Consider the following 57671-nt stretch of genomic DNA (forward strand, 5'->3'; position numbering starts at 1 on the left):
CCGGTCGCGTGCTCCAGTTCTCCGGCCGGTCCGCCGGGGTCCCGGCGGTACCGGTCGCCGAGCAGCCAGGTGATCTGCTTCCGCAGTGCCCCGGCCCGGGGCCTGCCGAACTCCTGCGCCTCCGCGAGCGTCGCCTCGGCCCGCTCGTACGCGCCCCGCAGCGCGTCCCGCCGGGCCTCTTCCACCCGCCGGTCCCACTCCCGCGTCGTGGCGTTCACGAACTCCGGCCGGTCCGCCCGCAGGTGGTGGAACTCCCGGTAGGCGTGCTGCATGAACTCCCGGAAGGACGCGAAGCGTTCGGGAGGGCTGGCCCGCCAGGGGGCCCAGGTGTAGACCGCCCACTCGCCGTGCTCGTCCACGTCCTCCGGGTCGAGCAGGACGCTCGCGGCGTCGGATTCCACGGCCAGTTCGAGGGCCCGGGTCCAGACCGTGGCCTCCAGGATCTGCTCGCGCGTCGCGTCCTCGGTCAGGTTCTCCGTGAAGATTTCGGCGAGCCCCGCGTCGTCCTCGTACCAGCGGACCTCTTCCGTGCCCGCCAGCAGCCACACGGATCCGCCCGCGTGCCGCCAGCCGTCGGTGACCTCCAGGAACGTGCGGTACGACGGCGGCAGCCGGTGCCCCAGGCGCTCTTCGAGGGCGGCGATCCGCTCGGGAGCCGCGGGTGCGAAGCCCAGCCAACGGGCGCGCCGGGCCAGTACGCCGCCCGGGTCGCCGAGGTCGTCCGGGCGGCAGGAGTCCGCCCATTCCTCGCTCCACCGCGTGAGGAAACCCTGCCAGTCGTGGACCGCGCCCGCTGTCTCAGTCATGCGTGCGATCGTCGCACCCGGCACTGACAACGGTCCTTCACCCGGCCCCCAGCCGCAGCCGCAGGAACCGCGGCCGGTACAGCTCGACATCGCCGTTGACCTGGGCGTCGGAGGGGGTGCCGGGCGGGCCGAGCCAGTTGATGTCGTAGCTGAGCAGGAGGTGGCCGGGGGTGCTGAACTCCGGGTGCGCCTGCGGGTTGTACGCGGCGACGCGGTGCTGCCCGGTGGGGTCGGCGGGGCGCGGCGGGGTGATGCGTCCGGCCGGGCCGTGCCAGGGGCCCTGGGCCGAGCACGACCAGTAGGCGGTGATGGACGACAGGGCGTTGCCGGGCTCCCCCGGCGTGTCCATCGACAGCAGTACCCACGTCGCACCGTCCCGTACGACGGTGAAGGAGCTGCCCACGCCGCGCCCCTCGCCCGCGCGGATCACCGGGGCCGCCCGGTCGGCGTGCGGCTGCCAGTCCTGTCCGTCCCAGTACTGCCAGGCCCCGGCCTGTCCGAGCCGGCCGGTGGGCACCCGTGCCAGGTAGGCGTTGGAGGTGGGGCGCGTCGGCCCGTCGTCGCCGCCGTAGACGTACGTCCACGCGCCGTCCTGTACGGAAGCGGTGCCGTACAGGACACGGTGCGCGGGGTCCGGCACGGAGGTCTGGTCGAGGACCGGGGTGATGCCCTCCAGCCGCAGGCCGGGCAGGGAGAGGGTGGCGACCTCGGTCGCGCGCGGGACGCCGAAGACCCATGGGCCCTGGCCCGGCGCGCGGTTCCACAGCAGGACCCGCACGACCTGTTCGGGTGAGCCGGGCGCACGGGGTTCCACGTGCGCCTGCACCGGCCAGCGCCAGCCGTCCGGCAGGTCGGGGAAGAACGGGCCCGAGCCGTCGGCGCCGGTCAGGGTGCGTTCCAGGCGGCCGGAACGGTCCATGACGACGAGGGAGTTGTGGGTCAGCGCCGGGGTGCGGCCGGTGTCGGAGGAACGCCAGTGGTGCGGCTGCCCCAGGGGGTTGGGCGGCGGCTGGACGCGGTCGGTGAAGGTGTCGGAGAAGATCCACAGGGTGCGGCCGTCGGGCAGCCGGACGGAGTGGGTGCCGTCGCCCGCGGTCCAGTCGTCCACCCGGGTGTTGTCGTTGCCGTAACGGGTGAACTCCTGGGTGAAGCGGGACTCGGCCGACCAGGACGCGATCTTCCGCGGGGCGCACGGCGGGCCCGCGCGTTCCGGGAGGACGAGGAGCAGCACGACGCCGGCGATCAGGGCGAGCGCCGCCGCCACGGCGACGGTCCGCCTCACCGGCACACGCATGCCCCTCCTCGTCACAGTGGCGCGTCGTCCACCGTACAGAACCTGTCGCATCAGGGGCCACAAACCGCCCCGACCCGCCAAAAAGCGGCGAACTTCCCACCACGGGTGACTACCCACGGGTAGCCGTACCGCCGGAAGGGCGATCGTAGAGCTTCCCAACGGAGCAATCCCAGGTCAACGAGTGCAAGGTCACAGCCCGTGGCCCTGCTGTTGCTAACGACCGTTCGCCTAGCCTGCTGCCATGACCGCCCACTCCTCCGAACTCCCTCTGGCCGCCGCGTTCCCGGACGCGGACCGCGAGCAGTGGCAGCGCCTGGTCGAAGGCGTCCTGCGCAAGTCGGGCGCCGCGGAGGCGACCGGCGCCGCCGCCGAAGACGCGCTCGCCACCGCCCTGGAAGACGGCATCCAGGTCCGCCCGCTCTACACCGCCGACGACGCGCCCGCCGCCGCGGACGCCATCGGACGCCCCGGCTTCCCGCCCTTCGTACGGGCCGGCCGCGCCACCGGCAGCACCGTCGCGGGCTGGGACGTACGGCAGCGGCACGCGGACACCGATCCGCGGCGCGCCAACGAGGCGGTCCTCGCCGACCTGGAGAACGGCGTCACGTCGCTGTGGCTGGCCGTCGGTGACGGCGGTGTGCCGGTGGCGGAGCTGGCCACCGCGCTGGACGGGGTCTACCTGGACCTCGCGGCCGTCGCCCTGGACGCGGGCGCGGACTTCGCGGAGGCGGCCGACGCGTGGTTCCGGCTCTGCGACGCGAAGGGCGTGGCGGTGTCCGAGACGGCGGGCACCCTGGGCGCCGATCCGCTGGGCGCAGTGGCCCGCACCGGCCGCGCGGACGACCTGGCCGGCCATCTGGAGGCGGCGGCCGGGCTGGCCCGGCGGTGCGCCGACCAGGCGCCCCGCACGCGCGCGCTGGCCGTGGACGCGCTGCCGTACCACGAGGCGGGCGGCTCGACCGCCGAGGAGCTGGGCTGCTCGCTGGCCACCGGGGTGGCCTACCTGCGGGCACTGACCGCGGCGGGCCTGGGCGTGGACGCCGCCTGCGCGCAGCTGGAGTTCCGGTACGCGGCCACCGCCGACCAGTTCCTGACCATCGCCAAGCTGCGGGCCGCCCGGCGGCTGTGGTCGCGGGTCGCCGAGGTGTGCGGCGCCTCCCCCGCGGCCCGTGCGCAGCGCCAGCACGCGGTGACCTCGACGGTCATGATGACCCGTCGGGACCCGTGGGTGAACATGCTGCGCACCACCGTGGCGGGCCTCTCGGCGGGCCTGGGCGGCGCGGACGCCGTCACCGTCCTGCCGTTCGACGCGGCGCTCGGGCTGCCGGACGCGTTCGCCCGCCGCATCGCGCGCAACACCCAGTCGATCCTGCTGGAGGAGTCGCACCTGTCGAAGGTGATCGACCCGGCGGGCGGCTCCTGGTACGTGGAGCGGCTGACCGACGAGCTGGCGCGCGCCGCCTGGGGCTGGTTCCAGGAGATCGAGGCCGCGGGCGGGCAGGCCGCGGCGCTCGGCTCCGGGATGGTCGGCGAGCGGCTGGCGTCGACCTGGCGCAAGCGGTCCGAGGACCTGGCGCACCGCCGCGAACCGGTCACCGGCGTCAGCGAGTTCCCGTTCCTGGCCGAGGCGCCGGTGGAGCGCGAGCCCGCGCCCGTACCGGTGGCCGGCGGGCTGCCGCGGGTGCGCCGGGACGAGGCGTACGAGGCGCTGCGCGCCCGCTCGGACGCGCATCTTGCGGCCACCGGCAGCCGCCCGAAGGCGTTTCTCGCGGCGCTCGGCCCGGCCGCCGTGCACACCGCGCGCGCCACCTTCGCCTCGAACCTCTTCCAGGCGGGCGGCGTCGAGCCGGTGCACGACCCGGTGTCGGTGGACGCGGAGTCGGTGGCGGAGGCGTTCCGGGCCAGCGGCGCGGGCATCGCCTGTCTGTGTTCGAGCGACGCGCTGTACGCCGAGCAGGCGGCCGGAGTCGCGGCGGCGCTCAAGGCCGCGGGCGCGCGTCAGGTGCTGCTGGCCGGGAAACCGGGCGAGCGGCGGGAAGCATATGTACGAGCCGGAGTGGACGCGTTCGTCTTCGCGGGCTGCGACGCGGTCGGGGTGCTGACCTCGGCCCTGGATGTCATGGAGGTGGCGTGATGGAGCACGTGACGGAGCAGGCGGGCGCCATCCCGGACTTCAGCACGGTCGAGCTGGGCGAGCCGGAGGCGCCCGGGGGCGACGCGGCGCAGTGGACGGCAGCCGTCCAGGAGGCCACCGGCAAGGGCGTCGACGACCTGGTGTGGGAGACGCCCGAGGGCATCGAGGTCAAGCCGCTGTACACCGGCGAGGACCTGGCCGGGCTGGACTTCCTGCGCACGTACCCGGGCATCGCACCGTACCTGCGCGGCCCGTACCCGACCATGTACGTCAACCAGCCCTGGACCATCCGGCAGTACGCGGGCTTCTCCACCGCCGAGGAGTCCAACGCCTTCTACCGGCGCAACCTGGCGGCCGGGCAGAAGGGCCTGTCCGTCGCCTTCGACCTGCCGACCCACCGGGGCTACGACAGCGACCACCCGCGGGTGACGGGCGACGTGGGCATGGCGGGCGTGGCGATCGACTCGATCTACGACATGCGGCAGCTCTTCTCCGGCATTCCGCTGGACAGGATGACCGTGTCCATGACGATGAACGGCGCGGTGCTGCCCGTCCTCGCGCTCTACATCGTGGCCGCCGAGGAGCAGGGCGTACCGCCCGAGAAGCTGGCCGGGACCATCCAGAACGACATCCTCAAGGAGTTCATGGTCCGCAACACCTACATCTACCCGCCGCGCCCCTCGATGCGGATCATCTCCGACATCTTCGCGTACACCTCGCAGAAGATGCCGCGCTACAACTCCATCTCCATCTCCGGCTACCACATCCAGGAGGCGGGCGCTACGGCCGACCTGGAGCTGGCGTACACCCTCGCGGACGGTGTGGAGTACCTCAAGGCGGGCATCGACGCGGGGATGGACGTGGACTCCTTCGCGCCGCGGCTCTCCTTCTTCTGGGCGATCGGCATGAACTTCTTCATGGAGATCGCCAAGCTGCGCGCCGCCCGGCTGCTGTGGGCCAAGCTGGTGCAGCGCTTCGAGCCGAAGAACCCCAAGTCGCTGTCGCTGCGCACCCACTCGCAGACCTCCGGGTGGTCGCTGACCGCGCAGGACGTGTTCAACAACGTCACGCGCACGTGTGTGGAGGCGATGGCCGCGACGCAGGGCCACACCCAGTCGCTGCACACCAACGCGCTGGACGAGGCGCTGGCCCTGCCCACCGACTTCTCCGCGCGCATCGCGCGCAACACCCAGCTCTTCCTCCAGCAGGAGTCGGGCACCTGCCGGGTCATCGACCCCTGGGGCGGCAGCGCGTACGTCGAGAAGCTGACCCACGACCTGGCGCACCGGGCCTGGCAGCACATCGAGGAGGTGGAGGCGGCCGGCGGCATGGCCAAGGCCATCGACGCGGGCATCCCGAAGCTGCGGGTGGAGGAGGCCGCGGCCCGTACGCAGGCGCGGATCGACTCGGGGCGGCAGGCGCTGATCGGCGTCAACAAGTACCGGGTGGACACCGACGAGCAGATCGACGTACTGAAGGTCGACAACTCGGCGGTGCGCGCGCAGCAGATCGACAAGCTGCGGCGGCTGCGCGAAGAGCGCGACGAGGCCGCCTGCCAGGACGCGCTGCGGGCGCTGACGGCGGCCGCGGAGGCCGGGCCGGGCCGGGGCCTGGAGGGCAACCTGCTGACGCTGGCCGTGAATGCGGCCCGCGCGATGGCGACGGTCGGTGAGATCTCCGACGCACTGGAGAAGGTCTACGGGCGCCACTCCGGGCAGATCCGTACGATCTCCGGTGTGTACCGAGACGAAGCGGGGCCGTCCTCCGGCGTGGACCGGACCCGGGAGCTGGTGGCGGAGTTCGAACGGGCCGAGGGGCGCCGGCCGCGCATCCTGGTCGCCAAGATGGGCCAGGACGGCCACGACCGCGGCCAGAAGGTGATCGCGACGGCCTTCGCCGACCTGGGCTTCGACGTGGACGTCGGCCCGCTGTTCCAGACGCCGGCGGAGGTCGCCCGGCAGGCGGTGGAGGCGGACGTGCACATCGTCGGCGTCTCCTCGCTGGCCGCCGGACACCTGACGCTGGTGCCCGCGCTGCGCGAGGAGCTGGCGGCGCAGGACCGGGAGGACATCATGATCGTGGTGGGCGGGGTGATCCCGCCGGGTGACGTCCCCGCGCTCCACGAGGCGGGCGCCGCGGCCGTCTTCCCGCCCGGTACGGTCATCCCCGATGCCGCGTACGACCTGGTCAAGGACCTCGCCGGGGTCCTCGGCCACGACCTGTGAGCCACCACCCCGATGCCTGAGACACCCCGGCCCCGAGCGGCCCGCAAGCGACCGACGATCGACATCGACCAGTACGCGGCGGGCGTGCGCGAGGGCTCGCGGGCCTGGATCGCGCGCGCCATCACGCTCGTGGAGTCCACCCGGGCCGACCACCGGGCGCTGGCGCAGCGGCTGCTGGTCGAGCTGCTGCCGTACGCCGGCACGGCCCGGCGGGTGGGCATCAGCGGGGTGCCCGGGGTCGGCAAGTCGACGTTCATCGACGCGCTGGGCTCCCAGCTGACGGGGGCCGGGCACCGGGTCGCCGTACTGGCCGTCGACCCGTCCTCCAGCCGTACCGGCGGCTCCATCCTGGGCGACAAGACCCGGATGGCGCGGCTGGCCGCGGACCCGGCGGCGTTCGTACGGCCCTCCCCCACCTCGGGCACGCTCGGCGGCGTGGCGCGGGCGACCCGGGAGTCCATCGTCGTGATGGAGGCCGCGGGTTATGACGTGGTGCTCGTCGAGACGGTGGGCGTCGGCCAGTCCGAGACGGCCGTCGCCAACATGGTCGACACGTTCCTGCTGCTCACCCTCGCCCGCACCGGCGACCAGCTCCAGGGCATCAAGAAGGGCGTGCTGGAGCTGGCCGACCTGGTGTCGGTCAACAAGGCGGACGGGCCGCACGAGCGGGACGCCAAGTCGGCGGCCCGGGAGCTGTCCGGCGCGCTGCGGCTGCTCCAGCCGCCGGACGCGGCCTGGACTCCGCCGGTCCTGACGTGCAGCGCCCGCGAGGGCACCGGTCTGGACGCGGTGTGGGACCGGATCGAGCAGCACCGCAAGCTGCTGGAGTCCACCGGGGCGCTGGCGGAGAAGCGGCGCGGGCAGCAGGTCGACTGGACGTGGTCGATGGTCCGCGAGCAGTTGCTGAACCGGCTTCAGGAGCACCCCGGCGTACGGGACGTGGCCCCCGAGGTGGAGCGGGAAGTACGGGCGGGCACGCTGACGGCGACGCTCGCGGCCGAGCGCATCCTCGGCGCCTTCGGGATGCCGGACCGGGCGTGACACGGGTGTCCCCGGCGGCTCACGCCGGGGACATCACCTCGTACAGGTTCCCGGTGTCGTCCGTGAAGAACAGGCCGCGCGGGCACAGCGGGTGGTCGGTGCGGCCGTTGTCCGGGTGGGCGGGTTCGCTGCCGTAGGGGATCCCGGCTTCCCGTATCCGGGCGAGGATCGCGTCGAAGGTGTCCGGGTCCACGTCGAAGGCGAGGTGGTGGCCCTCCGGTTCGGGCACCGCCATGAAGTCGAGGGTCAGCCGGTCGTTGACGCGTACCGGTGCGAAGTGCCCGTCGCGGCCGGCCGGCGGCAGCTCCTCCAGCCCCATGACCGAGGCGAAGAACCGGGCCGCCGCGCGATGGTCGGCGGCGGGCACGATGGTGTGGTTGAGCGTGACGGGCACGGGCCCTCCCCGGGAGTCGGCGTGGCGCTTCACCGTACGGAGTGAGTATTCACTCCGTCAATGCCCGGCCCGCGAAATGCGCGATCGCCGCCGCCTCGAACCGCCGCTCCGCCTCCGAGACATAGGTGTCCGCGCGCCGCACCAGCGACAGCGTGCGGCGGCAGCCCGGCACGTCCAGACGCAGCCAGCGGACCGGCGCCTCGGCCGACTCGTTGCGGGCGATCTCCGGTATGAGCCCGACGCCGAGTCCGGCGCCGATCATGAACTGGGTCGCGGCGGGCTCGTCGCCCTCGCAGGCGATGACGGGGCTGCGGCCCGCCGCCGCGAACAGCCGGTCGAGCAGTTCGCGCTGCCAGTGCCCGCGGCGGGTGGTGACGAACGGTTCGTCCGCGACCTCGTCCAGGCCGACGTGCCCGCGTCCGGCCAGCGGGTGGCCGACCGGCACGGCCAGCAGGACGTCCTCCTCCCTCAGCACCACCGACCGCAGCCCGGCACCGCTCAGGGGCTGTGAGGCGATGCACAGGTCCACCTCCCGGTCCGCCAGCTGACGTGCCATCACCTCGGCGGTCGACTGGTGGAGCCGGATCTCGACGCCGGGGTGCGCGGCACGGAAGGCGGACAGCAGCGAGGTGAGGGTCAGCAGGGTCTCGGCGGCGGCCACGACCCGCCCCTGGTCCAGGCCCGCGGCGTCCGCCAGCTCGCGCCGGGCATCGTCCAGCTCGCCGAGCGCCCGCTCGACACGGCGCAGAAAGGCGGCACCGTACCGGTTGAGGCGCACCGACCGCCCCTGCCGGTCGAAGAGCGGCACACCCAGCTCCGCCTCCAGCCGGGCGACCGTCCGGCTCACCGCGGGCTGCGCGACGCGCAGTTCGGCCGCCGCCCGGCTGATGTGCTCGTGCCGGGCCACCATCCGGAACGTCCGCAGGGACGTCAGGTCCACGCCGGGCCCCGCTCAGACGGTGAGGCCGCCGTCGACGGGCAGGACCGCGCCCGTCACGTACGAGGCACGGTCGCTGAGCAGCCACGCGGCGGCCTGCGCCACCTCTTCGGGGGCGGCCGCGCGGCGCAGCGGCGTACGGGAGGTGAGCCGGTCGAGGAGGCCGGGCTCGCGGGCGGCCCAGTCCTCGATCATGGCGGTCATGGTGGTTCCGGGGGCGACCGCGTTGACGCGGATGCCCTGGGGGCCGTACTCGACGGCGGCGGTCTGGGTGAGGCTGTTCACGGCCCGCTTGGAGGCGCCGTACAGGCTCATCCCGGCGGACGGCTTGAGGCTGCCGACGCTGCTGTTGTTGACGATCGCGCCGGTGCCGGCGGTGGCCAGGATCGCCCGTATCTCGGCGGCCATCGCCAGCCAGACGCCCCGGTGGTTGACGGCGGTGATCCGGTCGAACTCCGCCACGGGGATCTCGGCCAGCGGGGCGTGCGCGATGCCCATGCCCGCGTTGTTGAACGCGCCGTCCAGGCGGCCGTGGCGCTCGACGGCCGTGTCCACCGCCCGCTGTACGGCGTCCGCGTCCGCCAGGTCGGCGACGACGTGCCCGGCGCTGCCGCCCGCCGCCCGTATCTCCTCGGTGACGGCGGCCAGTTCCGGTTCGGTCCGCGCGGTCAGCACGACCGCTGCGCCCTCCCGCGCGAACAGCCGTGCCGCGGCGGCGCCGATGCCGCGCCCCGCCCCGGTGATCAGCAGGACCTTGCCGTCCAGCAGCCGGCCGCCGTCCGTGCCCGGTCGCTCCGTACCCGTACCCGTCGTCTGCGTCATGCCGATCATTGTGCCGGAGGCCGCGGGGGCGCTCCGCCGTGGCCGTGGTGCCCGTCGTGCACCGGCAACGCGACGGCGGCGTCTTCGTCCGCTTCCCGTAGGGCAGGGGTCCTCCCCGCCGCGGCCGGACGACCCGGGCACCGACGGCCGCCGGTACGTGTCCGGCCGCACCGGCTGCATCGGCCTTCAGGTGCGCGGGGCGTCCGATGCGCTCTCGTACCGCGGCATCCGCGTCGAGGAGTTGTAGCCGGCCGCGGGCCGGGGCGGCGGGCGGGCGTCCGCCGCCCCGGCCTCGGCGTCATCAGCGGATGTTGACGTCGATGCAGGCGTAGAAGGCGTTGGCGGTGTCCGCGACGTTCCAGACGGCGAGCACCTTCTGCTTGCCCTTGATGCCCTGGAAGTTCACGTTGTGGGTGACGGTGGCCGGCGGCTTGGCCCCGTGGTCGTTGATCTCGGCGATCTTGCGGCCGCCGATGAAGTACTGCCATGTGCTGGTGCGGTGCTGGGCCGTCAGCCGCCAGGTGAAGTTCTGGGAGCTGCCCACCGAAGTGGCCTTCCAGCCCTTGCTGTCGTCGTCGAGCTCCCGGAACCGGGCGTTGCCGCCGCTGCAGCTCTTGAGACCCTTGGGCCCCTCGACGCTCTGCGGCTCCCACTTGATGTCTCCACAGGAGACGGTGCCCGCCGCACACTGGGCCTGGCGGCTGGCCGGGGCGTTCACATAGCCGTGCGCGCTGGCCGAACCGGCCGGCAGGGTCACGACGAGCAGCGGGGCCAGCGCGGCGCCGACGGCGGTGGCGAGCTTTCTCTTCTGGTGCATGTCGACTCCTTCACGGTGGAGGCCCGGCCCGGGCAGGCGTCCGCCGGCGCTGTCGCGCCGTACGTCCGGTGCGGGTGGACCTCGCTGGTGGGGGTGGGTGACGCGAAGGTGTGGTGCACGGCGCGCGGGGACCGCGGCCACCCCGGTGGTGCGGTGCCGACTGGGTGGGGAGGACCGGATTCCCGTGCGCCAATTGGTCTAGACTTTACCGATCGGCAGGCTCCGGTCAAGGGGTCGGACATCAACTTCTCATACCCCGGGCGTCACTTGCGTCCCAGAAGGAACTACCCCGTTCAGACCTTGGGGATGTCGAAGTACCGGTTCATGTTGGCGGCCAGCCCCAGATCGCCGGACACCTTGACCTTGCGGGTGAGCACCATCGTCACCGGATTGCCGTTCCCCGACACCAGCCGCAGGAACTCCGCGTCGCCCATCCTCAGCGTCAGCCGGGGCTCGGCCGGGCCGGCGCCCTCGCGGACCGTGCAGACCCCGTCCGCGAGCGTGGTCTCGTAGACCGCCTCCCGCTCGCCGGTGATCCGCCAGCGGATCACCGCGCACAGCTCCCCGGCCTCCTCGGGCCGGAACTGCCGCCCCATCCGCCCGAAGATCTCACCGAGCACCCGGTCCCGCAGCTCGCCGCGCGCGAGTTCGGCGATCTCCCTGCCCGACAGCCCCTTCACGATCCGCGCGAACTCCTCGGGCGTGACGCTCGCGAAGTCGAGCTCGGCCAGCAGCGACCTGACGTCTCGGGCCACGACACTCTCCTCATGACGGAAATCCACTTCCAGCATGGTGCACGCCCGGCATTCCGGACCGCCGTCCGGGGTTGTCCGTCGGCGCGCCCCGGCCGCCCCACCGGGCACATCCGGCCGCCGGGGCACCGCTTCGCGCCGTTCCCGCGCGGCGGGCGGCCCGAGCGGGGTTGGCGGCGCGCGTTCCGGTTACCCGTGGCCCGTGCACCGCGCGGAGACGGCCGTTCTCGACGTACGCGCCTCCCCTCCCCCGCAGCGCACCGGACCAGCGGCCGCGGCCTCCGCACGGCGCACCGGCGGGAGGCGAGGCACCGGCGACAAGGAGCACCCACCATGTCCGGAAACCGGACCGTCCGCCGCGCGGCGCTGGCCGCCGCCCTGTCGGCCCTGGCCGTCACCGCGCCCGCGGGATCCGGCGCCGCCGCCGCGCCCGCCCCCGCGCCGGCCGGGGACCAGGCCGAGGTACCCGCCCGCGGCGGCAGTACGGAGTCGGCCGTCGACCGGGTCGCCAACTTCTACGGCAGCTACCTCGACGCCGTGCACGACCAGGGGCGCGGCGCGCTCGCCGAGGCGCTGCGCGCCCACTACCTGGCCCCCGAACTGCGGGCGCACCTGGCGAACTGGGAGCGGCGCGAGCACGCGGACGGCGTGCTGCGCGCCCAGGACACCCCGCGGGCCTGGCGCGTCACGTACAACGACAGCGCCATGGGCCGCGCCTGGACCCGGGTCCGCCTCACCTTCGGCAGCGCCGAGCACCCGCGCCACAGCCAGCTGCTCGTCACCTGCGACCTGAACACCCTGCGGATCACCGACATCCAGCCGGACACCGGGAAGTAGCCGTACGGCCGTCCCCGCCTCCCCCGTCCCCGCGCACCGGTCCGCACACGGCAGCCGCGCCGGGCCGCGCCGGTGCAGCGCGGACCCGACGCGGCCTCCCCCGTTCGGCCGGTGTCCCCCGTCGGCCGGTTCCCCCGTCGGACTGCGTCAGCAGTTCAGGTAGGCGATGTGGATCCAGACGCCGGTGCGGCCGCCCCACAGGTCGCCCATGACCCAGTTGCCCTGCCGGCCGCGCACGTTCAGCTTCTGGCCGGCGTTGACCTGCCCGAGGACCGGGAAGTTCTCGCCGGGCCCGCCGCGGAAGTTGACCCCGTTGTCGTTGACGGTGCACACCTGGGCGGCGGCCTGCCGCGCGGCGTGCGCCGGGGCGGCGGAGCGCTGCGGCTGCGCGGCGGCGTGGGCGGCGCCGGTGGTGGCGAGGAGGCTGCCGGTCGCTGCGGTCGCGACGGCCAGCTTGGCGATCGTCCTGGTGACTGCGGTCCTGCGCATGGTGCGTGTCCTTCCCGTGCTGCTTTCCCCGTGATGTGCGGTGGGCGCCGCCGTTGCCGTGCGGCTCCCTGCCTTACGGGATCCACCGTGCGCCGCCACGGGCCGCCGCGGTACCTGACATCTGTCAGGGGCGGGACAACACCGCAGGTCAACAGGGGTATCAGTGGGAGTACCGGGCGAGCTGGCGGGTCACCCGGTCCACGTAGTCGCGGGTGCGGGCGGGCACGCCGCCGGTGTCGAGGACGACGCGGCTGCTGGTGCGGTAGCCCGCCGCGATCAGCCCGGGCAGGTCGTCGCGCAGCCCGCCCGCCTTGAACTGCTGGGCGAGCCAGCACAGGTAGGAGCCCATGGAGGCGATGGCGTCGGGCGGCGACCAGTAGTCCGTGCGGCCGTCGTGGTCGCCGTCCACGGCCCAGGCGTGGAAGACCCGCGGGGTCCACATCGCGATGCCGTACTCGTCCTTGCGCCGCGCACGCGGGTCGAAGCCGCTCTCCGTCTTGAGCATGGCCGCGATCAGAGCGGGCGTCACCTCCTGTTCCGCGCAGCGCTCGGCGGCCCGGGTGATGTACGGGCGCAGGGTGCGCGGTACGTCGGAGTCCTCCGGCAGCGCCCCGGCGATGGCCTCGGCCGGTGCCGAGGCGGAGGCCGGGGCGCGTGACGACGCACCGGCGGTCGCCGGGCCCGGCCGCCCGTCGGAGGTGAGCAGTGCTCCGGCGCCGGCCAGGGCGAGCAGCGCGGCACCGGCGGCCAGCAGCGCCGGACGGCGTGCGGCACGGCGCCGTGCGCCGGGCGCGTCGCACAGCCGCCGTACCCGCCGGGACAGCTCCGCGGCGGTGTGCCGGGCCCGCGACGCGTGGTCGGCGAGCAGGCAGTCGGCGATCAACGCGCGCCATTCCGGCGACAGTTGTCCGTCCAGCCGCAGGGGCGCGCCGCCGTGCGCGTACGTCTGCGCGGCGAGGGCGCGGGCCCGCGCCGTACGGCCCGGGAAGGGGTGCCGGCCGCCGGTGAGCACCTGGTGGGCCAGCACGCCGTACGCCCAGATGTCGGCCGTGGGGCGCACCGTCGCACCGCGCTGCCCGGTGCGCTGCGACCACCACTCGGGCGGTACGTGGTCGAGCGATCCGAGCGGCGGCACGTACGCGTGGCTGCCCTCCAGTTCGGCGGCGAGCCCGAAGTCGGCGAGCCACGCCGTGCCGTCCGGCGCGAGGAGGATGTTGGCCGGTTTCAGGTCCCCGTGCACCCAGCCGCGCCCGTGGAGGTGGGCGAGCCCGTCGGCGATCTCCCGCAGGAGCCGCGGCCCGTCCGGCGGCGGGCCGCCGGACGGCTCGGCGAGCAGGTCCCGCAGGCTGCGCTCGGCCCGGTCCATGACGAGGGCGGTGAGCCCGTCCAGCCCGGGGTGGTCCGGGTCCTCGATCGTGAGCGCCGCATGGGTCCGTACGAGGTGCGGGTGGTCGGCCGCCAGGCTGAAGCGGGCCTCGCGGCGGACCAGTTCGTCCATCCAGGCGCGCTGGCCCGGCGCGAGCAGGTCGGTGCGCAGGATCTTGACGGCGGCCGGGCGGCCGTCGGCGGTGTGCTCGGCGGCGTACACACTGCCCCAGCTGCCCGCGCCGATGGGCCCGGCCAGCCGCCAGTCGCCGATCCGGTAGCCGGGCCGGACGCCGGGCGGCGGGGTGGCACTCGCTCCGTCCATCGCGCCGCGCTCCTCAGTCCGCTCCGCGCCTCACCGCCCGCCTCCGGGGGACAGCAGGGCGAGGTGTTCCTCGCGGATCAGGTCGAAGCGCAGCGCGAAGGCGACGAGTTCGTCGCGTTTGCCGCCGCCGCGGGCGTCCGGCCCCGCCGGGTCGCCGGCGCGCAGCCGCAGCTTCACCGAGGCCAGATAGTCGATGTGGTAGTTGACGGCGGAGCGGGTCAGCTCGCGGCAGGCCGCCAGCGGGCGGAGCCGCTCCAGCACCTCGCCGACGCCCGGCACCGCGCCACTGGAGGCATCGCGCAGGCGCGGCTCGCACAGGGCGAGGAGCACCAGGAAGTACTTCGAGGTCGGGTCGAGCGCGAAGGGGCTCGCCGTCGGCTCGCCCAGCCCGTCGTACGGTTCGCCGTCCAGGTAGGCGTGTTCCGGCGCGAACACCTTGAACGACGCCTCGCCCCGCGTCGCCGGCAGCAGCACCCGGGAGAATTCGAACGGCACCGGAGCCCCGAGCCGCCCCGGCGCGACCTTGATGTGCTCCCCCGCGCCCTCCATGTTCTCCACGACGCAGGTCACCGTGCGGCTGAAATTGGACAGCCGCCAGTAGTCCTCCGCGGCGGTGAGCTGCCCCGCCAGCCGCGAGACGCCCGGATCGGACAGCGGCACGGCCACCGGCGCACCCGGCGCGCCGCGCCCGAAGTCCGCGGTGTCCCCGGGCCCCAGCCGCAACAGCCGCGGCCCACCACGCCCTTCGCCCGGTCCCGGGCCCTCTCCTTCGGGCAGCTGCACGATCACGGTGTCCATGGCTCTTCCCCCGTTCCTGCCGTTCCCGCACCGGCACGTCCACCCGTACCACGCGCCGCCCCGGCATCCGGCTTTCGCAGGGCGGTGGTTCCGGCCGTTCCCGGGCGGTGCGGGCGGGGGCTCCCGCACCCGGCGGTCCGGACCGGACCTGACGCCACGCCGGATGCTCTGCCGCAGGTCAGCGGCGGTCCCGAGGGTGGGATAGGTTCGTTCGAACAGTGCGGATCACCCAGGAGGTTGCACGTATGCCCATCGTCGTCGCCACGATCAGGACGAAGCCCGGCGAGCTGGAGACGGCGCTCGGCGTCTTCCGGTCGCACGCGCCCGCCGTCCACCAGGAGGACGGCTGCCTGCTGTACGCGGTGCACGCGGGCGAGGACCGGGTGGTGGTCGTGGAGAACTGGGCGGATCAGGCCGCGCTGGACGCCCACTCCCGGGGAGCGGCGCTCGCGGAGATCGCGAACGGGGTGAGCGGGCTGCTCGCCGCGCCGATGGATGTCGCCGTGCTGGACGCGGTGCCGATGGGCGACCCGGGCAAATCCACCCTTTGAGCACAGTCGGCGCGACCGCATCGGCAAAAGGCAGGCAAACTCTCCGTCAATTCCCCGCCATGGGAAACCCGCCATTTCGGACGATGCGTAATTTCCGCACGTGGCCGCCGCCCCGGAATATCCGGCGGCGGCCGCGCGTATACCTTCCCGGCGGCCCCCCACCCCGTTAACCGGCCATTCTCACGAGCCGTCGAGGGGCACCCGGCGGCGGCCTGACCTGCCGCTTCCCGCGCCTGAATCGCGGGCGCGCGCGGGCGTCGCACGCGCGGACGCCCGCCTCGGCCCGTGATTGTTGGCCAGATATCCCCGCCTCGGTAAAAGGCCCGCCAACGCGCGTTCGCGTCAACTTGGAACCCTTGATCGACGACCGTTAGCATGGAAATGGTTGTCCGGGGCAACTAACTAGCCGTCATGCCCCGGGATCTAGGAGGAATCACCTATGCCCGACACCGCGCACGACTTCCGCACCTACGTGGAGGAGAACCTCGACGCGCTGGGGGCCGACCCCGAGCGCGTGGCGCTGGTGCACCAAGGGCGACGCGTCACCGCGGGTGAGTTCCGCGCCCTCGTCCACCGCATGGCCCGCGCGATGCGGGGACAGGGCATCGACCGCGGCCGGACCGTCACACTGCTCAGCGGCAACCTGCCCGAGACCCTCGCCGCCCGCTACGCCGCCAACCTCATCGGCTGCCGGGTCAACCACCTCTACAACAAGCTCTCGGCCGACGTGCAGGCCACCATCGTCAAGGACGTGGAGACCGCCGCGCTGATCGTCGACCCCCGGTTCGACGACCGCGCCGCCGAACTGACCGCGCTGGCCCCGGTGGCGACCGTGCTGACCCTGGGTCCCGCGAAGAGCGGCACCGACCTGCTGGAACTGGCGTCCGCCGAGAGCGACGAGCCGGTCCCGAGCGGCGCCCGCCCCGACGACATCTGCACCATCCGCCACACCGGCGGCACCACCGGCCACCCCAAGGGCATCTGCACCACCTACGGGCAGGTGCGCACCTTCGTCGACGACGAGGACCCGGGCGACGCCAAGGTGCTCTGGGAGCGCCCCGCCGACCAGGAGCGGACCCGGCTGCTGGTGTGCACCACGCTGGCGCACGCGGCCGGCATGATGGCCGACGTCACGCTGCGCGAGCACGGGCTCGTGGTGCTCCTGGAGGACTTCGACCCGGCCGAGGTGCTGGCGACGATCGAGCGGGAGCGGATCACCCACCTGTTCCTGCTGCCGCCGCTGCTCTACCAGCTCACCGACCACCCGGACGCGGCCACCACCGACACCTCCAGCCTGCGCTGCCTGACCTACGGCGGCTGCCAGTCCTCGCCCGCCCGCATCGCCGACGCGGTCCGGCGCTTCGGCCCCGTGCTGGTGCAGTTCTACGGGCAGAACGAGGCCGGCGGGATCAGCGTGCTGCCCGCCGGGGACCACGACCCGGACAACCTGGAGCGGCTGCGCTCGGCCGGCCGGATCCTGCCCAACGTCGAGGTCGCGGTGCGCGACGAGAACGGCCGCGACCTGCCGCGCGGTGAGCACGGCGAGATCTGCGTCCGTTCGGCGAGCATCATGCAGGGCTACTGGAAGCAGCCCGAGCTGACCGCCGAGGTGCTGCGCGACGGCTGGCTGCACACCGGCGACATCGGCTTCCTGGACGACGACGACTACCTGACCATCGTCGACCGCATCAAGGACATGATCGTCGTGGTGGGCGGCCATGTGTACACCACCGAGCTGGAGGACCTGCTCAACTCGCACCCGGACGTCCTGCAGAGCGCCGTCTTCGGTGTGCGGGACGAGGACCGGATGGAGCAGGTGTACGCGGCCGTGGTGCGCGCCCCCGGCGCGGACGTCGACGCGGACCAGCTGCGCGCGATGGTGCGCGAGGCGCGCGGCGCGATGTACGAGCCGGCCCACATCGAGTTCGTCGAGCAGCTGCCGCTGACGGACGCCGGCAAGCCGGACAAGAAGCAGCTGCGCGCGATGGCCACCCGTACGGCCGTCTGACACCCACGGAGCACACCCGGACCGGCCCGCGCCTCACCGCGCGGGCCGGTCCGCCGTCTGCGGCAGGGCTGCCCGTACGCAGGACGGACCGGGCGGCCACCCGGAGCAGCGCGCCGTGCGAGCCCACCCCGCCCCGCCTACGCTCGGTACGGTCACCGTCACCAGGGGCAGTCCGGCCGGGCCGCCCGTCCACGAGCACAGGCACGGAGGCTCGCCCATGCCGGAGCTGTTCATCGGGGGTCAGTGGACCGCCGCGGCCGACGGGGAGGTGCGCGAGATCCGCTGCCCGGCGGACGGCACGCTGGTCGCCACCGTCGACGAGGCGGGCGCCGCCGACGCGGCCGCCGCCGTCACCGCGGCCCGCGCGGCGTTCGACGACGGGCCGTGGCCGCGCACCCCGGCCGCGGAGCGCGGGCGGCTGCTGCTGCGCGTCGCCGGTCTGCTGGAGCGCGACAAGGACACGTACGCGCGGGCCGAGTCGCTGGACACCGGCAAGCGGTTCGTGGAGAGCCGGTACGACATGGACGACATCGCCAACTGCTTCCGCTACTTCGGCGATCTCGTGGCGTCCGGCAACGACGGGCGGGTGGTGGACACCGGGCAGCCGGAGGTGGACAGCCGGGTGGTGTACGAGCCGGTCGGCGTCTGCTCGCTGATCACGCCGTGGAACTATCCGCTGCTGCAGACGGCGTGGAAGGTGGCCCCGGCCGTCGGCGCGGGCGACACGTTCGTCCTCAAGCCCAGTGAACTGACCCCGCACACCGCGATCCTGCTGATGCGGACGCTGGCCGAGGCGGGGCTGCCGGACGGGGTGGCCAACCTGGTGCTGGGCGCGGGCGGCGCGGTCGGCGCGCCGCTGACCACCGACGAGCGGGTGGACCTGGTGTCCTTCACGGGCGGGCTGGTCACCGGGCGGCGCATCATGGCGGCCGCCGCGCCCACCGTGAAGAAGATCGCGCTGGAGCTGGGCGGCAAGAACCCCAACCTCGTCTTCGCCGACACCGACTTCGACACCGCCGTCGACTACGCGCTGATGGCGGTGTTCCTGCACTCCGGGCAGGTCTGCTCGGCGGGCGCGCGGCTGCTGGTGGACGACGAGCTGCACGACGACTTCGTGGACGAGATCGTGCGCCGGGCGCGGGCGATCCGGCTGGGCGGGCCGTTCGACGAGGACGCGCGCAGCGGACCGCTGATCTCCGCGGAGCACCGCGACAAGGTGGAGAAGTACGTGGCGGCGGGGCTGGCCGAGGGCGCGGTGTTGCGCTGCGGCGGCGAGCGCCCGGACGCCCCCCGGCTGCGGGACGGCTTCTTCTATCTGCCGACCGTGCTGGACGAGTGCTCCCCCGGCATGTCCGTCATCCGTGACGAATCGTTCGGTCCGGTGCTGACCGTGGAGCGGTTCCGTACCGAGGAGGAGGCGGTGGCGCTCGCCAACGACACCGTCTACGGGCTGGCCGCGGGGGTGTGGACGCAGAACGCGGAGCGTGCGCACCGGGTGGCCGCCCGGCTGCGGGCCGGCACCGTATGGATCAACGACTTCCACCCGTACGTCCCGCAGGCCGAGTGGGGCGGCATGAAGCAGTCCGGCGTCGGGCGCGAGCTGGGCCCGGCCGGGCTCGGGGAGTACCAGGAGGCCAAGCACATCTGGCGCAACACCGCGCCCCGGCCGCAGCGGTGGTTCGAGTGAGCGGCGCCGGACCCGCGGCGGGCGGGACGGCGGACGGCGGCGGGCAGGGCGACGGCGCGGACACCGCGCCCGCCGAGGAGGAGACCGATACCTCCAGCGACGACGAGTCGCTCGCCGAACTCGGCTACAAGCCCGAACTCAAACGCACCCTCGGCAACTTCCACACCTTCGCGGCCGGCATCAGCTACATCTCGATCCTCACCGGCACCTTCCAGCTCTTCTACTTCGGCGTCAACCACGGCGGGCCCGCCTACTGGTGGTCCTGGCCGATGGTCTTCTGCGGCCAGCTGATGGTGGCCCTGTGCTTCTGCGAGATGGCCGCCCGCTACCCGGTGGCCGGCTCGGTCTACAACTGGTCGAAGCAGCTCGGCGGACCGCACGTGGGCTGGCTCGGCGGCTGGATGATGATGACCGCGACCATGGTCTCGCTGGCCGCGGTGGCGCTCGCCTACCAGGTCACGCTGCCGCAGATCTCCTCGTTCTTCCAGTTCGTCGGCGACGGCAGCGGCCGTACCGACCAGGCCGCCAACGCGGTGCTGCTCGGCGCCGCCCTCGTGGTGTTCACCACGCTGGTCAACGCGTTCGGGGTCAAGCTGATGGCGCAGATCAACTCGGCCGGGGTGGCCATCGAGCTGATCGCGGCCCTCGCGCTGATCGTGCTGCTGGCCGCGCACATCACCCGGGGCCCGGGCGCGGTGACCGAGACCTACGCGCTGGGCCGGGGCGAGTCGCTGGGCTACCTCGGCGCGTTCCTCACCGCCTCCCTCGCCTCCGCGTACGTCATGTACGGCTTCGACACGGCGTCCTCGCTCGGCGAGGAGTCCAAGGACCCCGGCCGCAACGCGCCGCGCGCCATCCTGCGCGCCCTGTTCGCCTCGTTCCTCATCGGCGGGCTGATCCTGCTGTTCGCGCTGCTGGCCACGCCCGACCTGCACGACAAGCGGCTGGCCGTGGACGGCCTCCAGTACGTCGTGCTGAGCGCGCTCGGCACCACCATCGGCGACATCATGCTGTGGTGCGTGGTCATCGCGATCACGGTGTGCGCGCTCGCCGTGCACACCGCCGGCATCCGGCTGGCGTTCGCCATGGCCCGGGACACCAACCTGCCGGCCGCCTCGCTGCTCGCCCGGGTCAGCCCGCGCTTCCAGACGCCGGTCGCGCCCGCGGTGATCATCGGGTGCATCGCGGTCTGCATCCTGCTGGTCAACGTCAACCAGCCGCAGATCTTCTCCGTGATCACCAGCATCGCCATCATCATGATCTACGTGGCGTATCTGATGGTCACCGTGCCGATGCTGGTGCGGCGGCTGCGCGGCCGGTGGGAACCGGCCAAGGGCAAGTTCTCGCTGGGCCGCCTGGGCCTGCCGGTGAACATCCTCGCCGTGCTGTGGGGCACCGCGATGGCCACCAACCTGGCCTGGCCGCGCGCCGAGGTCTACAACGCGAACGGCCCCCAGCACTGGTACCTGCGCTGGGGCGCGTTCCTCTTCGTCGGCATCGTCGCCGTCGGCGGCTTCACGTACTACTGGTTCGTCCAGCGCAAGCGCACCTGCGTCCTGGCGGGCCACGCGGCCGAGGCCCCGGCGGAGGAGCCGGACGCGGCCGAGGGGTCGGGCGCTCCGACCTCGTCCTGATCACCGGCCCCGGCGACGCCCCTGTCGCCGCCGGGGCGGAATCCCCGCACGCGCCGCGGCTGAGGTCCGAGTGCCTCGCGTCGCTCTGCGGCGCCCTCGTCCGGGATCCGGACGGGAACACCATCGAGGCCGTCCGTCATACGCCGTAGCCGGCCGCGCCGACAGCACCCCGGTCCGCGGGCTCCCCGGTGAGCCCGCGGACCTCGGCGTCTCCCCGCACCCAAGCGGAATTTCACCTTCCGCCAGTTCGACGCACGCCTGTACCAATCTGTGACACAAATATCCGTTTCTCCAGGCAACCGATCATGCGGGTCCAGCCGTCTGGATGGTCGGCGGTTGCCGACAACCGGCCCGGCGGTCCGACGACCGCACCGGCGGCCGGGGCGGTGCCCGCCACAGCCAGTTGTGTTGCTTTGGAGGGAACCCCACGTGCACGTCAGATCAGCCCGTCGCACAGTCCTGCTGTCCGCCGCCCTGGCGGGGGGCGCGCTGCTGACCGCGTGCGGAGCGGAGGGCGGCTCGCAGGCTTCGGACAAGCCGGCGGCGAAGGTGACCGTGACCCCGGCGGCCGGCAGCAAGTCGGCCGCGCTCGGCTCTCCGATATCCGTGAAGGTCAGCGGCGGCAGCCTCACCTCCGTCGAGGCCAAGGACGAGAAGGGGGAGAAGGTCGAGGGCCGGCTCTCCGGCGACGGCACGTCCTGGACCTCGAACGGCAAGGTCAAGCCGGCGACCACGTACACCGTGCACACCAAGACGAAGAACGGCGACGGCAAGGAGTCGGCCGCCGACGCGAGCTTCACCACCGAGAAGGCCGACAAGGTCAACAAGCTCACCAACACGCCGTCCAACGGGCAGACCGTCGGCACCGGCATGCCGATCTCGATCCTCTTCGACCACCCGGTCGCCAAGGACCAGCGCGCCGAGATCCAGAAGTCGCTCAAGGTCACCACGCAGCCGCAGGTGGAGGGCGCCTGGGGCTGGGTCAAGGACTGGTCCGGCAAGGACCGCATCGACTGGCGGCCGAAGGACTACTGGCCGTCCGGCACCAAGGTGTCCGTCAAGGGCGACCTGGGCGGCATCAACTCCGGCAAGGACGGCGGCTGGTTCGCGCGCGACTACGACTTCGGGTTCACCATCGGCCCGGACCACAAGGCCGTCATCGACGTCCCGTCGCACACGATGACCCTGCTGGAGGACGGCAAGCCCGTCGGCACGATCCGCGGTTCCGCCGGCTCGCCGCAGGACCCGACGCGCGGCGGTGTGCACACCGTACGCAGCAAGAACGCCGCCGAGACGATGGACTCCTCCACCATCGGCCACGGCAACGAGTGGATGCTGGACTCGAAGTGGGTGACGCATCTCACCGCGTCGGGCACCTTCCTGCACTCGGCGCCCTGGAACAAGTCGATCGGCGTGGTCAACAACAGCCACGGCTGCTTCGGCATGACCACCTCGGACGCCAAGCGGGCCTACGACTTCCTGACGATCGGCTCCACGGTCGAGGTGAAGAACACCACCAGCACCAAGAAGACCGACGTGGGCAACGGTCTGGAGGTCTGGCAGGAGACCTGGGAGCAGTGGCAGAAGCGGAGCGCCGTGAAGTAACCGTTACGGCGGTGGCGCCGCCCGGGCGCCATGGCGCCTGCATGTGCGAGCGTGTGGTGGGGCTCCCCCGGAGGCGGGGCGAGCCCCACCCGTGGTTGCGGACGTGTTCGGACCACACCCCCGTGCCGGTCCGAACTGTCCGCCCCGCGTCACACCAGAGTCTTTGACTCAGGTGTGAAGAATAGAGGCTCCGGGCGGAGCGTGCCAGCCCACGGGGGTGGGAGTGCCGATCCGTCCGGACGACCGGACCACTACAGTGGAAGTCTCACGTTTGGCCTTGAAGGGAGCGCGGCGCGATGGGGGACGAGGACCGCGGGCCGGTCAGCCTGGCCGAAAAGCTGGACCGGCTGTTCCAGGAACGAAGTCGTGAGCGGGGCAGAGCACTGTCCGCCAACGACGTCGCCACCGAGATCAACATCAGGGCCGGCGAGCAGGTGATCTCCGGCAACTACATCTGGCAGCTGCGCAAGGGCAAGCGGGACAACCCGACCAAGCGCCACATCGAGGCGCTGGCGGAGTACTTCGGCGTGCCGGCCGCGCACTTCCACGACCAGCAGGACACGGGTGCCGGCGGCGCGTCCGCCGACCGGTCCGGCCGGCCGCCGGAGCTGCTGGAGGCGATGCAGGACGCGGGGGTCATCGCGATGGCCGCGCGCTTCATGGACATGTCCGCCGAGTCCCGTACGGCCGTGCTGGAGATGATCGACCGGGTGCGGAAGCTGGAAGGGCTGCCGGATGTCGGCGGCACGACGGGCGGCCCGGCCGCCGATCCGGCCGGCAATCCGGGAGAAACCTGGCGTACCGCCCGCTGATCCATGACGCCGACCGCCTTACGCGCCGCGCCCTCCCCGGCCGCTTCCCCATCCCCCTTCCCGTCCGCTTCTCCGCCCGCCGACGGGCCGGGGGACCGGACGGCCGGGGCCGCGGCAGCCCGCGGGCCCGCACACGACCCCGCCGGGGAGGGGCCATCCCGCACTGCATGAGACTGGCACGTGTACCTTTCATGGCCGAGGCCGAAGGAGAGCACGCCATGAAGTTCACACGGCGCCCGGACCGTGTGCCGGCAGACTGTTCGGACCGGCTGCGGGGGCTGCACATCCCGCGCCCCTTCGAGCTGGGTGCCTTCCTGGACCGGCTCGCCGCACAGCGCGGCCGCCCGATCCATCTGGAACCCCAGGTCACCCCGCCCGCCGGGCCCTGCGGCCTGTGGATCGCCACCAGCCGGGCCGACTACGTCTTCTACGACGCGGCCACCACCGCGCTGCACCGCGACCACATCGTGCTGCACGAGGTCGGCCACATGCTCAGCGGCCACTCCAACCTGCTCTCCGGAGAGGTCGCGCAGACCCTGGTGCCCGACCTCGACCCCGGCTCGGTGGAATCCGTCCTCGGCCGCAGCCACTACAGCGACCAGGACGAGCAGGAAGCCGAGATGATCGCCTCGCTGATCCTGCGCCGCGCCGACCGTACCCCCGCCCGCCGACCGGCGACGTCCCAGCAGGCCGAGGTCCTCAGCCGCATGGACGACGTCTTCGGCTCACCGAAGCGACGGCAGAACTGAAGATGGTCAACGTTCTCTTCCTGTCCATAGCGGCCGTCCTGCTGCTGGCGGCCGCGTACAAGGCGCGGCCGCTGCTGCGCCGGCCGCGGCCGCGTGGCCTGGGCGCCCTGTGCGGTTTCCTGACCGGACTGGGCGCCTCTCTGGTGTTCCTGACGCCCGTCGTGGGTGACGCGCTGAGCGTCGTGTATCCGAAGCTGGGCCGGCTACTGGGCAACTGCAGCACGCTGGCCGCCGCCACCTGCATCTCGATCCTGCTGCTGCGCTTCAACGAGGAGCCGCCGGACGCGGACCGCAAGGCGCGCCACCGGCTCGTCACGCTGGGCGTCGTCCTGGTCGCGATGGCCGTCCTCTTCTTCTCCTCGCCGGTGGACGACGCCCCGGGCGCGCCCACCTTCGGCGAGCTGCCGCGCACCGAACCGCTGCTGAACATCTATGTGCTGGTGTTCACCGCGCACCTCGGCGCCGCGATCGTCGACCTGCTGCGCCAGTCCCTGCGCTACTCCCGGCACGCGCCGCGCACCAGCCTCCGGTACGGGCTGCGCGTCATCGCCTTCGGCTGCGCGCTGGGCATGGTCTACATCGGCTACAAGATCGTCCATGTGGTCGGGCTGTGGACCGACGCCGGCTGGCTGCCGCCCGAGCAGCTGTGCACCTCGCTGGTGACGCCCGCGACCTGCACGTTCAGCGTCGGTCTGCCCGCGATCTGCAGCCTGTTGCTCGTCATCGGCGTGCTGCTGCCCGCGATCGGCCCGGCGCTGGCCTGGCCCGTGCGGCGGATCCACCTGTGGCATCTGCACCGCGGCCTGCGCCCGCTGTGGGCCGCGCTGTCGGCGGCGGTGCCGGAGATCCGGCTCACCGCCACCGACCGGATGTACGCGGCGCCCGACGCCGAGTTCCGCCTCTACCGGCGGGTCATCGAGATACGCGACGGCATGCTGGCGCTGCGCCCGCACCGCAGCGACGAGGTCCGGCGCGCCGCCGAGCAGCGGCTGCGCGCCGCCGGGGCGGACGCGCGGGAGCTGGACGCCGGGGTCGAGGCGGCGGTGCTGGCGGCGGCGCTGGAGTCGCGGCGCGGCGGGCGCGCGCCCGAGCACGCGGTCAGCGCCGAGGACGCCACGCTGACCCGCCCCGAGCTGACCAACCTGATCGACGAGGCCCGCTGGCTGCGCCGGGTCTCGCACGCCTTCGTGGCGTCCGGCGCGGGCCCCGCGCCGGCGCCGGAGTCCCGGCCCGCCGCAGGAATCTGAGGTCACCCGTGAGCCACCCCATGGAGTCACCGGAGTTCTTCCGCGACCCGTACCCGCTGCTCGCCGCGCTGCGCGCGCGGGGCCCGGTCCAGCGGGTACGGTCCGGGCCGCACGGCGCGACCTGGCTGGTCACCGGCTGGGCCGAGGCCCGCAGCGCGCTGGCGGAGCCCCGGCTCTCCAAAAACACCACCCGCTACTTCGCCGACAAGCCGTCCAAGCGCAACCTGGCCCCCGCCGTCAGCGCCACCATGCTGGCCACCGACCCGCCGGACCACACCCGGCTGCGCCGCCTGGCCGTCAAGGCGTTCACCCCGGCGGCGGTGGCCCGCCTGGAGCCGCGGGTGGCGGCGATCACGGACGGCCTGCTGGAGGCGATGGCCGTACGCGGTGACACGGCGGACCTCGTCGAGGACTTCGCCGTACCGCTGCCCATCGAGGTCATCGGCGACCTGCTCGGCGTCCCCCGCGAGGACCGCCCGGCGCTGCGCCGCTGGTCCAACGACCTCTTCGCGGCCGGTGCCCCGGACACCATCGACGCGGCCTCGCACGCCATCAGCGACTACATGGCGGAGCTGATCGCGCAGAAGCGGGCCGCGGGCTCCGGGGCCGGGGCGGACCTGCTCACCGAGCTGATCGCCGCGCGCGACGAGGGCGACCGGCTCAGCGAGTTCGAACTGGTCTCGCTGGCCGTCCTGCTGGTCGTCGCCGGGCACGAGACGACCACCAGCCTGATCGGCAACGGCGCGCTCGCGCTCCTCCAGGACGACGCGCTCCGTACCCGCCTGCGGCAGGATCCCGCCCTCATCCCGGACGCCGTGGAGGAACTGCTGCGCTACGACTCGCCGATCACCACGGCCACGTTCCGGTACGCGGCCGAACCGCTCACCCTCGGCGGCGCCGAGATCGCGGCGGGCGACGTCGTCCTGGTCTCGCCGGGCGCCGCCAACCGCGACCCGGCCCGGTTCCCCGACCCGGACGCGGTCACCCCCGGCCGTTCCGCCGGCCACCTCTCCTTCGGCCACGGCCCGCACCACTGCCTGGGTGCGCCGCTGGCCCGCCTGGAGGCGCGGATCGCCTTCCGGGCGCTGCTCACCCGCTTCCCCGGCCTGCGCCTGGCCGTCCCGCCCGGCGAACTCCCGTGGCGCCACACCCGCCTGATGCGCGGCCTGACGCACCTTCCGGTCACCTGGTCGGCGCGGGTCACGGATTGTTGAGGTAGGCGAGGACGGCGAGGACGCGGCGGTTGCCCGCCTCGTCGTCGGTGATGCCGAGCTTGCCGAACATGGACGTGGTGTATTTGCTGATGGCGCTGTCGCTGAGGAACAGCCGCCGCCCGATGGCCTGATTGGACAGTCCTTCGGCCATCAGGGCGAGGACGGCGTGCTCGCGTTCGGTGAGCCCGCCGAGCCGCCGGGTCGCGGAACCACCGGCCAGCAGTTTGGCGATGACGGCCGGGTCCATGGCGGTCCCGCCGCCGGCGACGCGTTCCAGGGCGTCGACGAACTGGCCGCCGTCGAAGACGCTCTCCTTGAGGAAGTAGCCGATGCCGCCGGCGCCGTCGGCCAGCAGCTCGCGGGCGTAGAGCTGCTCCACGTGCTGGGAGAGGATCAGGACCGGCAGTCCGGGCACCTCGGCGCGGGCGGCGAGCGCCGCGCGCAGGCCCTCGTCCGACTGGTCCGGCGGCATCCGGACGTCCACGACGGAGACGTCCGGCCGCCACTTGAGCAGCGCGTCGAGCGTCTCGGGGCCGGTGGCCGCCGTGGCCACCACTTCGTGTCCGTACGCCTCGATGAGGCGCACCATCCCGTCGCGCAGGAGGTAGAGGTCTTCGGCTACGAGGACGCGCATGGCACCATCATCCTCACTCGGGTCGGGCCGCCGTCCGGGCTGGTGATCTCCACGGTGCCGTCGAAGACCGCGAGGCGGCGGCGCAGCCCCTCCAGTCCCCCGCCGGGCCGCATTGCGGCCCCGCCCCGGCCGTCGTCCTCGACCTCCACGGCCAGGCCGGTGTCGTCCTGCGTGAGGGAGATCCGGGCCCGGGTCGCGTGGGCGTGCTTGGCCGCGTTGGCCGCCAGTTCGGCGATGCCGAAGTACAGGGCGGCTTCGACCGGCGGGTCCAGGGGCCCCCGCACATCGGCGTCGACGGTCGTTTCGAGCGGGCTGTCCAGGGCGAAGGCGCGGACGGCGTCGACCAGCCCGCGTTCGTTGAGCACCGGCGGGTTGATGCCCCGGACGAGTTCGCGGAGTTCGGTCAGGGACGCGGTGGCGCCCGCCCGCGCTTCCCGCAGCAGCGCCCTGGCCCGCTCCGGGTCGGTCTCCATCAGCTTCTCGGCGGTCGCCAGGGAGAGTCCGAGCCCGACCAGCCGGGCCTGCGCCCCGTCGTGCAGGTCCCGCTCGATCCGGCGGATCTCGGCGGCCTGCGCGACCGTGGTGTCCGCGCGCTGGGCGGTCAGCTCGTCCACCCGGCCCGCCAGCAGCATCGCGGGCGAGGGGCGCAGGAAGCGGACGGCCACCGGCTCGACGGGCCGCCAGGCGTACGGGGCGGAGGCGATCGCCACGACCAGGCCGAGCACGCCGGCGAGGCGCGGGGCCAGGTCCGGCCGGCCGAGTCCGAGGACCGCCACCGCGATCCCGGCCGGCGGGACGGCCGCGACCACCCCGGCGGTGAACGGCACGATGGCCGTGAACCGCAGGTCGCGCCAGGTCGCGGGGTCCCTCCACCGGTTCCGCGTCCGCTGGTCCAGGAGGGCGTCGCGGCGGGTGCGCTCGTAGGAGCGGCCGTTCCACCAGTAGCCGGTGGACAGCTGGGTCACCGGCGCGGCCTGCCGGTATCCGGCGGGGACGGTGGTGGCCGTCCACTTCGCGACGAGGTGCCGGACGGTCCGGCAGACCGGGCGGGACAGGGCGAGCGTGCCCACACACACCAGCACCAGCGGCCCCACCCATGACCAGGGGTTCGCCGCGCCCCACCAGATCCCCCACGCCACGGCCGCGGCCCACACCGCCGGCACCAGCATGCTGACGACCGTCACCGCGCAGGCCCGTACGAACCCCACGCAGGCGCCGGACGCCCATGACACCACCTGTCGCATGACTCTTTCCCTCTGCTTCGGAACCCCGGTCTCCGCTCACTGTGGCACCCGCCCGACCAGCACTGAAGTGGGTCTGGACCCACTCTTGCGTGGGTCCGGACCCGTACCGCGGGGCTTCGGCGCTCCTTAACTTCGACACCACGTCAGCAGGACATGAAGGAGCAGAAGGATCATGAACACCGCCACCACCGCCCTCCCCGCCACGGCCGGGGCCGCCCGCGTCGGACAGGCCCCCGCCCAGCGCGCCTTCCGTACGGCGAAAATCCTCGTCGGGACATACGGCGCGCTCGGCACCGCCGTCCTCCTCACGGTCGTCGTCCTCGCCGCCACCGGTCACGAGGTGACCTCGTTCATGTGGGGCCGGTCGGCGGGGGTGCTCGCGAGCGCGGCGGTGACCTACTGGCTGACCGTCCTCGCCGCACGGGGCAAGCGCTGGGCCTATCTGCGCGTACGGATCGTCTCGGTCGTCATGCCGGTGGTGATCGTCGCCATCGATCTGATCCCGGGCGCCCTGCCGGTGTGGTTCATCGCGGCGCAGGCCGTCTGCGCCCTCGCCATCGGCGCGACGGCCCTCGTCACGAACGGGTCAGAACTGCGCGCCGCCTTCGCCGAGGGGCGCTGATCCGCCGGGGCCGGTCCCCAGCGCGAACCGCTCGACCGCGCGGCACACCGCGGCCGCGTGGTCGGCGAGGTAGAAGTGGCCGCCGGAGAAGGTCTCCTCGTGGTATTCGGCCACGGTGTGGGCCTTCCAGGCGGCCGCTTCCTCGCGGGTCACCCGGGGGTCCGCGTCGCCGGTGAGGCACAGGAGCGGGATGTCGAGCACGGCGTCGGCCGGGGGCCGGTACGTCTCGACCACGCGGTAGTCGTTGCGGATGGCCGGGAGGAACAGCCGTACCAGGTCCCGGTCGGCCAGCAGTTGGCCGTCGGTGCCGTCCAGGCGGGCGACCTCGTCGAGGAGTTCCTCGTCGGTGCCCTCGTGGATGTTCCGCTCCGCCCGGAACATCGAGGGGGCGCGGCGCCCGGACACGACCAGTCTGCGCTCCGCGGGCCGCCCGCGTTCCGCCAGCCGCCGGGCGGCCTCGAAGGCGACGGACGCGCCCATGCTGTGTCCGAAGAGCACCAGCGGGGTGGGGTCGTGCGGGCTCAGGCGGGCGACCACCTCATCGGCCAGGCCTTCCACGGAGGTGACGAAGGGGTCGTTCCACCGGTCCTGGCGTCCGGGGTACTGGATCGCCGACACGTCGATCCGTTCTCCGAGGTGGGCGGCGAACGGCCGGTAGTACGAGGCGGATCCCCCGGCGTGCGGGAAGAATATGAGGTGGGCGGCGGGCCGCGGCCCCCGGCGTATGTCGCGTATCCAAGCGCTCTTCCCCGTCATGTATTTGTGCTCCCGTGCTGGTGGGCCGATGGTCGGGCGTGCTCGTCCACGGCTCGCCGGACCTTCGCCGAAGCGCCCGCGGACGGGTCAAGGATGACCGGTCCGGGGTGTTTCGGGCCAGCAGGGATTCGATCAAGGTCGGGACAGTGCCGCGGCTCCTTGCGCCGCCTGCTCGGCGGCCCGCGTCCGGGCGGCGGCCGCCTTGGCGGTCTCGCCGAGCCGGTCGGCCAGGCGCGCCTGGGCCAGCCAGTTGTACGGGCACACCGGGCGCAGGCCGATGCGCTCGCTGAGCAGGGTGCGGGCCGTCTCGTGGCGCCCGGCGCGCAGCGCCGCCTCCAGCAGCGTCTTCTGTACGGCGTCCCGCTGGGCGTGGCTGCCGCCGTAGGTGTGCAGGCGGTAGCGGATGGGGGCGAGCAGGTCGACCGCGTCCCCGTACCGGCCCTGCCCGTAGGCGATCAGGGCGCGGCAGACGGGCAGGCCGATGCCGGCGGTCATGGCGTGGTTGGACGGTTCGGGCGGGGTGCGGCCGAGCCACGCCGTGCGGTCCGCGACGAGGCGTTCGGCGTCGGCCAGGCGGCCGGCGCCGACGTACGCCATGACGGCGTGCACGTCGTTGAAGGCGTAGTACGGCGGGTCCTGGCGGGCCGCCCAGGCGTCGGCGAGGCGCGGCCAGCGGTCGCCGGTGGCGCGGTCGGCCAGCAGCAGGCGCCACAGCAGGGCCGCGGCGTCGAGGAGTTCCATCGCGAGTCCGGCGGACTCCTCGTGGTGCAGTACGGCGTCGTAGATGTCGAGCGCCCGCGCGGTGTCGCCTGCTTCGAGGGCGTAGAGGCAGTAGTGCCACCAGTTGTGGACGTTGAGGTAGTTGCCGGAGGCCCAGTCGTCGGTGCGGGCGTCCAGGAAGCGGATGCCCTCGGCGAACTGCCCCTGCATCTCGTACGTGTGCACGACCGCGTGGATGCCCCACACGTCGCGGGGGTGGTGCTCGACGGCGGCCAGGCCGGCTTCCCGCGCGCGGGCGTAGTGGCCCGATTCCTCCAGGCCGAAGGCGTACATGCCCAGGAGGTGGCCGTGGTGCGGGTCGTCCTCGGGCCAGGCGGTCAGCGCGCCGCCGACGCGGTCGCGCAGGCGGTCGGCGTCGCCGGTGAGGAAGTCGATCTGGTGGCCGGTGGCCAGCGCGAGTGCGTCCCGCGGGTGGGCGACGGTCAGTTCGCCGAGGATCCGCCCGGCCCGGTGGATGTCCCCGTCCAGCCAGGCGGTGGCGGCGGCGAGGTGCATCCGTTCGCGGGGTGTCGGCTCCTCGGTGCGTACGCCGTCCGTGAAGCGCGTGAAGGCTTCCTTGGCGGCGGTGGCGTCCTTCTCCTCCGTACCGAGCAGGCCGAGGTAGGCGGCGAGGACGTTGCCCATGACGGACTCCGGCGCGGCTTCCAGGAGGGCCTGCGAGGCGTCGGCGACCTCGCCGCGGAAGAAGAGGAGGGCGTCCAGCGCGTCCTCGTAGTGGGACACGGCTTCCGCGCCGGTCCGGGACATCGCGTGACCGTGCCGGTCACACACCGTTCGCGGCGTCATCATCGGCTCCTCCCGACACTCTGGCGTCACTCCGTCCCCCGCCTTACCGTGGCAGCGGTAGGAATTCTGTTCGATCACCTTGTCATGTCCTGGACTTGAAACCACAGACAAGAGGTGCGCCTTGTTCCTTCCCCGCAGACCGGCCCGCCCATACCGCGGCAGGGCCGGCAGGCTGGGTGTTCTCGCCCTCCTCCTCGGTGTCCTGGCCACCGTCGCCGCAGGCCCCGCGCGGGCGCTCCCCGAGGCCGCGCCCGCGGCCCGGCCCCCGCTCGTCCAGCCCGTCGACCCGCAGAACTGGCGCAATCCCGACGACATGACCTGGGCCGAGCACCGTGCGGTCCCGGGCACCAACTGGGCCGACCCGGCCGTCAAGCCCACCAAGCGCATGTTCAAGGGCGCGCTGGTCCTGCTGGACTACCCGGACGAGGACTTCAGCGTCACCCGGCCCGCCGGATCGACCGTCTTCGGCAACCCGCAGCCCGCCGCCCACGACATCCCCCGCGCGCAGGTGCCCGCGTTCTACCGGGACTTCCTCAACAAGCCGGGCAAGCTCAACCACGGCCACACCATCAACGAGTACTGGATGGAGGACTCCGGCGGCCGGCTCGGCGTCGAGCTGACCGCGTTCGGCGTCTACCGGATGCCGTACAAGTCGTACCAGTACGGCATCGAGCCGTCGATGAACCCCGGCGCCTGCCCCGTCGGCGACAGCTGCGGCAAGAACATCCGCACCGACGGCAAGGCGGCCTGGACCGCCGATGTGGGCAGCGCGGAGACCAAGAAGTACGACTTCGTCTTCTACCTGACGGCCGGGCAGGACGAGTCCGCCGCCTGGCAGGAGTTCGGGCAGATGAAGTTCGCCTCGCCGCAGGACGTGCCGGCGGCGTTCGGGCCGCCCTCCCCCATCGAGGGAGGCGGCAACGCGGCCCGTACCCGCTATGTTCCGTGGACCTCCTGGAAGGCCGCCGCCCGCATCTGGCCCAACGCCGAGACCGGCTCCTCGACCCAGGCCGAGAGCTCCGGCATGGCCGTGTACGCGCACGAGTTCAGCCACATCCTGGGCATCGCGGACAACTACAACAACCCGTACGGCACCCCGCTGCGCCGCGCCTACACCGGCATCTGGAGCATGCTCTCGCGCGGCTCCTTCAACGGGCCGGGCGGCCCGCACACCCGCTGGCAGATCCCGGCCGCCAACGGCGCCTCGATGGGCTCGCAGCACGTCCTGCGCGACAAGCTCAAGCTCGGCATCGTGGACGGGAAGAACGTGCTGCGCCTGGACCGGGACGCGCTGAAGACGTCCGGGGTCGCCGTCGCCCGGGTCACCGCGCGCTCCGCGCCGCCCGGCGACAAGGGCCTGTCCGGCGTGAACATCACCATGGGCCGGGACCTGGCGCCGCCCTGCTCCACCGAAACGAACCCGCTGTGCGACGGCGGCGGCTACGACAACTACACCGTCGAGGTCGTGGACCGGATGGGCATGGACTCCTTCACCCCGGACCACGGGGTGCTGCTGAGCAAGACCAAGAACGAGGACCGGGCGCCGTTCGCGTGGGTGATCGACGCCCACCCGGAGGACATCCGCATGGTGGACTTCCGGCGCCCCGACGGCACCCCGCAGATGATCACCATGGGTGACTACCGGCAGCTCAGCGACGCGCTGTTCCACGCGGGCGCGGACTCCGGCAGCCAGTACGAGTACGTCGACCGGGCCAACCGGCTGCACTTCTACGTCCTGGACATCCAGCGGGACGGGAAGGGCGTCCTCAGCTACACCGTCGCCGTCCGCTCCCTGGACGGCGCGGGCCCGCAGCGCCGCGGCGTGCAGCTGCGGCACGGCACCGCGTACGGCGCGCCCGCCAAGGGCCGGGCCGTGTGCGCCTTCCCGCTGACCAACACCGGGCGGCCGGGCAAGGGCGGCGCGCACCTGGACTCGGACGTGTACCGGCTGACGGCCACCGCCGCCGGGCGCGGCTGGTCCGCGTGGCTGCCGAACCGGCTGGCCACCGCCAGGGCGGGGAGCACGGTGAGCGTTCCGGTGGCGGTCGCGGCGGAGCCGGGTGCCGCCCGGCACGGCCGGGTCGTCCTGAAGGCCCGCTCCGAGAGCGATCCGCGCAAGTCCGTACGGGCCACCTGCACGCTCGGCCGCTGACCGGGTGTACGGGCCGTGCCGCTCACCCCGGGTGAGCGGCACGGAGGCCGGCGTTCCGGTCAGCTGGCGCGAGCGGCCGGCACACCCGCCAGGCCCCCGGTACCGCCCGCGTACCCGGCGCGCGCCTTGGCCTCGGCCGCGTAGGTGTCGACGTACTCCTGCCCGGACAGCTTCAGGATGGCGTACATGATCTCGTCCGTGACGGCGCGCAGCACCAGCCGCTGGTCGGCCAGCCCGGCGTAGCGGGAGAAGTCCAGCGGCTCCCCGAAGCGGATGACGATCGGGACGACCCGCGGCAGCCGGCGGCCGGCCGGCTGGGCCTCGAACGTCCCGATCATCGCGCACGGGATCACCGGCGCGCCGGTCCGCAGCGCCATCTCCGCCACCCCGGTGCGGCCCTTGTACATCCGGCCGTCGTGCGAGCGGGTGCCCTCCGGGTAGATGCCGAGGAGTTCCCCGCGGCGGAGCACCTTGATCCCCTCCTCGACGGCGGCCTGCCCGGCGCCGCGCCCCGAGCGGTCCACCGGGATCTGCCCGCAGCCCCGGAAGAAGGCCGCCGTCAGCCGCCCCTTGATCCCTCGCCCGGTGAAGTACTCCTGCTTGCACAGGAACGTGATCCGGCGCTTGACCGTGGCCGGCATCAGGAAGCTGTCGCAGAAGGAGAGGTGGTTGCCCGCGATGACGGCCGCGCCCGACTCCGGCAGGTGTTCCAGCCCTTCGACGCGGGGGCGGAACAGGCACCGCAGCAGCGGCACGAGGACGATGGATTTGAACAGGTGATAGAACATGTGACTGATCCCCTCCCCAGAGTGATCCCCCCGCGTCGGGGGACGGTAGTGCCGCTCCGGGGCGGGAGGGAGAGGGCCTATTGAGCCACCGTCATATCGGGGCGCGAAGGCGATGGATCACGCCACACCCGGGGGCGCGGTCACCGGTTCGCCGGTGTCTCGTCGGCGAACACCTTGGTCACCACGCGCCCGTCCGCGGTCAGATAGCCGTGCAGCATGCCCTCGCTGCTGTGCGGGGCGTCGAACACGCCCTGGGCGTTCAGCGCGATCACCCCGCCCGTGCCGCCCAGCTTCGGCAGCCGCTCGACCAGCACCTCGTACGCGGCGGTGGCCAGGTCCCGCCCGCCGAACTCGATCAGGTGGGAGATGGTGGCGGTGGCGGCGCCCCGGAGGAACACCTCGCCCGCTCCGGTGGCGCTGGCCGCGACGGTGCTGTTCTTGGCGTAGGTGCCCGCGCCGACGACGGGCGAGTCGCCGACCCGGCCCGCCATCTTGTTGGTCAGACCGCCCGTGGAGGTGGCCGCAGCCAGGTTCCGCTTCCCGTCCACGGCCACCGCGCCCACCGTTCCCTGGGTCAGCGTCCGGCCGGGCCCCTTCGTCCGGCCCTTGGCCTTCATCAGCTCCTGCCAGCGCCTCTCGGTCCAGTAGTAGTCCTGGGTCACGGTCGGCAGGCCGCTGCGGGCCGCGAAGTCGTCGGCTCCCTGGCCCGCCAGCAGGACGTGCTTGGTCTTCTCCATCACCAGCCGCGCGGCGGAGACGGGGTTGCGGACATGGCGTACGCCCGCCACGGCGCCCGCGGCCAGGTCCGAGCCGCGCATGACCGACGCGTCCAGCTCGTGGCCCGCGTCCTCGTTGATCACCGCGCCCTTGCCCGCGTTGAACAGCGGGTCGTCCTCCAGCCTGCGGACCGCGGCCTCGGTCGCCGCGACGCTGCTGCCGCCCTTGGCCAGGACCTTCTGTCCGGCGCGCAGCGCCCCGGCCAGTCCGTCGCGGTACGCCTTCTCCTGGGCCGGAGTGGTGTCCTCGCGCTTCAGCGCGGTGCCCGCGCCGCCGTGCACGGCGATGACGACGTGGCGGGCGTCCGGGCGCGGCTTGCCCTGGGCGGCCTGCGCCCCGACGGGCCCGGCGGCGCCGGGGCGGCCCGCGGAGACCGCGCTGCCGGGCACGGTCGCCAGCAGCGCGGCCACGGTCAGCGCCCCTGCTCCGACCGTCATCGTGCGCCGTGTCGAGTTCCTGGTCATGGGCTCACTCCCTCGGAAAAAGAAGGTCACTCCCCGGAAAGACGGCTGCCCGCCCCGGGTGTCGGGGCGGGCGGCCGGCGTCATGCCGTACGGATCGCGGGATCGCTCACGCCCTCGGCGCCGGTCTCCACGTGACCGGCGAACCGGCGCAGGAAGGTCTCGTCCGCGTCGCAGACCACGGACACGTCGTACCACCGCTTGCCCGCCCTCAGGTCCACGGTGTGCGTCACCCGCTGCCCGGGCCGCACGGTGATCTTCCGGGAGGCGCCGCCGTACGCGTCGGTGAGGGTGAGGGTACGGGCGCCGTCACCCGCGTTGGTCAGCGTCAGACCGAGGTTCCCGGTGGCCTTGTCGTGGCGCGCGGTCACCTCGGGGCCCGCCGCCTTGCCGGGGCCCCTGAAGGTGCGCAGGAAGCCGTTCGGCCCGTACACCGACAGGTCGTAGGTGCCCTTCGAGTACACCGTGTTCCAGCTGTCCGAGATCTCCTTGCCGCGCTCGGTGGTGTACGTCCACGGGCCGTCGCCGCGGTTCGGCGCCGTGACGTGGAACTGCGCGCCGGCCTCGGCACCGCCGCTGAACGTCAGCCGGAACTTCCCGGCCGCGACGTCGGCCGCCCCGTCCACGTACGGCGCGTACCGCAGCGGCCGGGTGCGCCGCGTGCCCCGCTCCTGTCCGGGCAGGCTGCCCCGCGCCGGCGGGACGGGGTGGAAGTCGTCGGGCTTGGGCTTGGTGGGCGCGTAGCCTCCGGTGTCCGGCAGCGCGCCCGGATTCCCGGTCCTGCTGAAGTCGAAGGCCGAGGTCAGATCGCCGCAGACGGTGCGGCGCCAAGGCGAGATGTGCGGCTCGGTCACCCCGAAGCGGCGCTCCATGAAGCGGATGACCGAGGTGTGGTCGAAGGTCTCGGAGCAGACGTATCCGCCGGTGCTCCAGGGGGAGACGACGAGCATCGGCACCCGCTGGCCGAGGCCGTACGGCCCTGCCTGGTAGCCGTTGCCGCCCTTGTAGTGCTCCCGTTCGGTGGAGACGGTGGAAAGGCCCTGGTTCGCGTCGGCCGGCGGGTACGGCGGTACGACGTGGTCGAAGAAGCCGTCGTTCTCGTCGTAGGTGATGAACAGGGCGGTCCTGCTCCACACCTTCGGGTCGGACGTCAGCACGTCCAGCACCTTGGAGATGTACCAGGCGCCGTAGTTGGCGGGCCAGCTCGGGTGCTCGGTGTACGCCTCGGGGCAGGCGATCCAGGAGATCTTCGGCAGCGTGCCGTTCTTCACGTCGGCGCGCAGGTCGTCGAGGAGCTGCCCGCCGCCCTTCACGTTCGAGCCCCGCCGGGCCTTCTCGTACAGCGGGTCGCCCGGCTTGGCGTTACGGAAGCTGTTGAAATACAGCAGCGAGTTGTCGCCGTAGTTGCCGCGGTACGGATCGTTCTTGAGCCAGCCCCAGTGGCCGGCCGCGTCCAGGCCGTCGCCGATGTCCTGGTAGATCTTCCAGGAGACGCCCTTCGCCTCCAGCCGCTCGGGGTACGTCGTCCAGCTGTAGCCCTTCTCGTCGTTGCCGAGGACCGGGCCGCTGGGGTCGCCGACGCCCTTGCCGTCGTTGCCCGTGTGACCGGTCCACAGGTAGTAGCGGTTCGGGTCGGTGGAGCCGATGAAGGAGCAGTGGTAGGCGTCGCAGACGGTGAAGGTGTCGGCGAGCGCGAAGTGGAACGGGATGTCCTTGCGCGCGAGGTGCGCCATCGTCGTGGCCGTCTTGGCGGGTATCCACTGGTCGTAGCGGCCTTCGGCGAACGCCCGGTGGCTGCCGGCCCAGTCGTGGTTGAGGTCCTCGATGAAGACCAGGCCCAGGTCGTCGTCCTCGACCTGCGGCCGGAACGGCAGCACCTCCCTGCCCTTGCCGTCCGTCTGGTGCCACACCGGTTTGCCGCTGGGCAGCGGCACCGGCCGCGGGTCGCCGAAGCCCCGTACACCGCGCAAAGTGCCGAAGTAGTGGTCGAAGGACCGGTTCTCCTGCATCAGCACGACGATGTGCTCGACGTCCTCGATGCTGCCGGTGCGGCGGTGCGCCGGAATCGCGGCGGCGCGGGCGATGCTCTCGGACAGCACGGAGAACGCGGCGGCCCCGCCGGAGAGTTGCAGGAACCGACGCCGGTTGAGTTCGGGCATGGCTGAAATGACCCCTTGGGTGGGAGACAACGGGCGCGTCTGGAGTGTTCCAAGAGGAACGAGGCCGTGGGAAGACGTCGTGACACAGGGGTGAAAAGACGCAAGACAGGACGTGAACACGCGGAACCCGGCCCTCCGTTCCCGCCGGCGCCGGGCATACCGTGCCGCCGCCGCCCATACCGCCCCGCCTGTGCCCCAGCCGGACAGGTGGCGACGTGTCCGGCCGAAACCCCGCCGGATGGCCCGCTTCCATAGCGCTGGCATATGCCAATTGCATACCGCGCATTTCCCGCCGCCGACCGATGGTCCGGTTTCACCGCCAATGTCGTGCGCGGCACCGAAGCGGAATGAGGTAATTCCGATCACCAGTTTCGAACGGACCAGCCGCTGAGTAGGGTGTGGCACTGCCGGTGGAACTGGGGGAACAGTGCGTACCGGTTGATTTCGGCATGGCTGAAAACGCGCCGACGACCGGCTTCACCGGCGAAACGGCAGGAGCGTCAGGAGCGGCAGGGGACCATGACCGCTGGGTTATTCGAGGGGCAGTACGTGTGGCATCCGGCAGCCGACGACGTCCAGCTCGCGCGGGCATGCGTGGACATCCGGGCGGGCCGCTACTTCAGCGCGCGGGAAATCCTGCGGGAAGCGCGCGGGGACCACGGCGTACGGGCGCACCGCTCCCTTGTGCTGGCCTCGGAGGCGGCCGACTCGGACCTGGTGGAGCGCTGGCTGGCCGAGGAGCCCGGCCGCGAAGCGGCCCTGGTGTGGGCGCGGGTGGCCGTCCTGCGGGCGGTCCGCGCGGCCGACGCCGGTGACCAGCGGGCCGAGGCCCTCGGCCGGATCGCGGTGGCCGCCTGCGACCGGGCGGCCGAAGCGGCCCCCGACGACCCCACGCCGTGGTCGGCCCGGCTCACCCTGGCGCGCCTGCAACAGCCCCGCGACCCCGCCCCGCAGGGACTGCTGACCGCGCCGCCCGGCCCCTGGAAGCTCTTCGCCCACATCCTGCGGCTCGACCCCTGGAACCGCGAGGGCCACCACCGCTTCCTGTCGTTCTTCTTCCCGCGTCACGGGGGCGAGGCGAACGCGTCCTGGGACGTCGCCGCGTTCCTCAGCCAGCGCGCGCCGGTCTCCTCGCCGCTGCGGCTGCTGCCGCTGGTGGCCCTGGTCGACGGCTACAACCCGGACTCGCCCCTGGCGGAACGCACCTGGGAGCAGCCGCAGTGGAAGGCCACCGCCCTGGGCATCTACCGCAACTGGCTGCCGCACGTCGCCGGGTACCGCTTCACCCCGGTGCTGGACCTGGCCTACCTGGCGCACGCGCTGTACATGGCGCAGTGCTCGTTCGAGGCCCGCGCGGTCTTCACGGCCATGGGCCCGTACGCCTCCCGTATGCCGTGGAGCGTCTTCGGCGATCCCGAGGAGCAGCTGAACAAGGCGAGACGCGCGTGTGGTCTCCCGGTGCCCGATGCTCCCTGAGTCACCGCACGACGCCCGCGCCGCCCGGCCGGCCCGGGGCCGCGGCCCGCCGGGCCCGTTGCCGACGCCCGCCGCTCACCTCCCCGAACCCCCTACCCCCGGGCCCGCCGGAGGGGCTTTCGCGCGCCCCGGCCCGCCCCCGAAGACAGGTGCCGACACCGCGTATCGACGCTCCGCGCCGATGTCTTCCTGTCCCCACCAGAAAGGTTGCGGTTGTGTCCGATCCCGTGTCCCCCGCCCGTACGAGAAGCCGCCGCGCCGTGGAGCCCGCCGCCCTGGACGACGACGCGACGCTGCACGCCATGGGCTATCCGCGGAAACTGACCCGGCGGTTCCGCGCGTTCGACAATTTCGCGATCTCTTTCACCATCATCAACATCATTTCCGGGATCTTCTCGTCCTTCGGGTTCGGGATGAACGCCGGCGGGCCGGTGATCCTGGTCTTCGGCTGGATAGCCGTGGCCGCCATGGTGCTGTTCGTCGGCGCCTCGATGGCCGAGATCGCCTCCGCCTACCCGACCAGCGGGGCGCTGTACTTCTCCGCCGGCAAGCTAGCCAAGCGGCACCGGGGCGCCTGGTCCTGGTACACGGGCTGGCTGAACTTCGCCGGGCAGGTCGGCGGCACCGCCGCCACCGGATACGCCGCGGCCACCTTCATCCAGGCGTTCATCGCCATGCAGTGGCCGTCCTACGAGGCCACCCCGCAGCGGGCGGTGCTGATCACCGCGGCGATCCTGCTCGTCCAGGCGCTCGCCAACACCTTCACGGTGCAGCTGGTCGCGGTGCTGAACCGGATCTCCGTGTGGTGGCTGCTGATCGGCCTGGTGGTGATCGTCGTCGCGCTGATCGCGCTGCCCTCGCACCACCAGGACCCGTCGTTCGTGACGCACTTCGTCAACAACACCGGGTTCAGCAACGGCCTGTACGGCGCCATGCTCGGGCTGCTCGTCACCAGCTGGACGTTCACCGGGTTCGACGGCAGCTTCCACATGTCCGAGGAGACGGTGCAGGCCACCGTCAACGCCCCCAAGGGCATCATGCGCGCCATCGGCTACTCCGCGGTCGCCGGCCTGGTCCTGATGCTCGCGCTGGTCTTCGCGATCCGCGACTACGCGGGCGCCGCGGGCGCCGAGGCGCCGCCGGTGCAGATCCTCATCGACGCGCTGGGCACGGGCACCGCGAAGTTCCTGCTGCTGATCGTGATCGGCGCGATGCTCTTCTGCGGCCTGGCCAACATGACCAGCAACACCCGGCAGATCTTCGCCTTCTCGCGGGACGGCGCGATGCCCGGCTCCCGCTGGTGGCACTCGGTCTCCACGCGCACCCGCACGCCGGTCAAGGCGGTCTGGCTGGCCGCGGCCTGCTCCCTGGTGCTCGTCATCCCCGGCTGGTGGTCGCACACCGCGTTCACCGCCGTCGTCAGCATCAACGTCGTCGGGCTCTTCCTCGCCTACGCGGTGCCGATCTTCCTGCGGCTGCGGCTGGACACCTTCCAGCCCGGGCCGTGGAACCTGGGCCGCTACGGCAAGCTCGTCGCGGCGGTCGCCGTGGCGTGGATCCTGATCAGCAGCGTGCTGTTCATGCTGCCGCAGGCGTCGCCGATCACCGCCGAGTCGTTCAACTACGCGCCGATCGCGCTGGGCGTGGTGCTCGTCATCGCTACGGTGTGGTGGTTCGCCACCGCGCGGCGGCGCTTCCAGGGGCCGGTCAGCTACGGCCGTCCCGACGAAGTGGCGGCCATGGACCTGATCTGACGGCCCGCCACCGCCGTACGGGCCGAACGGCACCACCGGGCCGGCCGCCCCGGGTCCCCGGGCGGACCGGCCGACCACCCCCAGCCCCGCGCAGCGGCGGGGCCCGACAGCCAAGGACTGCACCAGGTATGACCTCCACCGGCGAGATCCCGCGCCGGCCCGCCTCCACCGAGGCCGCCGCCGACGCCCCCACCGTCCCCGCCCCCGGCGCCGCGGCCACGACGCTCGCGGCGGGTCCGGACGTCCCCGCCGGACTCACCGTCCGCCCCGCGACACTCGACGAGTGGCGCGAGGTGGCCGCGTGGGCCGCCGCGGAGAGCTGGAACCCGGGCCGCGCCGACGTGGACTGCTTCCACCCCACCGACCCGGACGGCTTCTTCGTCGGCCGTCTGGACGGACGGCTGGTCTCGTCGGTCTCCGTCGTCAACTACTCCGCCGAGTACGCGTTCCTGGGGTACTACCTGGTGCACCCGGAGTTCCGCGGCCGTGGGCTGGGGATGGCCACATGGCGCGCCGCCGTCACGCACGCCGGGGACCGCACGATCGGTCTGGACGCGGTCCCGGCGCAGGAGGCCACGTACCGGCGCTCCGGTTTCACCACCGCGTACCGGACCACCCGCTACCGGGGCCGCCCCGCGCGCCCCGGCACGCCCGCGGCGCCGGTCGTGCCCGTCACCGCCGAGCACCTCGACGAGATCGCCGACTACGACCGGCAGTGCTTCCCGGCCGGGCGGCGCGCGTTCCTGTCGCGCTGGCTGACGGCCCCGGGCCATCACGCGTACGCGCAGGTGCGGGACGGCCGGGTGGCCGGTTACGGGGTGCTGCGGCCGGCCCGGGACGGCTACCGCCTCGGCCCCCTGTTCGCCGACACCTCACGCGGCGCCGAGGCGGTCTTCGACGCCCTCACGTCGCACCTCGGCCCCGAGGACGAGGTGCACATCGACATCCCCGACCCGCACCACAGCGCCCGATCCCTGGCCCTCTCGCGCGGCCTGGAGCCGGACTCGCACACGATGCGCATGTACACGGGCCCGGTCCCGCCGACGCGCTCCGAGCGCGGTTACGCGGTGACCAGCCTGGAACTGGGCTGACGGACGGACCGCGCGCGGGGCCGGGGCCGATCCGCGGTCCCGGCCCCGCGCCGGTGGCCCGGCGGGAGAGACTGAGGCCCGGCCACCCGCACCCGTCCGGGAGAACCCGCATGCCCACCGTGAAAGGCGTCGAAGCGCGCGGAGCGCAGCACTGCGAGACCGCGGCCCTGGGAGTCCTGCTGCGGCACGAAGGACTCGACCTGTCCGAACCCATGCTCTTCGGCCTCGGCTCCGGCCTGTCCTTCATCTACTGGGACGGCAAGCACCTGGACTTCCCCTTCCTCGGCGGGCGGGTCAAGCCCTTCGAGCTGACCAGGAATCTGGCCGCCCGGCTCGGCCTCGGCCTTGAGGTCCGGGAGACCACCTCGCCCCGCAAGGCGTGGCAGCACGTGACGGCCCCCATCGGCGCGGGCCGCCCCGTCGGGCTCCAGCTGGACAGCCACCACCTGGACTACTTCGGGTCGAAGGTGCACTTCGGCGGCCATGTCGTCGCCCTGTACGGATACGACGACCGCGACGCGTACCTCGTGGACACCGAGCAGCAGGGCGGCACGGTCTCCACCGGCCTGGACGGTCTCGCCCGGGCCCGGGCCGCCCGCGGCCCGATGACCGCCAGGCACCGGTCCTTCACCCTCACGGCTCCGGCGGACCGGCCCGCCCTGGAGAAGCAGCTCGTCCCGGCCATCACGGCCTGCGCCGAGGCCTTCCTCCACCCGCCCATCGCCAACCTGGGCCACCGGGGCATCGAGAAGGCCGCCGAACTCGTACCCACCTGGCTGCGCCGCACCGGCACCCCGGAGCGGGACCTGCCGCGGGCCGCCCTCCTGATGGAGCGGGGCGGCACCGGGGGTGCCCTCTTCCGCGCCTTCTACCGCGACTTCCTCGCCGAATGCGCCGAGCTGCTCGACGACGGCCGGCTGCGCACCGGCCACCGGCTGTACGCCGAGGCGGCCGCCCTGTGGACGCGGACGGCGGCGCTGGTCGAGGAGGCCGGCACGTCGGGCGACGCGCGGCCGCTCGAACGGGCCGGAGCGGTGCTCGGCGAGCTGGCACGTGTCGAGCGCGAGGCGATGGAGGCGCTGAGCCGCCTCGGATGACTCACCCGGCCCCGGACCGGCCGGGCCCCTTTTCTCGAACACTCCTCCGCAGGACTCAAGTTCATCGAATTGGTGAGGAGTCAACCATCGTCAGTACTCTCGCTGGCGGAAGGTGATCACGTGCGAGCCGGGTGGGATCCAGGAGGCGGCGATGGGTGACGGAGGGGTGGTGGGCGGGACGGGAGACGACGACGCGGCGGCGTTCTCGCGGCTGGTGGCGCGCTACCGGCCGGAGTTGCAGGTGCACTGCTACCGGCTGCTGGGGTCGTTCGAGGAGTCCGGGCGGCTCGTGACGGAAACGCTGGCACGGGCGTGGCGCGAGCGGGAGAGCTTCGCCGGGCACCCGACGTTCCGTACCTGGCTGTACCGCGTCGCCACGCGCGCCTGCCTGGATTTCCTCGCCGCCGCGCCCCGTGCCCCGCTGCCCCGGGAGGTCCGCGGCGGCGGGCCGGTGCCGGCGACCGCGCTGCCCTGGCTCCAGCCGTGTCCCGACACGCTGTTGGAGCAGGTCCCGGCCCAGCGGACGGGATCGGACGAGGTGGCGGCCAAGGAAACGATCAGTCTGGCGTTCATGGTGGCGCTCCAGCTGCTCCCGCCGCGGCAGCGGGCCGTGTTCGTCCTGCGGGAGGTACTGGAGTGGCCGGCGCGCGAGACGGCCGCGGCGCTGGGCGTCAGCGTCGCGGCCGTGAACAGCGCGTTGCAGCGGGCCCGGCGGTCGGTCCGGAAGCACCTGCCGCGCGCGGCGGAGCCGGAGGCCACGGAATACGACGACTGCGCCGTACTCCGCCTCTACACCGACGCGTTGGAGCGGGGCGACACCGCCGCGCTCGCCACCGTACTGTGCGAAGCCCCCCGGACCGCCCGCCGCCCCGACCCGCCGCACTGCCGCCGCCTCCCCACCCGCATGAACCACCAGCCCGCCGTGGCCCGTTACGCCCGTGGGCCGGGCGAGCGGGTGCACCGCGCCCACGGCCTGGAGGTCCTGCGCGTCGAGGGCGGCCGTATCGCCGAGATCACCGAGTTCGCCCCCGGCCTGTTCCCTGCCCTGGGGCTGCCGCTCGCGCTGTGAGGGCGTGCGCGCCCCCAGCGTCGTTCACGCCGTCGCCGGTGAGACGCCCGCCGCCGGTGCCGTATGGCCGTCGTCCTCCGCGTCCCAGCCTTCAGCGGTGACCCGGGCGAGCAGGGGCCCGGCCACGGCGGCCGGGACGGCGAGACGGACCATCAGGTCGTCGCGCGGCGCGGCGCCGGGCCGTACCTCGGCGTCCTCGGGCCCGATGCCCAGTTCCGCGGTGGCGCGCAGGAGGCGGGAGAGTTCGCCGGGGCGGTCGGCGACCCGGACGCGTACGGAAGCGGAGCGCGGCTGGTGGCCCGGGTGGCCGGTGGAGATCTCGTCCAGACCGGAGATGCCCCGGTCGAGGAGGTCCACCAGCGTTTCCAGGCTCCGCTCGCTGCGCCGTCCGGGTGGCCCGGCCAGGTCGCGCAGGGCGGTGAGGAGTTCGCCGAGGTCCGCTTGGAGGCCGGTGAGGATCCCGGCGACGGCGCCCGCGTTGGCCTGGAGGATGTCGCTCCAGAGCCGGGAGTCGCCGCCGGCGATCCGCGTCACGTCGCGCAGTCCCTGGCCGGCCAGCCGCGGCGCCTGCGGCGTGCCGTGGCGCAGCCGGGCCGCCATCAGGCTGGCCACCACGTGCGGTACGTGGGAGGTCAGCGCCACCGCGTCGTCGTGTGCCTTGCTCTGCATCACCAGGGGCACGGCCCCGCAGAGCCCGATCAGGGCGAGCGCGCGGTCCAGGGCCGTCCGCGAGGTCAGCCGGGACGGGGTGAGCACCCACACGCGGTCCTGGAAGAGGTCCACGCGGGCCGCGAGGGGGCCGGACCGCTCGCGGCCGGCCAGCGGATGGCCGCCGATGTAGCGCGTCGGGTCGGGCGCCCCGGCCAGGACCGCCCGTTCCGGTTCGGCCTTCACACTGGCCACGTCGGTGTAGGTGCCGGCCAGCCCGCGCGCCTGCTGCTGGGCGAGTACGGCGGCGACCTGGCTGGGCGGCACGGCGATCACGGCCAGGTCCACCGGCTCGGACGGCGGCCCCGGCTCCCCCGCGCCCAGGGCCGCCGCGGTCCGTACGGCGGCCTCGTCACGGTCCATGAGGTGGACCGTGACGCCCTGGCGGGCCGCGGCGAGCGCCAGGGACGTGCCGATCAGCCCGGTGCCGACGACGGCCAGGGAGCGGATCACCGGGCACCGCCCGGAGACGGCCCGGCCGGCGCGGCGGGCGGGGTGGCGGCCCCGTCCGCCGCACCTTCCCCGGAGGCCGCCGCGCCACCGTTGGCCCGCAGCCGTTCGGTGAGGAGCGCGGCGAGCCGGTCGAGGCCCTCGTCGATCCGTTCCGGGGTCAGGGTGCTGATGGACAGCCGGAGCTGGCGGCACTGCGCGGAGGCGCCGTAGAAGTGGTGCATCGGGGTGAACAGCACGCCGTACGTGCGGGCCGCGTGCTCCAGGAAGGCGTCGGTGACGACGAACGGCACGCTGAGCACCACGAAGAAGCCGCCGGTCGGCTCGTTCCAGGTGACGCCGGGGCAGTCGGCGAAGCGCCGGGCCAGGCCGGAGAGCACCTGGTTGAGGTTGCGCCGGTAGACGGCCGTCTCCCGGCGGTTGGCCTCGACCATGCTGCATCCGTGGCTGAGCAGCTTGCCGCCGATGACCGCCTGGGCGATCGGCGAGGTGTTGACGGTGAGCATGCTCTTGATCTTCGAGAGCTCGTCGGCGAGCAGCCCGTCGCCGTTCGGGCCGCCGGTCACCCGCTGGTCGGCGACCACGTACCCGACCCGGGCCCCGGGGACGCCGGTCTTGGCGAACGAGCCGAGGTAGACGACGCGGCGGCCGCGGTCCAGGGACTTCAGCGTCGGGGGCCGTTCGGCGGACGTGTGGAAGACGCCGTACGCGTTGTCCTCCAGCAGCAGCAGGTTCTCCCGCTCGGCGATCTCCAGCAGGCGGTGCCGGTCGGCCAGGGTCATGCTGGTGCCGACCGGGTTGGCGAAGTCGGGCGTCACGTAGCAGGCGCGCACCCGCCGGCCCGCTGCCCGCGCGCTGTTCAGCTGGTCGACCAGGTCGTCCAGGTCGATGCCGTGCTCCCCGCTGTGCACGGGCAGGACGGGCATGTCGGCGAGGAGCGCGGCGCCGGTCAGGCCGACGTAGGTGGGCCGGGGCGCGAGCACCGCGTCACGGCTGTCGGCGCGCAGCGCGCGCAGCAGGAGGAACATCGCCTCCTGGCAGCCGACCGTGACGACCACGGACCCGTCCACGGCCTCGATGCCCTCGTCCACCGCCAGGCTCCGCGCGATCAGCCCGGCGATGATCCCTTTCGTCTCGCCGTACTGGAACAGGGTCCGCGCGATTTCCGCGTCCGTCATCTTCCGGTCGGTGCCCAGATGGTCGCAGAAGACCTGAAGATATTGATGCACCTGGGCTGCGTCATAAAATCCTTCGTACGGCCGCCCGGCCGCGAAAGAGATCGCTTCCGGATATTCGTCGGCGATCTGATTCAGAAGATTCATGGACTCCATCGAGGCGTCGGCCAGCGATGCGTGCAGGGTGGCGGCATTCAGCTCGGCGGTGATTTCCGGTTGCATGATTTCCATGGCTGCCTTCTGTCAGTCAGGAAGGGGTACGGCGCCCCGGCGCTCCCGTGGCCGCGCCGCGCCCTCAGCATCCCCCAGGGCCGGATCAACAGCAATGGTCGTCCGGGGCGTGCGGCGGGTCAAGGTGATTGCGGGTCCGCCGTCCGGCGGCGCGTCAATTCTTGACAGGTGCGACGGCGTTGGCGCCGGTGTAATGTCTGGCAGCACCGTAATTGTTCGCCTTCCGCTGTCCGGCGCAAGTGGCGAACTCGCTGAAGAGGTCCGCGGATTAGGCCCGTGCCGCCCGTCGGCGTGGGTCCACGGCAGGTAATCCGTCCGCTCCGGTAGGCGAGCCGGCTCGATGAGCCATGCCCAGATCAATCCTTCAAACGGGGACTCTCCATGACAGTTTCAGATTCCACAGCGGCAACGGCTGCTGTCGGCGACCTCGCGATCGACTACATCGAGATGTACGTGGCCGACCTGGACGCGGCGGCGTTCACCTGGGTCGACAAGTACGCGTTCACCGTCGTCGGCACCGGCGGCTCCGCCGACCACCGCAGCATCGCCCTGCGGCACGGCACCATCACCCTGGTGCTCACCACGGCGACCTCCGACCGGCACCCGGCGTCGGTCTACGTCGTCGACCACGGCGACGGCGTCGCGGACATCGCGCTGCGCACCGCCGACGTCGAGGGGGCCTTCGCGCACGCGGTCGCGGGCGGCGCCGAGCCGCTGCGCCGGCCGGCCCGGCACGGCGGCCCCGGCGCGGCCGTCACGGCCACCGTCAGCGGCTTCGGCGACGTGGTGCACACGCTCGTGCAGCGCGACCCGGAGGAGGGCCCGGGGCTGCCGGTCGGCTTCGTGGCGACGCTCCAGTCCCGGCAGCCGGTGCCCAGCGAGGTGGGGCTGCTCGAACTGGACCACATCGCGGTGTGCCTGAACAACGGCGACCTCGACGGGACCGTCGCGTACTACCGGCGCGCCCTCGGGTTCCAGGAGATCTTCGAGGAGCACATCGTCGTGGGCGCGCAGGCGATGGACTCCAAGGTCGTGCAGAGCCCGACCGGCCGGGTGACCCTGACGCTGATCGAGCCGGACACCACGGCCGACCCGGGGCAGATCGACGACTTCCTCAAGAGCCACCAGGGCGCGGGCGTCCAGCATCTCGCGTTCTCCTGTGACGACGCTGTGCACGCGGTGCGCACCCTGACCGGGCGCGGCGTGGAGTTCCTCAGCTCCCCGGCCGCCTATTACGACCTGCTGGGCGCGCGGATCCAGCTCAGCCAGCACAGCCTGGAGGATCTGCGGTCCACCGGCCTGCTGGCCGACCAGGACCACGGCGGCCAGCTGTTCCAGATCTTCACCGCCTCCACCCACCCGCGCCGCACGATCTTCTACGAGATCATCGAGCGGCAGGGCGCGGAGACGTTCGGCAGCTCCAACATCAAGGCGCTGTACGAGGCCGTGGAGCTGGAGAAGAAGGGCCAGCGTGTCTGACCCGGCGCCCGGCGGCGACGCGGCGGCGGCCGAGCTCCTGACCCTGGAGGACGTGGAGCGGGCCGCCGCCGCGGCGCTGCCCGCCGGGGTGCGGGACTTCGTCGCGGGCGGCAGCGGGCGCGAGCGCACCCTCACCGCCAACCGGGCGGCGTTCGACCGGATCTTCCTGCGCCCGCGGGTGCTGCGGGACGTGTCGCGGTGTTCGACGGCGGCCGGCCTGCTGGACCGGCCCGTGGCGATGCCGGTGGCGGTCGCCCCGGTCGCCTACCAGGGCCTGGTGCATCCCGAGGGTGAACTGGCGGCGGCGCGCGCGGCGAAGGCCGCGGGCGTGCCGTTCACGGTGAGCACGCTGAGCACCGTGCCGGTGGAGGAGATCACCGCGCTCGGCGGCGACGTCTGGTTCCAGCTGTACTGGCTGCGGGAGCCCGGCCGGGCCCTGGAGCTGGCGCGGCGGGCCGAGGACGCGGGCTGTACGGCGCTGATGCTGACCGTGGACGTCCCGTGGATGGGGCGCCGACTGCGCGACGTGCGCAACGAGTTCACGCTGCCGGATCACGTACGGGCCGCCCATCTCGACGGCGGCGGCACCTCGGCGGCCCACCACCGCACCGCCGGCGCCTCGGCGGTGGCCGTGCACACGGGCCGGGAGTTCTCCTCGGCGCTGTCCTGGTCGCACGTGGCGGAGCTGCGTGCGAGCACCCGGCTGCCGCTGCTGCTCAAGGGGGTGCTGGCGCCGGAGGACGCGGTGCGCGCCGTGGAGTTCGGCGTGGACGCCGTCGTGGTGTCCAACCATGGAGGTCGACAGTTGGACAGTGCCCTGCCGAGCGTCGAGGCGCTGCCCGCGATCGCCGAGGCCGTCGGCGGCGACTGCCGGGTGCTGCTGGACAGCGGGGTCCGCTCGGGTACGGACGTGCTCAAGGCGCTGGCCCTGGGCGCGTCCGGGGTGCTGGTCGGGCGCCCGCCGGTGTGGGGCCTGGCCGTGGCGGGTGAGGAGGGCGTACGCCGGGTGCTCGGCCTGCTGGCCGAGGAACTGGCCGACGCGCTGGGCCTGGCGGGCTGCGCCACGGTCGCGGACGCGCGTCGGCTGCGTACGGCACGGGGCGGGGCCGGGGCGGACGACGGCGCCGGTCAGCGGGCCGGCACTCCCCTGACGGCCGGTGACGGGGCCGCCGGGCCGTAGCCCGGGAGCCGGACCGTACGAAAGCTCCTGGCGGCCGGGTTCCCGGAGATTCCGGAACCCGAACGCCAGGAGCTTTTCCGTGCCGCCGGTGGTGTCGCGCGCTACGCGCCGGGGGCGTCCGTCTCCGTTTCCCGCACCGTGATCGCGCCGGCCGGGCACCGCAGGGCCGCCGTGCGCACCTTCGCCGTCAGCTCCACGGGCGGCGCCGGATCGGTGAGCACCACCGTGCCGTCCTCCTCCGACTGGTCGAAGACCGCGGGCACCAGCAGCGTGCACATACCGGAAGCCGCGCAGATCTCCGCGTCGACCCGTACCTCGACCATCGTCCCTCCTCGTCTCCGGGATCGCCCCCGGGCACCGCGCACCCGGCCGGGCCGCCGTCACCAGGCGACCGGCAGCCGCTCCAGGCCGTACGCGATGGAATTCGTCTTGTGCGGCACCTGGTCGGCGGGCACGGCCAGCCGCAGGTCCGGGAACCGGCGCCACAGGGCCAGGTAGGCGGTGCGCAGCTCCATCCGGCCGAGCGCGGCGCCGATGCAGTGGTGGATGCCGTGCCCGAAGGCGATGTGCGGCAGCGGCTCGCGGTTCACGTCGAACCGGTCGACGTCGGGGGCGAGCACCGGGTCGCGGTTGGCCATCGGGATGGAGCAGACGACCTCCTCCCCCGCCTTGATCAGCTGCCCGGCCACGACCACGTCCTCCACGGCGGTGCGTGGGGTCGGCGCGTGCGCCACGGACAGGAAGCGCAGCAGTTCGTCCACCACGCGGTCCACGGTGTTCTCGGGGTCCGCCAGCAGGACGGCGAGCTGGTCCGGGTGTTCCAGGAGGGCCAGCACGCCGAGGCTGATCATGCCGGTGACGTTGTCGAGGCCGGCCAGCACCATCAGGCCGCAGATGCCGATCAGTTCCTCGTCGACGAAGTTGTCGCCGTGGTCGCGGATGAGCTGGCCGATGAACCCCTCGTCGGGATCCTTGCGCTGCCGCTTGACCAGCGCGCGCAGGTAGTTGGAGGTGTACGCCTGGGCGGCGGCCCGGTCCTTGCGGTTGCGGTCCTGCTCCAGCTGCCACTGGTGCTTGACCAGGAACTCGCGCCGGTCGTCGCGGGGCACGCCGAGCAGTTCGCACAGCACCGCGCCGGAGATCGGGCTCGCGTACAGCTCGACGAGGTCGGCGGGCTGCCCCTTGCGCTCCATGGCGTCCAGGCAGCGTTCCGCGATCGCCTCGGTCACCGGCTTGAGCCGCTGGATGCGGCGCACCGTGAACTCCGGCGTGAGCATCTTGCGCAGCCGGGTGTGCTCGGGCTGGTCGTAGTCCATGAGGTGGCCGGACATCTCCTGCGGGCGGTGTTTGCTCCCGCCGCGGATGGCCTGGGCGCGGAACCGGCGCTGGTTGCTGAAGCGGACGTGGTCGCCCATGATCTGGCGTACGGCCTCGTAGCCCAGGGCCATCCAGATGGGCTCCGGCGCCGCGCCGGGCGCCGCGGCCACCTCTTCCCGGACGAGGGCGCCCTGGGCGCGCTGCCGGCGGATGTCGTCCGACGGGCCGAAGCCCGCCCGGCGGGCGTGGTCGAACTGGTGCTGGGACTCGTCCGGCATTGCTGCTTCTCCTCCTACCATGCGACGGGCAACGATTCCAGGGCGTACTGACGGGACCGGGCGGGCCGGAACCGGACCCGCTCGTGCGGTACGGCGAGCCGCAGGTCCGGGAAGCGGCGCAGCAGGGCCGGGAAGGCGATGCGCAGTTCCATCCTGGCCAGCGGGGCGCCGAGGCAGTGGTGGATGCCGTGGCCGAAGGCCATGTGGGTGGCCGGTTCGCGGGTGATGTCGAAGCGGTCGGCGGGCTCGCCGGGGGCCGGTACACGGTTGGCGGCCAGCAGGGAACAGGCCACGCTCTCCCCGGCCTTGATGACCTGGCCGCCGATCGTCACGTCCTCCAGTGCCGTGCGGGGCGAGGCGGTGTGGATGACCGTCAGGTAGCGCAGCACTTCCTCGACCGCGCGATCGGTCAGTTCGGGGTGTTCGCGCCACAGGACGAGCTGTTCGGGGTGTTCCAGCAGGAGCAGGGTGCCCAACCCCAGGATGCTGGCGACCTGTTCGAAGCCGGCGGCCATCACCGTCGCGCCGATCCCCGCCAGTTCCGCGTCGGATATGGCCGCGCCCTGCTCGCGGACGAGGCTGCCGAGCATGTCGTCGCCGGGGTCGCGGCGGCGGCGTTCGGCGAGCTGGCCCATGTACGCCCAGTACGCCTTGCCGGCGGCCAGCTGCTGTTCCTGGCTGCGGCCCACGTCCCGGGTGATGTCCAGGTAGCGGGCCAGTTCCGTCTGGTCGTCCCGGGGGACGCCGAGCAGTTCGCAGCTGGCCAGGCCGGGGATCGGCCAGGCGAAGTAGCGTACGAGGTCGGCCGGCCGCCCGACGCGCTCCATGGTGTCCAGGCAGTCCTGGACGATCTCCTCGATGCGGGGCTCCAGCCGGCGCATCTTGCGCACCGTGTACTCCGGTGTGAGCAGCTTGCGCAGCCGGGTGTGGTCGGGCGGATCGTACTGGAGCAGGTTCCCGGCCTGCACCAGGCTGTCGGCGTCCTCCTCGCTGTCGGCGGGCGGGCGGGTGCTGAACCGTTCCGCGTCGGCCAGCACCGCCCGCACCTCGGCGTGCCCGGTGGCCACCCAGCCCACCTGCCGGGAGGGACCGATCGTGACGTCGGTCTCGACCAGCGGAGTCTCCCTGGCCATCCGGACGAGTTCGGGTACCGGGTCGAAGCGGTCCCGCCGGTAGTGCGCGGGAATCTCGGGTGTCTTCTCGGGCATCCGCTGTTCCTCTTCTTCGTCGTCGTCCGTGGTCACCCACTGCCGGCGGGGAGCCAGAACATGCCGTCCGGCGACGACACCAGCCCGCCGGGCAGCAGCGGCGTCTCGGGCTCGGCGTCCGCGCCGAGCAGCGCGCGCATCTGCACCTGGGAGCCCTCCCGCGTCACCTGGCTGACCACCGAGGACTTGAACAGCGGCAGCATGCTGCCGTCCTCGCTGTGCGCCAGCTGGTCGACCGCGCCGGCGAACTCCGCGGAGTCCGCCCGCAGGCGCTCCGCCATCGCGTCGGCGTCGGTCAGCGCCGTCTCGCCCGAGGAGACCCCGCCGACCAGGTCGACGAACGCCTCCATCTCGGAGCGCTGGTGGTGCGTGACCTTCTTGGCCTGCCAGAAGTAGGACTGCTCGCTGTGGTGCATCTCGTAGAACGAGAGCAGGAACTCGTAGAAGACGCTGTACTCCCGCCGGTAGCGCGCCTCGAACTCCCGCAGCGCCACGGCCTCGTCCACGAGCCCCGCCAGGACACTGTTGATGCTACGCGCCGCGAGCAGTCCGCTGTAGGTGGCCAGGTGCACGCCCGAGGAGAACACCGGGTCCACGAAGCACGCCGCGTCGCCCACCAGCAGCATTCCGGGCCGGGAGAAGGTCGTCTGGTGGTACGAGTAGTCCTTGCGCACCCGCAGCTGTCCGTACTGCCCGGTGGTCACCCGCCGGGCGTTCGCCAGATACTCGCTGATCAGCGGGCACTCCGCGATCAGGGCCCGCAGCGCCTGCTCCTGGTCGCCCTGGATCTTCTCCGCCATCTCCCGGCGCACCACGGCGCCGACGCTGGTGAGGGTGGGGCTCAGCGGGATGTACCAGAACCAGCCGCTGTCGAAGGCGACCGAGAGGATGTTGCCGGAGTTGGGCTCCGGGAGGCGCTTGCCGCCCTCGAAGTAGCCGAAGAGGGCGAGGCTGCGGAAGAACTCCGAGTACTTCCGCTCCCCGCCGACGCGCTGGAACAGCCGGCTCTTGTTGCCCGACGCGTCGACCACGAACGTGCCGCGCGCCTCCCGTTCGGCGCCGTCGGCGTCGGTGTAGCGCACGCCCCGTACCCGCTCCTCGTCCGCTATGACGTCCGCGACCGCGCAGCCCTCGCGGACGTCGGCGCCGCAGCGGCCGGCGTGGCGCAGCAGGATCTCGTCGAACTTCGACCGCTCGACCTGGTACGCGTACGACGTCGGGCCCGCCATGTGCTCGGAGACCGAGAACGAGAACGTCCAGGGCTCCGGTGTGGCGCCCCACCGGAAGGTGCCGCCCCGTTTGCGTGTGAACCCCGCCGCCGCCAGGTCGTCCGCCACGCCCGTCAGCCGGCACACCCCGTGCACGGTCGACGGCAGCAGCGACTCGCCTATCTGGTAGCGGGGGAAGAATTCCTTTTCCAGAATCAGCACGCGGTGCCCCTGCCGCGCCACGAGCGCGCCGAGCGTGGAGCCGGCCGGACCGCCACCGACGATCACCACGTCGTACGTCTCCGGGTCCGCCGGGTTCCCTGCGTTCGCTGAATTCGCCACGGCCCTCTCCCCCATTTCCGGGCGGACCGCACCTGGGCATTCGCGCACAGATATCCGTCCGCCTGCTATTCGATTGTTAATTTCCGCTGAGAATCCGTCAAGGAAGGCGATTTGACAGCGGTCCGCGGTGTACTGTGCCGGGCGATCAGCGAGAGCATCGGCCCGGTCATGAAGGTGGTGATCAGGGCCATCAGCACCAGCACGGTGAACATGTCGCGGCCGATGATCCCGGCTTCCAGTCCCACGTTCAGCACGATCAGTTCCGTCAGTCCGCGGGTGTTGACCAGCGCGGCCACCAGCGCCGACTGGTCCCGGCCGAGACGGCTGAGCCGCGCCGCCGCGTACGCCGGGACGACCTTGCCGACGGTGGCGACGGCCACGATCAGCGCGAGCAGCAGGACGGCCTCGCCGTTCAGCGACCCGATGTTGAACGACAGCCCGGTGGTGACGAAGAACAGCGGCAGCAGCAGGCCGGCGCTCTGCTCCATGGGGCGCAGCACGTCGGCGTCCGGTACGCCGTCGCGGCGGGGCATGGCCAGACCGGCCAGCAGCCCGCCGAAGACCGGGTGCAGGCCCAGCGAGGCGGTGACCCAGGCGCTGCCCAGGGCGAGGGCCAGCGCGACGGTGACCTGGTTGGCCATCAGCGCCCGGGAGCGGTTCAGCCACCGGCCGAGGACCGGGCGTACGACCAGGAACATGCCGGCCACGAACGTGGTGACCAGCAGCAGCGTCAGGGACCAGTGGCGGCCCGGCGCGTGGCCGGTGCCGACCAGGGCTGCGGCCAGCACCAGCCACGCGGCCACGTCCATGAACCCGGCGGCGGTGGTCGAGACCGTGCCGGCCGGGGTGCCCGCGAGGCCGCGCTCGCGGATGATGGCGACCAGCACCGGCAGGGCGGTGACGGACACCGCCACCACCATGAACAGCAGGAACGAGTGGCCGCTCGCGTGCCGGGGGTCGACCGACGAGAAGGCGCCGGGCAGCAGTTCCACCGCTCCGGCGCTCAGCCCGGCGGGGGTCAGCAGCGCGGCCACCGCGACCACGGCCGCCGCCCGGCCGCCCCGGCGCAGCTGCCGCGCGTCGATCTCGTAGCCCGCCACGAACATGAAGAGCACGATGGCGACCTGGGACAGCACCGACAGGAAGGGCAGCACGTCTTTCGGGAACAGGTGGGCGGTCGGGTCGCCGGGGAGCCGGCCCAGCAGGGTGGGTCCCAGGGCGATGCCCGCCACGATCTGGCCGATGACGGCCGGCTGGCCGCACCGGCGGGCCGCCGCGCCCAGCAGCCAGGACACCACGACGATCAGCGCGACATCGCCGATGACGACGGTCACGACTGTTTCGGTGTTCACTTCGGGCCTCCCCCACGGGGGCGGCCGGCGTCCCGGCCGCCCCCTTCATGGCTGTGTCGCGCGGGTTCCTACGACCCGTTGGTGCTCGCGTTCATTTCCGCGATGAGGCTCTTCGGGCGCATATCGGTCCAGTGCTCGTCGATGTAGTCGAGGCATTCCTGCCGCCCGGCCTCGCCGTGTACGGAGGTCCAGCCCTCGGGAATTTCCGCGAAGGCGGGCCAGAGCGAATGCTGTCCCTCGTCGTTGACGAGAACCAGGAAGGTGCCGTTCTCGTTGTCGAACGGATTGGTCATGATGGGTTCCTTTCCCCCGTCGGCCGCGCGGCCCGGAGCTTTTCTGCGACGATGCGCCCGATCTGTGCCAGGGGCGCGGGCTGGAGCATGCTGTAGTGGTCGGTGGCGATGTCGTGGGTCTCGATGGTTCCCCCGATGAAGCGCCGCCAGCTGCCGGCGGCGTCCCACGCCTGGGAGTTCTCGGGCCGGTCCACGGTCGCGACGAAGACGTTCAGGTCGCCGCCGAACCGGGCCGGTGTGTAGCCGAACGAGAGCCGGCCCGCGTTGATGGTCACCTCCCGGATGTTGGCCAGCAACTGGTCGTCCAGGCCGCCGCCTTCGCCGTCCCGTGGGCCCTGTTCGCCCAGTTCGCGGCGGAGCACCACGTCCTCGCTCTCGCGGGCGGCGGGCGTCTCGGTGAAGACCTCGCCGGTGTCGCCGTCGAGGTACGTGTCGAGCAGCGCGAGCAGCGCCACCTCCTCGCCGCGGGCCTCCAGCGCGGTGGCCACCGCGTAGGCGACCGTGCCGCCGAAGGACCAGCCCAGCAGGTGGTACGGGCCGTTGGGCTGGACGCTGCGGATCTGCTCGACGTAGTCGGCCGCCATCTCCTCCATGGTCAGCGGCAGCGGCTCCGGTCCGGCCAGGCCGCGCGCCTGGAGGCCGTAGACCGGCTGGTCGGCGGGCAGGTGCGGGAGCAGGCCCCGGTAGCCCCAGCTCAGGCCCAGGCTGGGGTGGACGCAGAACAGCGGCGGCCGGCTGCCCTGCGACCGCAGCGGCAGCAGGACGCCGAGGTCGCCCCGGCTGCCGCGGGCGGCGGACCTGCGCGGGCGCTCGCGGCTCGGGTCGGCCGGCGTGATCAGGCCGTCGGCGGTGCGCCGGGCCCGGTCGCCGGTGCGCAGCATCCGCGCGCCCGGCGGGCCGAAGGGGCTGGCGACGAACCGTTCACCGGTGCGGGCGGGCCGGTCCGCGTAGCCGCGGGCCGTCGACGCGCCCGCCACGTACAGGTCGCCCGTGACGCCGTGCGGCACCGGCCGCAGCAGCTCGTCGAGCACGTACGCGCGGGTGTCGCGCACCGGGCGGCCGGCGGGCAGCGCGGCCGGTGCGGGGTCCCCGGCGGCGGTGCGGAGTTCGAGCCAGGGGCCGCCCGTCCCGGCGGAGCCGTGGGCGGTGACCAGGGTGGTGTCCGGGTGCAGGGCGCGCCACTTCAGCAGGCCGTCGTCGGCCGACGGCGTGTCCGTCGACACCGCGAGGACCTCCACGGGCCGCCGTCCGTCCGGCAACTCGGCGAGCGTGGGCAGCAGCGCGCGGGTGGTCACCAGCAGCTGGGGGTCCTCGGGCCCGGTGGGCGTACGGACGTCCTCCGGCGCGCCGAGCCGTACGCCGCCGCCCCCGCACAGCGCCGCGAGCAGCGGTACGACCAGGTCCGCGACGGGCGCCCGGGTGTCCAGCAGCGTGGTGCCGCCGGCCGGGGCGGCGTGGGCACGGTGCGCCGTGTGGTGGGCCAGCGTCCGGTGGTCGACGACCGCGGCGCCGTCCGGTGCCCCGGTGTCCAGCACCAGGGCGGCGTGGGCGGGCAGCGGCGGCCGGAGCCCGTCCGTACCGCCGGTGGCCCCGTTGGGCGCGGCCGCCACCGGGTCGTCCAGCGGCACGGCCGGCACCGGTCCGTCGGCGGGCAGCCGCCCGGCCGTGGCGGTCGTGCAGACCAGGGCGGCGGGCCGGGACTCCCGCAGCACGGCTTCGATCTCCTCCACCGGCCGGTTGGAGTCCACCGGGCGGCAGGCGGCCCCGGCCTTCAGGACGCCGGTCAGGGCGACGAGGAACGCGGCGGTGAGCGGTTCCGCCACGGCCACCACGTCCTCGGGTCCGGTCCCCCGCTCGGTGAGCCGACGGGCCAGCAGGCTGCTCGCGGCGTCCAGCGCGCCGTAGGTCAGCGTGCCGTTGCCGTCCATGGCGGCCACCGCGTCGGGGGTACGGGCCGTCTGTTCGGCCAGCAGCTCGACGACGGTACGGTCCGCCGCCTCGGCCGCCGTGCCGTTGCCGTCCGCGACCAGGCGGCGGAACTCGTCCTCGCCCAGCAGGATGTCCACCTGGCCCAGGCGCAGCTCCGGGTCGTCCGCGAGCTGTTCCAGCACGCGCACCAGCCGGTCGGCGATGACCTGGGCGGTGTCCCGGTCGAACAGGTCGGTGGCGTACCTCAGCTGTCCGTCGAGGCCGCCCGGACCGCCGTCGGCGTCCTGGCGTTCGGTCAGGCCGAGGGCCAGGTCCAGTTCGCCGGTGGCGGC

Annotated in this window: 48 protein-coding genes (2 of these 48 running past the window's edge); 22 read left to right on the plus strand and 26 right to left on the minus strand. The window is 73.0% G+C overall.

Translation table 11 applies throughout. The annotated features are described in order from the left end of the window. Together CP973_RS26650 and CP973_RS26655 are read right to left on the minus strand one after the other, a co-directional pair. A protein-coding gene (locus CP973_RS26650; protein WP_150246290.1) for an SMI1/KNR4 family protein crosses the window boundary here: on the minus strand, positions 1-806 show its 5' portion. Its footprint begins 997 nt before the window's first position; 806 of the gene's 1803 nt are visible here — the first part of the coding sequence; the start codon lies at positions 804-806; its stop codon lies off the left edge, out of view. Between the two features lie 37 nt (positions 807-843). Then, the gene (locus CP973_RS26655) at positions 844-2100 is read right to left on the minus strand and encodes a DUF4185 domain-containing protein (protein ID WP_150246292.1); all 1257 of its coding nucleotides are present in this window, start codon (positions 2098-2100) and stop codon (positions 844-846) included. Positions 2101-2341: 241 nt separating this feature from the next. On the opposite strand from CP973_RS26655, the gene CP973_RS26660 reads away from it, so the two are divergent. Genes CP973_RS26660 through meaB form a run of 3 tightly spaced genes read left to right on the plus strand, consistent with a single transcriptional unit; the run spans position 2342 to position 7500 of the window. Beyond that, entirely contained in the window at positions 2342-4234 is a 1893-nt protein-coding gene (locus tag CP973_RS26660) for a methylmalonyl-CoA mutase family protein (RefSeq protein ID WP_150246295.1), read from the plus strand. Beyond that, positions 4234-6459, plus strand: a complete 2226-nt coding sequence (scpA, locus tag CP973_RS26665) for a methylmalonyl-CoA mutase (RefSeq protein ID WP_150246297.1) — start codon at positions 4234-4236, stop codon at positions 6457-6459. The genes CP973_RS26660 and scpA overlap by 1 nt, the downstream gene beginning before the upstream one ends. Before the next feature lie 12 nt (positions 6460-6471). Then, on the plus strand, positions 6472-7500 hold the full coding sequence (gene meaB, locus CP973_RS26670; protein WP_150246300.1) for a methylmalonyl Co-A mutase-associated GTPase MeaB: 1029 nt from the start codon (positions 6472-6474) through the stop codon (positions 7498-7500). A 19-nt stretch (positions 7501-7519) separates the two neighbouring features. Here the strand turns inward: meaB and CP973_RS26675 are convergent, their stop codons facing one another. The 5 genes from CP973_RS26675 to CP973_RS26700 all read right to left on the minus strand — a co-directional run bounded on the left by CP973_RS26675 (position 7520) and on the right by CP973_RS26700 (position 11225). Next, positions 7520-7894, minus strand: coding sequence for a VOC family protein (locus CP973_RS26675; RefSeq protein ID WP_150246303.1), 375 nt, complete (start codon positions 7892-7894; stop codon positions 7520-7522). A gap of 49 nt (positions 7895-7943) precedes the next feature. Beyond that, positions 7944-8834, minus strand: a complete 891-nt coding sequence (locus CP973_RS26680; protein WP_150246305.1) for a LysR family transcriptional regulator — start codon at positions 8832-8834, stop codon at positions 7944-7946. Positions 8835-8846: 12 nt separating this feature from the next. Next, positions 8847-9653 (minus strand): SDR family NAD(P)-dependent oxidoreductase, encoded by an 807-nt coding sequence (locus CP973_RS26685; protein WP_150246308.1) that lies wholly within the window; start codon positions 9651-9653, stop codon positions 8847-8849. Between the two features lie 301 nt (positions 9654-9954). Beyond that, positions 9955-10470 (minus strand): lytic polysaccharide monooxygenase auxiliary activity family 9 protein, encoded by a 516-nt coding sequence (locus CP973_RS26695; protein WP_150246316.1) that lies wholly within the window; start codon positions 10468-10470, stop codon positions 9955-9957. A gap of 293 nt (positions 10471-10763) precedes the next feature. After that, positions 10764-11225 (minus strand): SCP2 sterol-binding domain-containing protein, encoded by a 462-nt coding sequence (locus tag CP973_RS26700; protein ID WP_244410027.1) that lies wholly within the window; start codon positions 11223-11225, stop codon positions 10764-10766. A 330-nt stretch (positions 11226-11555) separates the two neighbouring features. Between CP973_RS26700 and CP973_RS26705 the strand changes: the two genes are divergently transcribed. Beyond that, positions 11556-12059: a hypothetical protein gene (locus tag CP973_RS26705; RefSeq protein WP_150246322.1), complete on the plus strand. Its 504-nt coding sequence runs from the start codon at positions 11556-11558 to the stop codon at positions 12057-12059. Between the two features lie 147 nt (positions 12060-12206). Here CP973_RS26705 and CP973_RS26710 read toward each other — a convergent pair whose 3' ends face one another. From CP973_RS26710 to CP973_RS26720, 3 genes are all read right to left on the minus strand, one after another. Then, positions 12207-12548 carry an SH3 domain-containing protein gene (locus tag CP973_RS26710; RefSeq protein WP_150246325.1) on the minus strand — a complete coding sequence of 114 codons (342 nt, stop codon included), beginning with the start codon at positions 12546-12548 and terminating at the stop codon, positions 12207-12209. A gap of 160 nt (positions 12549-12708) precedes the next feature. Then, positions 12709-14238 carry a protein kinase domain-containing protein gene (locus CP973_RS26715; RefSeq protein ID WP_150246328.1) on the minus strand — a complete coding sequence of 510 codons (1530 nt, stop codon included), beginning with the start codon at positions 14236-14238 and terminating at the stop codon, positions 12709-12711. Positions 14239-14268: 30 nt separating this feature from the next. After that, positions 14269-15036: a serine/threonine protein kinase gene (locus tag CP973_RS26720; protein ID WP_150246331.1), complete on the minus strand. Its 768-nt coding sequence runs from the start codon at positions 15034-15036 to the stop codon at positions 14269-14271. Between the two features lie 245 nt (positions 15037-15281). Between CP973_RS26720 and CP973_RS26725 the strand changes: the two genes are divergently transcribed. From CP973_RS26725 to CP973_RS26770, 9 genes are all read left to right on the plus strand, one after another. Continuing rightward, on the plus strand, positions 15282-15587 hold the full coding sequence (locus CP973_RS26725; protein ID WP_150246334.1) for a putative quinol monooxygenase: 306 nt from the start codon (positions 15282-15284) through the stop codon (positions 15585-15587). A gap of 439 nt (positions 15588-16026) precedes the next feature. After that, positions 16027-17595 carry an AMP-binding protein gene (locus CP973_RS26730; RefSeq protein ID WP_150246336.1) on the plus strand — a complete coding sequence of 523 codons (1569 nt, stop codon included), beginning with the start codon at positions 16027-16029 and terminating at the stop codon, positions 17593-17595. A 217-nt stretch (positions 17596-17812) separates the two neighbouring features. Next, positions 17813-19282, plus strand: coding sequence for an aldehyde dehydrogenase family protein (locus tag CP973_RS26735; RefSeq protein ID WP_150246338.1), 1470 nt, complete (start codon positions 17813-17815; stop codon positions 19280-19282). Beyond that, positions 19279-20916 (plus strand): APC family permease, encoded by a 1638-nt coding sequence (locus CP973_RS26740; RefSeq protein WP_150246341.1) that lies wholly within the window; start codon positions 19279-19281, stop codon positions 20914-20916. The genes CP973_RS26735 and CP973_RS26740 overlap by 4 nt, the downstream gene beginning before the upstream one ends. 429 nt (positions 20917-21345) lie before the next feature. Beyond that, the gene (locus CP973_RS26750) at positions 21346-22521 is read left to right on the plus strand and encodes an Ig-like domain-containing protein (RefSeq protein ID WP_150246344.1); all 1176 of its coding nucleotides are present in this window, start codon (positions 21346-21348) and stop codon (positions 22519-22521) included. A gap of 296 nt (positions 22522-22817) precedes the next feature. Continuing rightward, on the plus strand, positions 22818-23333 hold the full coding sequence (locus tag CP973_RS26755; protein ID WP_208853303.1) for a helix-turn-helix domain-containing protein: 516 nt from the start codon (positions 22818-22820) through the stop codon (positions 23331-23333). A gap of 218 nt (positions 23334-23551) precedes the next feature. Further along, positions 23552-24082, plus strand: a complete 531-nt coding sequence (locus CP973_RS26760) for a hypothetical protein (protein ID WP_150246348.1) — start codon at positions 23552-23554, stop codon at positions 24080-24082. 2 nt (positions 24083-24084) lie between these two features. Beyond that, positions 24085-25329, plus strand: a complete 1245-nt coding sequence (locus CP973_RS26765; protein ID WP_150246351.1) for an MAB_1171c family putative transporter — start codon at positions 24085-24087, stop codon at positions 25327-25329. Positions 25330-25337: 8 nt separating this feature from the next. Continuing rightward, a complete protein-coding gene (locus tag CP973_RS26770; protein ID WP_167538518.1) occupies positions 25338-26543 on the plus strand; it encodes a cytochrome P450 family protein in 1206 nt (401 codons plus the stop codon). Here the strand turns inward: CP973_RS26770 and CP973_RS26775 are convergent. Both CP973_RS26775 and CP973_RS26780 read right to left on the minus strand, forming a co-directional pair. Further along, entirely contained in the window at positions 26530-27177 is a 648-nt protein-coding gene (locus tag CP973_RS26775) for a response regulator transcription factor (RefSeq protein WP_150246354.1), read from the minus strand. The genes CP973_RS26770 and CP973_RS26775 overlap by 14 nt on opposite strands. Beyond that, positions 27162-28421 (minus strand): sensor histidine kinase, encoded by a 1260-nt coding sequence (locus CP973_RS26780; RefSeq protein ID WP_150246357.1) that lies wholly within the window; start codon positions 28419-28421, stop codon positions 27162-27164. Before CP973_RS26780 ends, CP973_RS26775 begins: the two co-directional genes overlap by 16 nt. A gap of 172 nt (positions 28422-28593) precedes the next feature. Here CP973_RS26780 and CP973_RS26785 point away from each other — a divergent pair, with 172 nt between their 5' ends. Then, positions 28594-29043, plus strand: a complete 450-nt coding sequence (locus CP973_RS26785; RefSeq protein WP_150246361.1) for a hypothetical protein — start codon at positions 28594-28596, stop codon at positions 29041-29043. Here CP973_RS26785 and CP973_RS26790 read toward each other — a convergent pair. After that, complete coding sequence (locus tag CP973_RS26790) at positions 29008-29799, minus strand: thioesterase II family protein (RefSeq protein ID WP_150246364.1); 792 nt, start codon at positions 29797-29799, stop codon at positions 29008-29010. The two genes, CP973_RS26785 and CP973_RS26790, sit on opposite strands and share 36 nt — an antisense overlap. A 132-nt stretch (positions 29800-29931) precedes the next feature. After that, positions 29932-31326: a tetratricopeptide repeat protein gene (locus CP973_RS26795; protein ID WP_244410028.1), complete on the minus strand. Its 1395-nt coding sequence runs from the start codon at positions 31324-31326 to the stop codon at positions 29932-29934. A 160-nt stretch (positions 31327-31486) separates the two neighbouring features. On the opposite strand from CP973_RS26795, the gene CP973_RS26800 reads away from it, so the two are divergent. Further along, positions 31487-33517, plus strand: coding sequence for a M6 family metalloprotease domain-containing protein (locus CP973_RS26800; protein ID WP_150246370.1), 2031 nt, complete (start codon positions 31487-31489; stop codon positions 33515-33517). A 59-nt stretch (positions 33518-33576) separates the two neighbouring features. On the opposite strand, the gene CP973_RS26805 is transcribed toward CP973_RS26800, so the two are convergent. From CP973_RS26805 to CP973_RS26815, 3 genes are all read right to left on the minus strand, one after another. Then, positions 33577-34305, minus strand: coding sequence for a lysophospholipid acyltransferase family protein (locus CP973_RS26805; RefSeq protein ID WP_150246373.1), 729 nt, complete (start codon positions 34303-34305; stop codon positions 33577-33579). 140 nt (positions 34306-34445) lie between these two features. Next, positions 34446-35546, minus strand: coding sequence for an isoaspartyl peptidase/L-asparaginase family protein (locus CP973_RS26810; protein WP_244410029.1), 1101 nt, complete (start codon positions 35544-35546; stop codon positions 34446-34448). Between the two features lie 80 nt (positions 35547-35626). Beyond that, complete coding sequence (locus tag CP973_RS26815; protein ID WP_150246376.1) at positions 35627-37702, minus strand: phosphocholine-specific phospholipase C; 2076 nt, start codon at positions 37700-37702, stop codon at positions 35627-35629. A 519-nt stretch (positions 37703-38221) separates the two neighbouring features. On the opposite strand from CP973_RS26815, the gene CP973_RS26820 reads away from it, so the two are divergent. The 5 genes from CP973_RS26820 to CP973_RS26840 all read left to right on the plus strand — a co-directional run bounded on the left by CP973_RS26820 (position 38222) and on the right by CP973_RS26840 (position 44189). Further along, the gene (locus CP973_RS26820; protein ID WP_208853304.1) at positions 38222-39178 is read left to right on the plus strand and encodes a hypothetical protein; all 957 of its coding nucleotides are present in this window, start codon (positions 38222-38224) and stop codon (positions 39176-39178) included. A 302-nt stretch (positions 39179-39480) separates the two neighbouring features. Continuing rightward, entirely contained in the window at positions 39481-40932 is a 1452-nt protein-coding gene (locus CP973_RS26825) for an amino acid permease (protein ID WP_150250296.1), read from the plus strand. Positions 40933-41060: 128 nt separating this feature from the next. Further along, positions 41061-42023 carry a GNAT family N-acetyltransferase gene (locus CP973_RS26830; protein WP_244410031.1) on the plus strand — a complete coding sequence of 321 codons (963 nt, stop codon included), beginning with the start codon at positions 41061-41063 and terminating at the stop codon, positions 42021-42023. A 110-nt stretch (positions 42024-42133) separates the two neighbouring features. Continuing rightward, positions 42134-43120, plus strand: a complete 987-nt coding sequence (locus CP973_RS26835) for a BtrH N-terminal domain-containing protein (RefSeq protein WP_150246379.1) — start codon at positions 42134-42136, stop codon at positions 43118-43120. A 151-nt stretch (positions 43121-43271) separates the two neighbouring features. Beyond that, on the plus strand, positions 43272-44189 hold the full coding sequence (locus CP973_RS26840; RefSeq protein ID WP_150246382.1) for an RNA polymerase subunit sigma-70: 918 nt from the start codon (positions 43272-43274) through the stop codon (positions 44187-44189). A 24-nt stretch (positions 44190-44213) separates the two neighbouring features. On the opposite strand, the gene CP973_RS26845 is transcribed toward CP973_RS26840, so the two are convergent. Together CP973_RS26845 and CP973_RS26850 are read right to left on the minus strand one after the other, a co-directional pair. Continuing rightward, positions 44214-45350 (minus strand): prephenate dehydrogenase, encoded by a 1137-nt coding sequence (locus CP973_RS26845; RefSeq protein WP_150246384.1) that lies wholly within the window; start codon positions 45348-45350, stop codon positions 44214-44216. Continuing rightward, entirely contained in the window at positions 45347-46753 is a 1407-nt protein-coding gene (locus CP973_RS26850) for an aminotransferase-like domain-containing protein (protein ID WP_150246387.1), read from the minus strand. Before CP973_RS26850 ends, CP973_RS26845 begins: the two co-directional genes overlap by 4 nt. 381 nt (positions 46754-47134) lie before the next feature. On the opposite strand from CP973_RS26850, the gene hppD reads away from it, so the two are divergent. Next, on the plus strand, positions 47135-48232 hold the full coding sequence (hppD, locus tag CP973_RS26855; protein WP_150246390.1) for a 4-hydroxyphenylpyruvate dioxygenase: 1098 nt from the start codon (positions 47135-47137) through the stop codon (positions 48230-48232). Then, complete coding sequence (locus tag CP973_RS26860) at positions 48225-49412, plus strand: alpha-hydroxy acid oxidase (RefSeq protein WP_244410032.1); 1188 nt, start codon at positions 48225-48227, stop codon at positions 49410-49412. Before hppD ends, CP973_RS26860 begins: the two co-directional genes overlap by 8 nt. A gap of 101 nt (positions 49413-49513) precedes the next feature. Here CP973_RS26860 and CP973_RS26865 read toward each other — a convergent pair whose 3' ends face one another. The 7 genes from CP973_RS26865 to CP973_RS26895 form a co-directional block, all read right to left on the minus strand. Further along, on the minus strand, positions 49514-49735 hold the full coding sequence (locus tag CP973_RS26865) for a ferredoxin (protein WP_150246393.1): 222 nt from the start codon (positions 49733-49735) through the stop codon (positions 49514-49516). Positions 49736-49792: 57 nt separating this feature from the next. Beyond that, the gene (locus CP973_RS26870) at positions 49793-51007 is read right to left on the minus strand and encodes a cytochrome P450 (protein WP_150246397.1); all 1215 of its coding nucleotides are present in this window, start codon (positions 51005-51007) and stop codon (positions 49793-49795) included. Between the two features lie 14 nt (positions 51008-51021). After that, positions 51022-52215, minus strand: a complete 1194-nt coding sequence (locus CP973_RS26875; RefSeq protein ID WP_150246400.1) for a cytochrome P450 — start codon at positions 52213-52215, stop codon at positions 51022-51024. A gap of 32 nt (positions 52216-52247) precedes the next feature. Beyond that, positions 52248-53780: a tryptophan 7-halogenase gene (locus tag CP973_RS26880; RefSeq protein ID WP_150246403.1), complete on the minus strand. Its 1533-nt coding sequence runs from the start codon at positions 53778-53780 to the stop codon at positions 52248-52250. Between the two features lie 50 nt (positions 53781-53830). Beyond that, positions 53831-55117 carry a cation:proton antiporter gene (locus CP973_RS26885; protein WP_150246406.1) on the minus strand — a complete coding sequence of 429 codons (1287 nt, stop codon included), beginning with the start codon at positions 55115-55117 and terminating at the stop codon, positions 53831-53833. 68 nt (positions 55118-55185) lie between these two features. Beyond that, on the minus strand, positions 55186-55410 hold the full coding sequence (locus CP973_RS26890) for an MbtH family protein (protein WP_150246408.1): 225 nt from the start codon (positions 55408-55410) through the stop codon (positions 55186-55188). Continuing rightward, positions 55407-57671, minus strand: the final stretch of a protein-coding gene (locus tag CP973_RS26895) for an amino acid adenylation domain-containing protein (protein WP_150246411.1). Its footprint extends 4311 nt past the window's final position; the window shows 2265 of its 6576 coding nt (coding positions 4312-6576); its start codon lies off the right edge, out of view; its stop codon occupies positions 55407-55409. Before CP973_RS26895 ends, CP973_RS26890 begins: the two co-directional genes overlap by 4 nt.

This window comes from Streptomyces albofaciens JCM 4342 (assembly GCF_008634025.1).
GTDB classification, from domain to species: domain Bacteria; phylum Actinomycetota; class Actinomycetes; order Streptomycetales; family Streptomycetaceae; genus Streptomyces; species Streptomyces albofaciens.

Coding starts and splice junctions, on each gene's coding strand:
- CP973_RS26655 (WP_150246292.1), bottom strand. CDS start 2,100: ATGCGTGTGCCGGTGAGGCGGACCGTCGCCGTGGCGGCGGCGCTCGCC.
- CP973_RS26660 (WP_150246295.1), top strand. CDS start 2,342: ATGACCGCCCACTCCTCCGAACTCCCTCTGGCCGCCGCGTTCCCGGAC.
- scpA (WP_150246297.1), top strand. CDS start 4,234: ATGGAGCACGTGACGGAGCAGGCGGGCGCCATCCCGGACTTCAGCACG.
- meaB (WP_150246300.1), top strand. CDS start 6,472: ATGCCTGAGACACCCCGGCCCCGAGCGGCCCGCAAGCGACCGACGATC.
- CP973_RS26685 (WP_150246308.1), bottom strand. CDS start 9,653: ATGACGCAGACGACGGGTACGGGTACGGAGCGACCGGGCACGGACGGC.
- CP973_RS26695 (WP_150246316.1), bottom strand. CDS start 10,470: ATGCACCAGAAGAGAAAGCTCGCCACCGCCGTCGGCGCCGCGCTGGCC.
- CP973_RS26705 (WP_150246322.1), top strand. CDS start 11,556: ATGTCCGGAAACCGGACCGTCCGCCGCGCGGCGCTGGCCGCCGCCCTG.
- CP973_RS26710 (WP_150246325.1), bottom strand. CDS start 12,548: ATGCGCAGGACCGCAGTCACCAGGACGATCGCCAAGCTGGCCGTCGCG.
- CP973_RS26715 (WP_150246328.1), bottom strand. CDS start 14,238: ATGGACGGAGCGAGTGCCACCCCGCCGCCCGGCGTCCGGCCCGGCTAC.
- CP973_RS26720 (WP_150246331.1), bottom strand. CDS start 15,036: ATGGACACCGTGATCGTGCAGCTGCCCGAAGGAGAGGGCCCGGGACCG.
- CP973_RS26725 (WP_150246334.1), top strand. CDS start 15,282: ATGCCCATCGTCGTCGCCACGATCAGGACGAAGCCCGGCGAGCTGGAG.
- CP973_RS26730 (WP_150246336.1), top strand. CDS start 16,027: ATGCCCGACACCGCGCACGACTTCCGCACCTACGTGGAGGAGAACCTC.
- CP973_RS26735 (WP_150246338.1), top strand. CDS start 17,813: ATGCCGGAGCTGTTCATCGGGGGTCAGTGGACCGCCGCGGCCGACGGG.
- CP973_RS26755 (WP_208853303.1), top strand. CDS start 22,818: ATGGGGGACGAGGACCGCGGGCCGGTCAGCCTGGCCGAAAAGCTGGAC.
- CP973_RS26760 (WP_150246348.1), top strand. CDS start 23,552: ATGAAGTTCACACGGCGCCCGGACCGTGTGCCGGCAGACTGTTCGGAC.
- CP973_RS26765 (WP_150246351.1), top strand. CDS start 24,085: ATGGTCAACGTTCTCTTCCTGTCCATAGCGGCCGTCCTGCTGCTGGCG.
- CP973_RS26775 (WP_150246354.1), bottom strand. CDS start 27,177: ATGCGCGTCCTCGTAGCCGAAGACCTCTACCTCCTGCGCGACGGGATG.
- CP973_RS26780 (WP_150246357.1), bottom strand. CDS start 28,421: ATGCGACAGGTGGTGTCATGGGCGTCCGGCGCCTGCGTGGGGTTCGTA.
- CP973_RS26785 (WP_150246361.1), top strand. CDS start 28,594: ATGAACACCGCCACCACCGCCCTCCCCGCCACGGCCGGGGCCGCCCGC.
- CP973_RS26790 (WP_150246364.1), bottom strand. CDS start 29,799: ATGACGGGGAAGAGCGCTTGGATACGCGACATACGCCGGGGGCCGCGG.
- CP973_RS26795 (WP_244410028.1), bottom strand. CDS start 31,326: ATGTCCCGGACCGGCGCGGAAGCCGTGTCCCACTACGAGGACGCGCTG.
- CP973_RS26805 (WP_150246373.1), bottom strand. CDS start 34,305: ATGTTCTATCACCTGTTCAAATCCATCGTCCTCGTGCCGCTGCTGCGG.
- CP973_RS26810 (WP_244410029.1), bottom strand. CDS start 35,546: ATGACCAGGAACTCGACACGGCGCACGATGACGGTCGGAGCAGGGGCG.
- CP973_RS26815 (WP_150246376.1), bottom strand. CDS start 37,702: ATGCCCGAACTCAACCGGCGTCGGTTCCTGCAACTCTCCGGCGGGGCC.
- CP973_RS26820 (WP_208853304.1), top strand. CDS start 38,222: ATGACCGCTGGGTTATTCGAGGGGCAGTACGTGTGGCATCCGGCAGCC.
- CP973_RS26825 (WP_150250296.1), top strand. CDS start 39,481: ATGGGCTATCCGCGGAAACTGACCCGGCGGTTCCGCGCGTTCGACAAT.
- CP973_RS26830 (WP_244410031.1), top strand. CDS start 41,061: ATGACCTCCACCGGCGAGATCCCGCGCCGGCCCGCCTCCACCGAGGCC.
- CP973_RS26835 (WP_150246379.1), top strand. CDS start 42,134: ATGCCCACCGTGAAAGGCGTCGAAGCGCGCGGAGCGCAGCACTGCGAG.
- CP973_RS26840 (WP_150246382.1), top strand. CDS start 43,272: ATGGGTGACGGAGGGGTGGTGGGCGGGACGGGAGACGACGACGCGGCG.
- CP973_RS26850 (WP_150246387.1), bottom strand. CDS start 46,753: ATGGAAATCATGCAACCGGAAATCACCGCCGAGCTGAATGCCGCCACC.
- hppD (WP_150246390.1), top strand. CDS start 47,135: ATGACAGTTTCAGATTCCACAGCGGCAACGGCTGCTGTCGGCGACCTC.
- CP973_RS26865 (WP_150246393.1), bottom strand. CDS start 49,735: ATGGTCGAGGTACGGGTCGACGCGGAGATCTGCGCGGCTTCCGGTATG.
- CP973_RS26870 (WP_150246397.1), bottom strand. CDS start 51,007: ATGCCGGACGAGTCCCAGCACCAGTTCGACCACGCCCGCCGGGCGGGC.
- CP973_RS26875 (WP_150246400.1), bottom strand. CDS start 52,215: ATGCCCGAGAAGACACCCGAGATTCCCGCGCACTACCGGCGGGACCGC.
- CP973_RS26880 (WP_150246403.1), bottom strand. CDS start 53,780: ATGGGGGAGAGGGCCGTGGCGAATTCAGCGAACGCAGGGAACCCGGCG.
- CP973_RS26890 (WP_150246408.1), bottom strand. CDS start 55,410: ATGACCAATCCGTTCGACAACGAGAACGGCACCTTCCTGGTTCTCGTC.